Genomic DNA, 56582 nt, shown 5'->3' on the forward strand with positions numbered 1-56582 from the left:
GCGGCTTTTACCGGCTCAGAGGTCGTGCGATTGTCAATCACGACCTGCTTGGTTTGGTCATCGCCGCCGACAACATGATCCTTATCAGCCATTAGTGCATCGAAACCTTCCCGGGCTACGTCTCGCTTATCGTTCTTCTTGCTGAGACCGATCACGCTGCCGGCCAAGCCGGCATTCTCATGAAACTGGCTATCGGTAGCGCCAGGCAACAGTGCGGTGACGGTAACGCCGGTGCCCCGCAATTCCTCTCGGAGAGACTCTGCGAACATATAGCCAAAAGCCTTGGACGGCCCGTAGGTCGTCTCATACGGCGTCGGCTGTGTCGCCGACACCGACGACGTGATGAGGATGCGACCGGAGCCGTTGGGGACCATGTGCTGTACGACGCGCTTGGCGAGATGCACCGTTCCGGTGACGTTGATCGCGATCAAGCGAAACTCGTCCTCCAGCGCGTTATCGACGAACGCGCCTCCGATGCCGATCCCGACATTGAGTGCAGCCGCTTCGACGGGACGCCCGAGGTCGCGGACGAAGGTCCAGAAACCCTCGACGCCTTCGTAGGTCGCGGCGTCGGCCTGGTAGGGGTAGGCCTCGACGCCAAGCTCGCGCAGCGAGCGTGCGGCGTTATCGACCTTGCTGCTCGATCCCGTGATGGCGACGTCATAGCCATGCTCGGCGAACTGGCGGGCAAGTTCGAGGCCGATCCCCGACGAGCCCCCCGTCACCATCGCTAGAGGGCGGGTATTCGTCATGCCGTCATCCTTTCCATCTGAAGTGCTGCCGATGGTTCGGCCGTCAGTTGACGGCACCGGTCCGCGGCGCGAGCCTTATCAATCGCCCATCCGCCTCGTCGGTGATGACCCAGAGCGCACCGTCGGGCCCCGTTTTTGCATCGCGAATGCGCTGATGCTGATCCTGCAGCAGCCGCTCTTCGCCGACGACCTTGTCCCCTCGGATGACCAGACGGGCAAGATGCTCCCCGGCGAGCGCGGCGACGAAGAGATTGTTCTTCCATTCGGGGATGAGGCTGCCGCTGTAAAAGCCCATCCCTCCCGGCCCGATCGCCGGGTCCCAGTAATAGCGCGGCTGCTCGGTACCCTCGAGCCGCGACCGTCCGCCATGGATCGGTGTGCCGTCGTAATTGGTGCCATAGGCGACGAGCGGCCAGCCATAGTTGGCGCCGCGGCGGATCAGGTTGATCTCGTCGCCGCCTTGGGGACCATGCTCGCCGTTCCAAAGGTCACCCGTCTCGGGATGAAAGGCCAACCCCTGCGGGTTGCGCTGGCCGTAGCTCCAGATTTCCGGGCGTGTGCTGTTCTCGGCATTCTGATTGGTAGCGTAGGGATTACCCGGCGCCGGCTTGCCATCGGTGTCGACGCGGAGGATCTTGCCGAGCCAGCTATACAGCGATTGCGCCTCGTCCCGATAAGGTGAGTAGAAGCGTTCGGCGAGGGATACGTAAAGATATCCATCGCGATCGAAGGCCAGCCGCGAGCCGAAGTGCTTCTGGCCGTTGATCCCCGGAGCGACGCGCAAGAGCGTGGTGACGTCTTCCAAGCTATAGTCCGGGCCGCTTTGCGCATCCTCGAACTTGAGGCGCGCTCTCGCGACTACAATGCCGCTCTCACCCTCGCCGCGCGGCTCCACATAGGTGAAATAGATGCGTCCGTTGGTGGCGAAGCGGGGGTCGGTGACGATATCGAGCAATCCCGCATCGCTGCCGTAGACGACACGCGGCACCCCCAGCACGCCGCTGACGATCGTACCCGACGCAAGATCGATCACGCGCATCGTGCCGGGCTTCTCGGTCACGATCGCGCGTCCATCGCCCATGAAGGCGAGACCCCAGGGGTAGGCGAGAGTACGCGTCACCACCTTAGCATCGATCGGCGTCCGCGTGACGACCGCCGGCGCACGGGTCTGCCCGGGGAAAGCGGACCGCTGATCGGGCGCGATCGGCTCGTTACGCGGGAGCGGCTGGCCAATCCGCACGGCGGTGTCGGGCGCGCGTCGGCCCTTCACCGGCTCACCGTTCGATCCGATGACCTGTGCGCTGGCGGGCACGTTGACGGACGCCAGCATCGCCAGCAGCACGGAAAAGGCCAGCATCCGGGCCCGGCGCGCGGCCTTCGCGCGGCGCTCAACCATGTTGACCCGCCATCGGCCAGTCGGTGTAGCCCTTGGCCCCGCCGCCATAATAGGCGTCCTTGGGCGCATCGACCAGATCGGCACCGGTACGTAGCCGTTCGACGAGATCTGGATTGCCGATGAACGGCCGCCCGAACGCGACCGCATCGACCTTCCCCGCTGCACGACGCGCGAGCGCGAGGTCGAGGTCGTAGCCGTTGTTGCCGATATACGGTCCCTCGAATTCGGACCGAAGCGCGTCCAGATCGATCCCCGACACCGCGTCGCGATCGACGCCGGTCACGCCTTCCACGAAATGGAGATAGGCGAGGCCGAAGCGGTTCAGCGAGCGGATCAAATGGCCGTAGGTGGCTATGACATCGCTATCTAGCGGGGTATCGCCAACTTGCGTCGTCGTAGGGGACAGCCGAATGCCGACCCGGTCGCCGCCCCAGACCGACGTCACTGCCTCGACCACCTCCAAGGTAAGACGGGTGCGATTCTCAATTGACCCGCCGTAGCGATCGGTACGGCGGTTGCTGCTATCGCGGATGAATTGATCGAGCAGATAGCAGTTGGCGGAATGCACCTCGACCCCGTCGAACCCCGCACGCTTTGCGTTTTGCGCAGCATGTACATAGTCCGCCACCACGGCCGGGATCTCCTCGGTATCGAGTGCCCGTGGCATGGATACGTCCACCATGCCGTCGTTGGTATAGGTTTGACCGGCGGCGCGAACCGCCGACGGTGCGACCGGCGGCTGCCTGTCCGGTTGCAGGTCGTTGTGGCTGAACCGGCCGACGTGCCATAGCTGCAACACGATCCGTCCGCCCGCGGCATGAACGGCATCGGTCACCAGCCTCCATCCCGCGACCTGCTCGTCGCTCCAGATGCCTGGAGTACGCGCATAGCCGCGGGCCTGCGGCGAGATGTTGGTGGCCTCGGCCACGATCAACCCCGCCGAAGCGCGCTGGGCATAATAGGTGGCTTGAAGCGCGCCAACGACACCGTCGTCGTTCGCACGGCTGCGGGTAAGCGGCGCCATGACGATCCGATTGACAAGGTCGAGCGCGCCGAGGCGTGTCGGAGAGAATAGATCGGTATGGGCAGACTGGCCGGTCATGATCGTTCCTGATACGGTGTGCGGGGTAGGCGTCGGCTCACCAAGGCTGGCCGACGGGCGCCACGATCACCTCGTTGATTGCCACCCCCTTGGGCTGGTTCAGCGCGAAGGCGACCGCTTCGGCAACGGCCTCGGGCTTGATCGCGTTCTTCGCCAGTTCGATCGCGACATCCTTCGCCGGGCCGTCGCGCAGCTTGTCGGGCCATCCGGTGTCGATAACCCCGGGGCTGACCATGCCGACCTGGATGCCGTGCGACACGCCCACTTCCTTGCGCAAACTTTCGGTCATGCCCTGCACGAAGAACTTGGTCGCGGAATAGACGCCCCCCGCCTCACCCGCGCGGTGTCCGGCCACCGAATCCATGTTCAGGATGCGCCCGGCCTTGCGCTCCAGCATCCCCGGGAGCACCGCGGCGATACCGTGGAGATAGCCGCGCAGGTTTACGTCGATCATCTTGTCCCAGTCGGCCAGCGCGCGATCCTTCCAGTAGGAGAAGAGCATCAGCCCGGCATTGTTGACGAGGATGTCGATAGGTCCGAACGCTTCCTCGCCCGCCGCGACCAGCGCTTCGACCTGAGCATAATCGGTCACGTCGGTGACCCTGCCGATCGCCTCCCCGCCACTCTCCCGGATTTCGGCGACCAGCGCGTCCAGCTGTCTCTGATCGAGGTCGGCAAGAACAAGGCGAGCCCCCGCCGTGCCGAGCCGGCGAGCAGAGGCGGCACCGATACCCGAAGCAGCACCGGTGATGATCGTAACGGCGTTTTTCAGTCGGTTGGTCATGATAAATAGTCCATTTCTATCGTTTGATGCAGGTCAGGCGTCGCGCATGTAGCTGGTGAAGCGCTCCGACCAGTCGGGGTGCCAGCGCGACAGCGCCGGGCGGTTTTCGACGATGTCGTCGGCCGCCCAGCGAATTCGCTTTGCGTCGATCGCCGGGGTGACGGCATTGTCGGGACACAGGATGTAGAAGTCGCCATGGCGGAACCGCTGGTCGAAATGAGCGAGCAGTTGTTCTGCGGTCCAGGCCTCGTCGGGCTTGCCGCTGCCCGCCGGCTTTAGGGCGGCGTTCATCGGCGTCCAAGTATAGCCTGGCACGAACAGATGCGCGGTCACCTTGTCGCCCGCCACTTCGCGGAGTTCGTGCGCGAGTTGTTCGGTCAGCACCTTTACTCCCGCTTTCGCGACCGAATAGGCTGCGTTGCCCGGCGGCGTGGTGATCCCCTCTTTCGACCCCAGGTTGACGACCGCCGATCGCCCCTGCTGCGCCAGCATCCGCGGCACGAAGATTGTCTGCGCGGCAACGAGCGAGAAGAAGTTGACGTCTATCTGGCGGCGCCACGCCGGCAGATCGCTCCAAGGCCCGGCACCGTCGTGGATGCCGGCGTTGTTGAGGAGCAAGGCAACATCACCGAAGGCGTCATAGGCGTTGTCGCTCAGTGTCTGGAGTGCATCGTAATCAGTGACGTCGCCAATGACGGTACGCACGTCGTCGTCGCGATCGAGATCGTGGACGAGCGCCGCGAGTGCATCACCGTCGCGGTCGAACAGGCACAGGCGCATACCCAGCGCTGAAAAGTGACGGGCAGCGGCCGCACCGATGCCGACTGCGGCGCCGGTGACGACCGCGACGCGGCCGGGGGAGAGGATGTCGTCGCTCATGGTAATATTTTCCTTCATTCCTTCAGCCCGGCGCCCGGCTCGGCGCCGCCCGCGTGGAGGGCGGCCTTGACGGTATCGGGAAGGAGATTGTTGACGACGCGGCCGATGAACTTGCTGCCGGGCTTGCCCGACACGACACGGTCCTTGCCCGCTTTCGTAGGTCAGGCGTAGGAGACGGCGTAGCGAAGATGGACGACGCCGTTCCGGCGCATCTCGTTGGCGCTCATTGACAGACGGACATGGTCGGCGAGGCCGTCGTCGCCGGCCTCGAACAGCGTCGGGCTGCCGCTGCGCCCGCCGATCGCGGGAAAGATGAGCAGGCTGACCTCGTCGACGAGCCCGGCCTTGAAGAAGGTGCCGTTGGTGCGGCCACCTCCCTCCAGCAACAGACGCTTGATCCCGAAGCGATCCCCCAGAGTGTTCAGCACCGCGGCGAGATCGATCGTGTCGCCGTCGGCGACGATGTAGGAGATGCCGTCGGCAGCCAACTCGGCGAGGTGCGCATCCCCTACGTCGTGGCCGAGCACCATGATGATCGGCGCGCCATAGGTCTCCGGGCCGCCCCAATGGAGCTTGCCGCCCTCGTCGATCAGGATCGCATACTCGTCGGCACCGGCACGCGCGACGTGGACGGGGCGCTGGACCTCGCCGGGATCGCTCGGCGGGTGCGGCTCGCCATCGGCGAACTCCTCGCCAACCGCGCGGCCGGCGATCCAGGCGTCACACTCCAACTCGTCGTGGACGCGGTCGTACTCGGCGACTAGGTCGTCCGACGAACGTCCGGTCGATGGGCTCCACTTGTCGACGACGAGCTGGCCGTCGAGCGGACTCATCATGTGGCAGATGACATGCGGTTTCATGCTTTCAGCTCCTGAGTTGAGGCGGCTCGCCGCAGCAGCAGCGCCGACACCACCATGATCGCGAGGCCTCCCGCCGCGAGAGCTGCGCCGACAAGCCCGGTCGAGGCCCATCCGAAGCCGGCCGCAATGGCGAGCCCTCCCGTCCACGCGCCGATCGCGTTGGATAAGTTGAAGGCGGAGTGGTTCATCGCGGCAGCGAGCGACTGCGCCTGACGGGCGACGTCCATCAGCCTCGCCTGAAGCGCGGGGACCAGCGCGAAGCCGATGCCGATCATGAACAGCGAGGCGCCGGCCATGATCGGACCGTGTGCGGCGAGGAAGAAGAGCACGAGGAACACGACGTTCCAGACGATGATCGCGAAGATCGACGGGATCAGTGCGCGATCAGCAAGCCAACCGCCGGCGATGTTGCCGACGACCATACCAAGTCCCCACAGCGCGAGGAACCAGGGGACAGTGGCCTGACCGACGCCGGTCTCCTCGACAAGCGTCGGGGTGATGTAGCTATAGACCGCGAACATGCCGCCGAAACCGATCGTGGCGACGCCGAGCGTAAGCCAAATCTGGAGGCTGCGGAATGCCGACAACTCGCGCAGCGGACTGGCGTCCTTTTCGGCCGCGATCGTCGGAATGAGGATGCGCAACATGACGACCAGCAGCACGCCGCCCACGGCGACTAGCCCGAAGGCGGAGCGCCAGCCGAAGCTCTGTCCGAGCCACGTCGTCAGTGGCACGCCGATCAGGTTGGCGGCAGCAAGCCCCAGCATGACCCGGCCGATCGCCTGAGCACGCTGCGTGGGCGGCACCATAGCGGCCGCGACGATCGAGGCGGTGCCGTAGTAGGCGCCGTGCGGAAGTCCGGCAACGAAGCGCGCGGCAGCGATGCTGAGGAAGCCGGGCGCAAGCGCGGAGGCGAGGTTGCCTACCAACACGATCGCGGCGAGCAGGAGGAGAAGGTTGCGCTTCTCCATTCGCGCAGTGGCGATGGCGAGCGCCGGCGCGCCGACCACGACACCGAGCGCGTAGGCGCTGATGAGGTTGCCCGCCTGTGGGATCGAGACGCCGGCGGACTGCGCCATGCTGGGCAGCAGCCCCATAGCGGCGAACTCGCCGGTGCCGATGAAGAGGCCGCCGAGACCAAGCGCAATCTGCGCGAGCGCAAGCCCGTGTGGGGCTGCGATGACTTTGTCCTGTGTCATAGACCTAACAGCTCCCTGGTCTGCGCTGTGGTCGCGACCTCGCGGCCCATTGCGCTGGCGAGGTGCGCGATGAAGCCAACGACGGCGCCGTTGTCGGGGTGGCCAAGTTCGGGCCAACCATAGTCGCCCAACCCTGCCGAGACGTGCCCGCCACGCTCGATCGCGAGCGCCGCCTGGCTGGTGACATTGCCGATCTTGTTCGAGACCGACCATTCGAGCAGTCCTTCGGGCAGGAAGCGCAGGTGCGCGTCGAGGCCAGCGATGGTCCCGGGATGACCGCCGAGGATGCCGCTGTCGGTCAGCTCGAAGAGCAGCCACGCTGGCGCGTCGACCAATTCCATTTCGCGCAACGCCTCGAACATGCGGGTGAAAGGTACAGCCCAACTGACGAACTGCGGCTTGACGCCGATTGAGCGGAGGCGGTCGGCGAAGAACCGCAGCGTCTCGGTATGGTTGACGTAGGTCCGGTCGCCGGTGCGGAACGCGCCGTCCCGGAACCGGTCGATGTTGGTGCTGCCGGTATCGACCGGCGCGATGTCGGGGCGCGTGGCGGGATCGGCCGCCAGCGTCTCGATATGAGCAATCCGATCCTTGTCGGTTCCGCCCGCCGTGATCTGTCCGAGGGTCGGATAGACCAACACGTCGCACCGCGAACGAATGGCGCGGATCGCCTCCGCATAGGTCTCCGCCCGGTGATCTGGTGAGCCGTCGCCGTGACGCGCGTGGAAATGGATGATGCTGGCACCGGCCTCGTGGGCGCGCGCGGCGGCATCGCCGATCTCCGCTGGCGAGAACGGGATATGCCCGTTCTGCTCACGCGGCGTATACTCGTTGATCCGAGCTTCGATGATGAGGGGCTTCCGCGCCATCGGGCTTACTTCTTGTCGGTCCAGCGATGCTGTGGCTGGAAGCCGAGCACGCGCTTGGCCTTCGCGTTCGAGATGACCACCTCGTTGCCGCTGAACTCCTTGCGACGCTCGATGTTGGGGAAATGCTTGTCGAGCAGCTCGGCCGTAGGGGTGCGCATCACCGTCTCGTCGTTAGTGATGAAGAACTCGTCCTTGCCACGCACGTCGTATTCGATCGCCAGCGCGACAGATTGGGCGACATCGCGATTGTCGATGTACGTCCAGAAATTCCAGAGGCGCTTGGTAGCGTCGTCCTGCCACTCCTCGAAACCCTCATACTCCTCGGGGTTCATGACGTTGGAGAGACGCAGGCAGGTGATCCGCATCTCGGGATCGTTGAGGCAGAACTGGCGCGCCATCTCCTCGCCGAGCACCTTGGTCAGCGAATAGACGTTGTAGCCGCGCATCGGATAATCTTCGTCGACCGGCACATAGGGCGCGTCGGTCTTGTCGTAGGGGACGCCGGTGCCGACCTCGCTGGCGGTCCAGATGACGTTCTTGATGCCGAGCCGGCGCGCTGACTCAAACACGTTGTAAGTCGCCATCATGTTGATGCGCAGCTCTTCAGCGTCCGGCTTCATGCGCGGATGCGGCATACTCGCCAGGTGGACGATGGCGTCGAAGGCCTTGGGCTCGGCGCGAGCGTAGGTATCCTCGCCGATCGACGACAGTGCGTCGAGCGCCTGGCCGAAATCCGTCAGGTCGGCGACCATCGCCGACTCTTTCGGATCGGACGGCTCCTTGTCGTCGATCAAGAAAACTTCGTAGCCCTTGTCGCGCAGATAGGGGACGAGGACGGTGCCGATCTTGCCGAGGGCGCCGGTAACGGCGATGCGCTTGCCATTTGCCATGATCTTACTCCGGGATTGCTTGGGGGCGAACAGGGTGTTCTGCCGGCTCAACAACTGATATAGGCAAGGGATGCCGAAGCTGCGCTCAACGAGGCGTGCAATTTAGCTCACGCAACAAGCTCTACGGCTCGTTGCTTTGATCCGCGACCTTCACGTTCGGATCAGCGCAATGCCCACCATCCAGCTCACCTTCGAGCCCGTCGCGAGTGACGTCGGCTTTCCCGAAGCGCCACTGGCGCTGCCAGACGGCACGCTCCTGTTCGGCGACCTCAAGGGCGGTGTCGTGCGCCGTGTCGCCGGCGGCAAGATGTCGGTGTTCGCCGAAACGGGCGGGGCGCCGAATGGGCTCGCGCTAGCGCCGGACGGCAGTATCTACGTCGCCAACAATGGCGGTGCGATGAAGTGGTCGCATGACGGCGACCGGACCATCTCCGATGGGTTCAAGACGAGCGGCTATGATAGTCGGATCGAACGGATCGATCCCGTGACCGGCGCGGTCACCCGCATCCTCGATCGGGTGGACGGGCACGCGTTGGAGGCGATCGACGACCTCGTCTTTTCCGATGACGGCAGCTTCTGGTTCACTGATCTCGGCCGCGAAGGGAAGCGATCCCGCAGCTTCGGTGGCATCTACTGGTCTGCCGGTGACGGCTCGGACGCGCGGTCGGTCGCGTACCCGATCGTCAACGGCGCCAACGGCATTGGGCTCTCGCCCGATGGCGGAACGCTCTACGCGACTGAATATGGTGCCGGGCGGCTCTGGGCCTGGACGGTCGAGGCACCGGGTCGTCTGGGTCACACACCCGGTCAGCCGCATGGTGGACGCCTCGTCTGGCAGGCACCAGACGCGCAGCTCCTCGACAGCCTCAAGGTGACGGCCGCAGGCAACGTCGTGATCGCAACCCAGCACCGTGGCGTGTTCTCGGTTGTCTCACCCGAAGGCGAACTCGTCGCAACGATCGCTGCACCCGAGGAGTTCCCGACCAACCTCTGCTTCGATCCCCGCGAACCGAACACGGCCTACGTCACCTTGTCGACTACTGGCCGGGTGATGCGCGCCACTTGGCCCGAACCCGGACTTATTCCCTCCACGCTTCTCGCAAAGGAACCCCGCTCGTGATCCAGCTTCTCGACCATGAGGGTCAACCAGCCCGCCACCACCACATCCGTACCAACGATGTCGACCTGCATGTTGTCGAGGCGGGTGAGGGTCCGGCGCTGCTGCTGATCCACGGCACGCCGAAGACGCACATCTACTGGCGCGAAGTGCTGCCGCTCCTGACACCGCACTTCCGCGTCATCGCGCCTGACCTACGCGGTGCCGGAATCAGCGGCCACCCCTATGCGGAGAAGGGCTACACCTCGCCGCTGATGACCGATGACCTGATCGGAGTCCTTGATGCACTCGGCGTCGATACCACCTTCGTCCATGGCGAAGACCGGGGTGCCGAATATGGCTACGTCCTGGCGGCGCGACATCCAGAGCGCGTGCGCGCGCTGTCGTTTGCCGAAATGATGCTATCGGGGTTCGGCCTCGAGGAGCGGTCGTTCCTGACCGAAGAGAACGTCAACGACGCTGCGACGCATCAGGGTGTCTGGGAGTGGCACGTGCCGTTCTTCTTCAAGGCGGACGTGCCTGAAATGCTGATCGCCGGGAAGGAGCGCGAGTTCTGGACTTACTGGCTCAACTCGCAATGCTACGATCCCACAAGGCAGCCGGCTGACCTGCTCGAGGAATGGATTACGCTGCTGTCGACCCCGCACGGCCTACGCGGCACGCTCGACACCTACAAGGCGACGCTGGAGAACGCGAAGGTCAACCGCGGGCTGTCCACGTCGCCGCTGTCGATCCCCGTCCTGGCAACGGGCGCATCGCAATTCTTCGGCGATCTGGTCCGCCAGAGCCTCGCGAAGGCCGGGCAGACCGTCTCCCGCCATGAGATATTTGAGCGGTGCGGTCACAGCCTAGCACTCGAACAGCCCAAGAAGCTCGCCGCGCTTCTCGTAGAGTTCTTTCGAACGTCGGCCGAGTAGGGCGGCCCTCGGGTAACTGCGCCGGTATCTCTGCGATGTTGCCAAAAGGGCATGATTCGGTGAACGCTGCGGCTATGCAGCTCACCCGTTCCACCCTCGGCGACCTGAACGTCTTCGTGGCGCTCGCTCGGCATGGGGGCTTCCGCAAGGCTGCGCTCGATATGGATGTCTCGCCATCGGCACTGAGCCACGCCATGCGCGGCCTAGAAGCGCGGCTCGGCGTCCGGCTCATCAACCGCAACGCGCGCAGCGTCACGCTCACGCAGGCGGGTGAGGAGCTGCTGGCACACCTGGAGGCCGGGTTCGGCGAGATCAGCGAAGGCCTGGAAGGGCTGAACCGCTTCCGTGAGAGTCCGGCCGGTCGGCTGCGCGTCAACGTACTGAGCGACGCGGCTCGGCTCGTAGTGGGGCCGGTGCTGGCCGCCTACACCCGCGACTATCCCGACGTGCAGGTGGAGATCGTCGTTCAGGACACGATGGTCGACATCGTAGGCGGTGGCTTCGACGCTGGCATCCGCTTCGGCGGTCGGGTACCCGAGGACATGATCGCGGTACCGATCGGTCGACCGCTACGCTGGATTATGGCCGCATCGTCAAGCTATCTCGAGGAAAAAGGCCTGCCTGCCGATCCGGACGCGCTACGCGACCATCGTTGTATCGGCTTCCGTATGGGCACCGGTGCGATCTATCGTTGGGAGTTGGAATGTGGCAGCGACGTCCGGGCGCTCGATCTTGAATGGTCGATTGTTGTCAGCGAAACCGACGTTGCTCTATCGATCGCGCAGAGCGGGGGCGGAATCATCTACTGCCTAGCCGAGCGAGTACAGCCGCTCCTCGACAACGGCACCCTTCGCGAAGTATTATCCGAGTGGTCGTCCGAGGGAGAGGCGTTCCATATCTATTACTCAAGCCGGCGCCAACAGCCCGAGGCACTTCGCGCGTTGGTCAACATGCTACGCCGCAGCGCACTCAACCTCGCTTAATCGAACATCGAACCAATAATCTCACTGACTTAAACGTTTGATCATTTAGTTAGCATAATGCGAACATGGGAGCATCGATAATTTGAGTTTAAGTGCGAAGCAGCAACAACACTAGGACTGCAAGTGTCCAACTAACCGGCTCAGACACTTGACGATGAGCAAAGCCAGTCCACTGTACAAGTACACTTGCGCTGGCCGATGACCTGAGGAGGCTTCCAAAGTTGGTTGGGGCGCCTCCCCCTCGATAGGCCTACTGGAAGTAACGTTCCAGTCGCTCTGCTTCACCGACGGTGATCGGCATCACCGCGCCATGCTTGGGCTGGCGGAAGTTCAGCGCCTTCATCGGCGAGCCGGGTTCATTGAACCGGCCAATGTTCTTGAAGTTGACGAAATCGGTCGTTTCCGAAAAGCCCATGTTGTTGGGCTTGATGCCAAACACGTCGTACATGAGCACATAGGTATCAGTGCCATGGCGCTTCCACAGCGTGGGCGCCTCGGTGCCAACGGTTTCGGGATCGACCTTCTTGGGATCAAAGCGATAGCCGGTGTTGATCCGGTCCGACACCGCTTGGCGCAGGTTGCCGGGCTTGTCATGCGCCACGTAGAACATGTGGTACTTGCTGCCGATCTTGGTGATGTCGGCGTCGATCGCGCTGATGCCGGGCTTAGGATAGGTGAACAGCGCGCGCGGCGTCTTCGTCAGTGTTGTGAAGTCCTTGTCGGTGTAGGAATAGACGAGATGGTCGGGCTTCCTGCCGATACGGACCGTGAAATAGACCATCATCTGCTTCGCCGCGGGATCGTAGATCACTTCGGGCGCCCATGCCGTCGCGGCATTGCGATATTCGGGGAACAGGTCGGAGATGGTGACTCGTGACAGCGTCCAGTGAAGCAGGTCATAGGACTTCATGAACAGCATGTCGCGGTTGTTACCCCAGCCATACTGTTCTTCCGGCCGCTCCCATTGCGTTGTGCGCAGCCCTTCGCGCTCAGCGAAGATGTGCAGGTCGGTCATCATCAGGTAGAAGGCGCCGTCCGGCCCACGGGTGATATAGGGATCGCGCACCCCCTTCTGGGTCGCCACGTCGCGGCCCGACAGCACCGGCTGCCCGCCGTTCACGTCGGTGAAGCTGTAGCCGTCGCGAGAGACCGCAAAATGCAGCGAATGATCCTCGTCGGTGAAGTAGCTCATTAGATAGGCGCTCTTCGCGGCGCGGCCGGCGGCCGGCCCCTTGGGGAGCGCCGCGGCACGCTCGACCAGTCGGAGCTGCTTGGCGGGCGCCACTGGCGCCTGGCGTGCTTCGATCGGCAGGGGCGTGCTGCCAGCCACGACAGCAAGCGCCAGCAGCGGCACTGCGATGAACTTCATTGATGTCTCTCCCGTCACTACGCACCGGGCGGTGTGTTCCCGCCCAGCCATGTCTTCGGCCGCCCCCGCCGGTCGGCCAAAGGTATACAAAGCGGTTGCATGCTACCGCGATGGGGATTACTCTTACAATATAAAACTGATACTGGGAGGTAGAGGGTGCGGAAACAGCAGTTGCGGCGCGGACTCTTTAGTTTTGGCGTGCTGGTTTTCGGCCTGTCGACGCTGCATGTTGAGGCGCAGCCCGCTGCGTCCGCCGACTCCGTGACGCAGGCACCGCGCTCGACGCTGCTGCTGCACGGTGACCGTACCGGTCCGACGATCGCGCCAGAGATTTACGGTCAATTTGTCGAACATTTGGGTCGCGGCGTGTACGAGGGGATCTGGGTCGGCGACGACAGGTCGATCCCCAACACGCGCGGCATTCGCAACGACGTAGTGGCGGCGTTGCGGCAGGTGAAGGTGCCAGCGATCCGCTGGCCCGGCGGCTGTTTCGCAGACGGCTATCACTGGCGCGACGGCATCGGCCCGCGTTCGAAGCGGCCACAGAGTATCAATGCGTCGTGGGGCAACACGCCCGACCGCAACGCCTTTGGCACGCACGAGTTCATGGACTTCCTCGACCAGGTCGGCGCGAAGCCGTTCGTTTCGGTGAACCTAGGATCGGGCAGCGTGCGCGAGGCCGACGAATGGCTTCGCTACATGACCGCACCGCTCGAAAGCGCCGCCGGAGCGGAGCGCGCCGCGAACGGTCGCAGCGATCCATGGAGCGTGCCCTATATTGGCGTGGGCAACGAAAGCTGGGGTTGCGGGGGCAACATGACGCCCGAGACCTATGCCGCGCAATACCGCCAATATGCCGCGAACCTCCGCACCTTCCACGGCGAGTCTGGACGTCTGATCGCGGTGGGTGCCGATACCGACGATTACGAATGGACCGAGAAGGTCATGGCCGGCGCGATGAAGTGGCGGCCCAACCCGTCGCCGCTGGCGCTGGTGATCGACCGGCCGCTGATGTGGGGGCTGTCGCTGCATTTTTACACCTTCACCGGCAACAGCTGGGCGGCGAAGGGGCGGAATATCGGCTTCAACCGTGACGACTGGGCAAAGGCGCTCGGCCGCGCGCACCTGACCGACGAGATGATTCGGCGCCACTCGGCGATTATGGACCGCTACGATCCCAAGAAGGAAGTCGCGCTGGTCGTCGACGAATGGGGGGCGTGGTTCGACAGCGAGCGCGACGCACCATCGGCGCTGTACCTCGAAAGCACGCTGCGTGACGCGGTGATCGCTGGGCTCAGCCTTAACATCTTCAACGCCCATGCCGACCGCGTCCGCATGGCGAACATTGCGCAGATGGTGAACGTCATCCAGTCGCTAGTGCTGACCCGCGGCAAGGAGATGGTTGTAACGCCGACGTGGCATGTGTTCGACATGTACAAGGTACATCAGGGCGCTACGCAGGTAGCGGTTGATGTCAGCACGCCCGACTATGTCGAGGGGACAACCCGGCTGCCAACACTCAATGCCTCCGCATCGCGCGATGCAGCAGGCAAAGTCCACCTGTCGATCGTCAATCTCGATCCGGGCCGCGCGGCACCGGTCGAAGCGGTGCTTGCGGGCATCACCCGACGGCAGGTGACGGCATCGACGATCACCGCCGATCGCATCGATCGGCGGATTGAATTCGGCAAGGAGGATCCGTTCGTTCCGCAAGCGATCAGCGACCTGTCGATCGCGGGTGATCGCTTGACGCTCGTTGTACCGCCGCGTTCAGTCACAATGGTGACGATGGAATGAAGGCGGACGCCGAGGCGACCGCGGAAACGACCTATGGTGGCTTCATCTCGACATCACGTCGTAACAACATCTGTAGGGCGAAGGCCTTCTTTACCCAAACCGAAGACGACCGTCAGCATATTGGATGGGGTCAGACCGTGCGACGGAAGTCGAGGTCTTCGTCGTCCGGACCGCCCTGGGTCAGGTCGAGCGCGAAACCTCCGGCTCGGACCGGCGGTTGGCCAATCAGTTTGCGCCGAGGCTTCGCCGCGGGTGCAACATCGGATACCGCAGTCGGACTGCCAGCCACCGGTTTGCGTGCTGGCCGGCTATCTATGGCCACCCCCTCGACGCGAAAAAAGGCAATACCCGCCTGTAGTTCCTCGGCCTGATTAGCAAGTTCCTCGGATGTGGCTGAAATCTGCTCAGATGCGGAAGCATTCTGCTGCGTTACCGTGTCGAGTTGCTGGATTGCCTCGTTGATCTGCGCAGCACCAATATCCTGCTCGCGACAAGCCACGCTGATCTCGGTTACCAGTTCAGCGGTGCGGCGAATGTCGGGGACGAGGCGGGTCAGCATCTCTCCGGCATGGGTTGCCGCGGTTACCGTGTCGGATGACACCGCCTCAATTTCGGCAGCCGCCGCCTGGCTGCGCTCCGCTAGTTTTCGCACCTCCGCCGCTACCACCGCGAAACCTTTGCCATGTTCACCGGCACGGGCTGCCTCAACCGCAGCGTTCAACGCCAGAAGGTCGGTTTGACGAGCAATTTCCTGCACGATGACGATTTTCTCGGCGATGGTACGCATCGCGCCAACCGCCTTCTCAACAGCTTCGCCGCTTGCCTCAGCATCCTTCGAAGACTGACGCGCAATCTTTTCAGTTTGCGCAGCATTGTCAGCAGTTTGTTTGATGTTAGCGGCCATCTGCTCCATCGATGCGGAGGCTTCCTCGGCGGCTGCCGCCTGCTCAGTGGCACCGTGGCTTACCTGATCTGCGGTTGCGGACAGTTGCTGCGTGCCTGAGGCCACATTGTGGGCCGCCATCGTCGCATCGCCTACCACGCCGCGCAGACGTTCCACCATCTCGACCAGAGCACGTCCTAGCGTGTCCTTTTCAGACAGTGGCTTGTGATTAACGGTCAGATCACCGTGCGCGATCGATCCGGCCAGCATAGCGGACTTGCGCAAGTTGTCAGTCATTCGGTTTACCAGTCCGACCAGATCCTTGACCTCATCATTCGTCGTCACCTTAACCTCGTGATCGAGGTCGCCGCTCGAAACTGCCTCGACTGCGGCACCGACGCGTCGTAGCCCCCCAGCTACCAGCAGCGACAGCCATGCCGCAGCACCGATCGCAATCGTCAACGCAATGGCAGCAACCACGAACATTGCTGCACGACCCTCTGAATAGGTCGCCGAGGACGCGGCTTTGGCAGCCTCCAATGCTTCATTGCACTCCGCCATGACGCGGTCGAGTATTGCGTCGATGGCTGTCGCGTTCTGCAGGCTGCCGTTCATCGTCAACACCGCAGCTTCGGCCTTTCGGTTGTCCAACGCCAATCTGCGGATGCGCTCGTCAATGCCGGCAAAAGCGCGGAAGCGTTCGCGCATCTGTTCTCGCATCGGTCGACCTTCTGGCGTTGCCTTGGCAACGGCGATGTCCATCAACTTGGCGACCTCCTCCCGCTTGCTCAACATGACTTTGCTGAAACGCTCGCGCTCACTAGGATCGTTCGAAAGAATTATGTTCTTCTGCGCGCGCACGTTAGCGCTCATCGACGTCGCAATTTTCTGAGCGCGAATGATGCGCGCAACCGGCCCGTCGATGAGCTCGTCAGACGCAGCATTCATTGAGTTCATGCCACTTACGCCAATCACCAAAACGGCAATCAGCATTAGGATAAGGACGAACATGGCGGCCGCCAATTTCGCCTTGATAGTGAAGCGCATCGGTAAGGTTCCCGTTGGAAGTCAAATCGGTAAAAAGTATGAGGCTGTGCGGCCCCTGCGGTCGGGCTCAGTCCATCGATATCTTGAAAGTCGTGAGCGGGTCTGGCGTCAGAAAGATGTCCCTGCGGTCACAAACCATGCCCGCAGTTATTTGACGAACCAGGCTCATTCGCGTCTTCAAGGCGATTCGCAAAAAGCAGCTGACAACGTCGTGACATTGTTCAATTGATCGGTCTGCAAGCGGATCAGTCCGACGGTGTCGCTCCTAGGCGTGGCGATGTCGATGCAGTGGTTGTCGAACGTTTGCTCCAACGACGCCACACCGAAGGCAAGTCGCAAGTCAGAAAGCAGGGTAGCCGGCCGGCGCAGATTGACTGCGTGACCCAAGTGCCAGCGGGCACCTAGAAACTGGGTTTCAGGCACCACGTCAAATGGCTCGTTAAAACTCGCTGCCCTTATATCAGGTGGGTTACCGCAGGGCTTGAAGGTATGCGCACCAATCGCACCACCTATCCATTGCAAAGAAGGATAGTCACTCATCAGGTTATCCAGTGGCACGTAACCGCTCCTTCCTCGCTCGAGACATTCCAGATTTGCGACGTTGGATCGGCGGCAGCGTCGGTGCGAGCGACTGCAGATGTCACTTTTTGCCGCGAACTATCGAGGTTGACACATTGACGATCCCGGACACGTAGACCGCTCCTCGCTTTCGAAGCCACCTCGTTTCAGAACCCCTGTTTGACGGTGAACTGCAACCGATCGAGCGTGCCGGAAACGCCGCTTTCCAGTTCGCGATAGGTGTGCCGAAACTCGGCACCGAGATCGAGTTTAGGTAGCGGACTCCAGAAGAGGTTGGCCGCAACGCTATAGGCCAGCCGGTTCAGCAGTGGCGAGGTCCCGAGGGGATTGTTGGCGCGCTGGTATGATCCCATTGCCGTACTGCGCAGCTTCGTCGTCCAGTAGTGGCGATAGGCAGCGAAACCCGCGGTCATACCGACCGGGTCGAGTTCAGCCGTTGCGACGTCGTAGACCGCATCGGGAGTGAAGCTGACTCCGACATATCGCCCTACCCCGCGCCCGCCACTTAACATGAAACGTACATCGTCGCCCTTCCCCGTCGGCAACGACGCGACGCCGGCGATCGACAGTCCCCAGCCAGCCGCCGTTGCCGCTGCGCCAGTGCCTCCGGGATTGGCGCGCATCGCCCGCAGTACGCCCGCCAGCGACAGCTCGGCGCCGTCGCCCTTCCAACCGACGCGCGCGGCAAGGTCGGGCAAACTGTCATCGTCATGGTCGCTGAGCGTCGCGGCGGTGCGCGATACGGTGACGGTTTCGGGATTCTCGATCGACACCGAAGCCGACCAGCCCCGGCCGAATGCCTGAGTATACCGTGCGACCATCTGTCGCACGAAGACCGTACCTTCCGTTACCCCCAGAAAGTCCGCGGTCTCTGGCAGTGCCCCGACAAACTGGAAGGTACTCCAGTCCTGGCCTGCGGCGAATCCGCGATAGCCGAGTACCGCTCGGCGCAGTCCGAACGTATATGGATTGAGAGCACGCTCTGTCCCCGCAGGCGGACTCTGCACCTGAAAGTCCATCTCGATGAGCGTTGTCATCGGGCTACCAGCCAGCGGGGTCGAGGTCTGGAACCCCAGCCGACTCTGTTTGGCATGAGCGTCGGTAAGTAGCCCGGACGCACGAACACCGCCCACCGGCACTGACTGCGCCAGCGCGAAGTCGCGACCTAATACGTTAGTCGCACTATCCCCCGCGCTGTAACGGCTGAAAAGCATATCGCCCTTCACGAAGCCAGCGATCTTGAAGTCGGTCGCACCGATGCGGAAGCCGTTGCCCCCCGTCCCTGCCGGTGCCCCCTGCGACGCGACCGATGCGCTGCCTGCGGGTGGCGATACCGTCCGCGCCGTCACGTCTGGGGATTGTACCCCGCCGGACGTAGGCGACGCCGCCACTACACGCGGCGCCACCGCCGGTGCGCTCGTCGGTGCCATCATGGCCGGGGCCGCGAGCCGGCGCTCGAGTTGATCGATCCGCGCCTGCATCGCCTGCATCGCTGCACGCAGCCGCGTCAAATCGTCTTCTGCAACCGCCTGCGCGCCCGCTGGCATTGGCAAAAGCATCACCATGCACGCACCCAATGCGGCGCGCGCTTTTCCCCCGTTCCTCTTCATGGAAGATCCTATCCTGTCGTATTATTTTCAACTGAAATTGGGAGGCGCGTTACGGCAACTCCCCCCTTGCTCAGCAGCAGCGCGGCACACGGTCCGGTCCGCCGCCGTAGCGTCGATCGACGCGGTTACGGTGGAACGTCGCTAAATCCATCAGTGGAGCCTCCGGATGATGTGCTGCCTGGTGCGCGACATAGGCGTCATAGTCGGGCACCCCCACCATCAGCCGCGCCGTCCGCGTAGCCAAGTTCCAGCCGTCACGTAGTGACGGCATGACCGGTCTCCCCGCCCATCTCCCGTGTCGTCGGCTGCTTGCTTGCCAGCGCCTTGAACGCGCCTTTGATGCCATAGGCGACAATGGCCAGAACCACCGCGATGAAGAAGACGCACAGGGCGGCATCGACGCGGTCGTTGAACACGATTCGCCCCATCTCTGCCATCGTCTTAGCCGGCGCAAGCAATTCGCCGCGCTCGGCTGCATCAGAGAATTTACGGGCATGCGCGAGGAAGCCGATACGCGGGTCGCTGTGGAAGATTTTCTGCCACCCGGCGGTCAGCGTACAGATCAGTAGCCATGCCGTAGGCAGGATCGTAACCCATGCGTAACGCTGGCGCTTCATTTTGAAGAGAATGACCGTCGCCAGTACCAAGGCGATCGCCGCCAGCATCTGGTTCGAAATGCCAAACAGCGGCCATAGCGTGTTGATGCCGCCCAGCGGGTCGGTAACCCCTTGGTAAAGAAAGTAGCCCCATGCGCCGACCGCCATCGCGGTCGCCACAAGGTTTGGCCCCAGCTTCTCCGTCTGCCGCATTGCCGGAACGGCCGTGCCTATCAGGTCCTGGATCATGAAGCGGGCCACCCGTGTGCCCGCATCGACCGTGGTCAGAATAAACAGCGCCTCAAACAAGATCGCAAAATGGTACCAGAAGGCCATCAGCGCCTGACCACCGACCGCCTGGCTGAGAATGTGCGCCATGCCGACCGCGAGTGTCGGGGCGCCTCCCGCACGGCTTAGGATCGTGCCTTCACCGACGTCGCGAGCGATGTTGCTCAGCATGTCCGGCGTGACAGCATAGCCCCATCCACTAATTACGGCTGCAGCACTCGCCGGATTGGTGCCAATCAGTGCAGCAGGCGCATTCATCGCGAAATAGATCGCGGGATCGAGAACACAGGCCGCGATCAACGCCATGATCGCGACAAAGCTTTCGGTGAGCATTGCGCCATAACCGATATAGCGTAGATGTCCCTCGCTCGCGATCATCTTGGGAGTGGTGCCGCTCGAGATAAGAGCGTGAAAACCCGATACCGCGCCGCAAGCAATCGTGATGAAAAGGAATGGGAACAGCTTGCCGGCAAAAGCCGGACCGGTACCATCGATGAACTGCGTCACGGCCGGCATCTGCAAGGTCGGCTGGACAAACAGGATGCCAAGCGCAAGTCCCGCGATAACGCCAATCTTGAGGAAGGTCGACAGATAGTCGCGCGGTGCCAGCAGCAACCATACCGGCACGACCGAGGCGATAAAGCCATAGGCCATCAGTCCAAGTGCCAGCGTCGGTCCGGTCAACGTGAACAGCGGCCCCAGCACGGGGGAATGCGCCACATGCTCGCCGCCCATGATCGCCGCCATCAGCAGGACGAAGCCGATCAGCGACATTTCGCCGATCCGGCCAGGTCGCAAAAACCGGCTGTAGATGCCCATGAGCAAGGCGATCGGAATCGTAGCGACGACGGTGAATGTACCCCATGGACTTTCGGCCAATGCCTTGACCACAACCAGCGCCAGCACCGCCAACAGGATGATCATGATCATCAGCACCCCGACCAGCGCTATCGTGCCGGGCACAGTTCCCATCTCGGTGCGGATCATGTCCCCCAGCGAGCGCGCGTCACGGCGCGTCGAGAAGAACAGGATGAGAAAATCCTGTACCGCGCCCGCAAATACCACCCCCGCCAGCAGCCACAGCGTGCCAGGCAGATAGCCCATTTGCGCTGCCAGCACCGGACCGACCAGCGGTCCTGCGCCGGCGATCGCCGCAAAATGGTGGCCAAACAGCACGTTGCGGTCGGTAGGAACGAAATCAAGCCCGTCGTTGCGGCGCACCGCCGGTGTCGGACGTGTCGGATCCACCGCCAGCACGCGCCGCGCGATGAAAAGTCCGTAGAAGCGATAGGCGATCGCATAAGTGCACAGCGCTGCCGTGACGATCCAAAGGGCGTTAATAGGCTCTCCCCGAGCCAGTGCGACGACACCGAGGGCGGCAGCACCGATCAGCGCCACCCCAACCCACATCAGCCATCCGACCGCTCCTTGCGGCCTGATCGACACCGCCCCCCTCGCCTCTCGCAACATTCAACTCTCCTGAATCCGTGCCGCGCCGGTTTTCGCGTCAGCCGATGCCCCATGGTGGCATGACGTTGCGCGACGTGCGCCCCCTACCTTGGGTGGGAGGGGTGACAGACAGGGCCGGAGCGGGCACAACAGCCGGTAGGGAGAGCAGGCCTGTTGAGCTGGAAATTACTGGCCACGATCAGTGCGACCTATGTCGCAATTCTCTTCGCTATTGCATGGTGGGGCGACCGCGCGAGCGCGCGTGAATCCCGCTGGCTTCTGCATCCGGTTACTGCCGGCATATTGCTGTCGCTGACCATCGCGATCTACAATACGAGCTGGAGCTTTTACGGATCGGTTGGACAGGCGGCGCGCACTGGCTGGGGCTTCATGCCAATCTACGTCGCTCCGCTGCTCCTGTTGACGGTGGCACGGCCGGTGCTCTCGCGTATGATCGAGGCGGCAGACGCGCAGGGCGCGACCTCGGTCGCCGACTTCCTCGCGGGCCGGTACGGCACGCGACAATCGATCGCGGCGCTGGTGACGGTGGGAGCGCTGGCGGCAGTGCTGCCCTATATTGCGCTTCAGCTGAAGGCAGTGGCCGGGAGCTTCGAGCGGCTTTCCGGTATTGGGGCGCCGTCCAGAAGCGGTCCTGCGGGGCTTGTACAAGATACTGCCTTTTGGCTCGCTTTGGCGATGGCGTTGCTGATCGTGGTCTTCGGCGTGCGCCACGCCCATCGCACCGAGCGGCATCGCGGACTGATGATTGCCGTCGCGTTCGACAGTATCGTAAAGCTTGCCGCCTTCCTGATCGTAGCGTGCGCCGTGGTCGCCAATGCCTTCGGCTCCGGACCGGCAGGCCTAGTACGTGCCTACGCCGCTTTACCGCCGCTGCCGCCGCCCGACGCCGCAGCATGGGTCGGAGATACGTTGATTGCCGGCCTGTCATTCCTATGCCTGCCCCAAATCTTTCATGTGCTGGCGGTCGAGCGTGCGCGGCCGGGTGACCTGGCGCGCGCGGGCTGGCTGTTCCCACTCTACTTGGCGCTACTGAGCATCATGATGCTGCCTGTCGCCGCTGCGGGCGTCGCTGCGTTCGGCGATACAGGCGCAGCGGACAGTTTCATGATCGCTCTGCCGCTCCGCGCCGGCCGGCCGGCGTTGGCCGTCATTGCTTATGTGGGCGGGTTGTCCGCAGCGACAGGCATGGTGATCGTCGCCACCGTCGCGCTGGCAACGATGTTGTGCAACGACGTCATCGTGCCGCTAATCCTCCGTGGCTCGCGTAACGCAGGGGGTGGCGCGGTTGCCGGGCAGGACGTATCCTCCCTCCTAATCCGCGTGAGACGGATCGCGGTCGTCGCGGTGCTGCTGCTCGCCTATGCGATGCACCGGCTGATCGCCGACTATCACCTGACCCAGACCGGACTGGTGTCGTTCGTTGGCGTCGCGCAGTTCGGACCAGCAATGCTGGCGGGCCTCTACTGGCGCCGTGCGAGCAGTGCGGGCGCGGTGGCAGGCATAGCCGCTGGCCTGACCATGTGGGCTTGGCTCCTGCTGTTGCCGCCCGACTGGCGCCCGGTCGTCGGCGGCACGAACCCTATTGCCGCGGCAACTTTCGCCAGTCTTGGTATCAACACCGCGCTGCTGGCGCTTGTGTCCATCGCTGTACCGGCCGCACCAGACGGAGCCCCTGCATCCGGCCGACGAATGAAAGCGGAGGACCTACGCGCCTTAGCCGCGCGCTTCGTCGGGGCGGATTTGGCGGAAACTTCGCTGGCGGGATCCACGGCGCTTCTCGCCGATCGCACCCGCGCGCTACTTGCCGGCGCAATCGGCATCTCGTCCGCCCGGATCGTGATGGCAGCGGCCGGCCACGAAGGTGCGCTGGTCCGCCATGACGCACGTGCGATCCTTGACGAGGCGTCGGAAGCGCTAGCGATCAATCACCACCTGCTCCGGACCGTATTGGATACCATCCCGCAGGGCATCTGCATCTTCGACGCCAACCGCTGCGTGCTCGGGTGGAACGCCACCTTCCTGCGGCTACTTGACCTGCCTGACGGACTGGTGCGCGTCGGGCTGCCGCTTGCCGACCTACTGCACCACAACCTGTCGCGCGCGCGCTATGCCGGCAGCGACCCCCGGCTCCTGCTCGCACCCGATGCATTCGAAGCGGAACGTTGGCCATATGTCTATGAACGCGAGCGGCCGGACGGCACGGTGATCGAGATCGCGTTCGACCGCCTGCCTGATGGTGGCATGGTCTCCACCTACAGCGACGTAACCGAGCGGCATCATGCCGCCGGGGCGCTACGGCGTGCCAACGAGGCACTGGAGGAACGCGTTCGCGAGCGCACGCAGGCGCTGGAGAGTGCGACAGCAGCCGCAGAGGCCGCGAACCTCGGGAAGACACGTTTTCTGGCGGCTGCAGGACATGATCTGTTGCAGCCAATCCACGCCGCCCGCCTCTTCATCGCCACCATCGAGTCGACGTCTGCACTTCCGGCACCAGCCCTGCGGGCCGCTGCGGATGCTGCCGCCGCGATCCGTTCAACAGAGACGATGATCGCCGGCCTCTCCGACCTGTCGGCGATCGATACCGGCGGGATCGTTCCGGATCCGCGGCTGCTCTCACTTGATGCGCTGCTCTTGCCTCTGGTGCGTGAGATCGGCGCACTCGCCGAGGAACGGGGGGTGAGCCTCGGCTACAGGCCCTCCGGCCTCGCTACGATGAGCGACCCGGCGCTGCTGCGCCGCATCGTACAGAATTATCTCGTCAATGCGCTACGCCATGCCGACGCAGGGCGGGTGATCTTGCGATGCCGCGCGCGTGGCGCTTCCGTCGATATACAGGTATGGGACGATGGTCACGGGATCGATCCCAACCGCCGCGCCGCGATCTTCGAGCCGTTCTGCCGCGGTGAGCGGTCGGAGGGCATGGGATTAGGTCTTGCTATCGTCCAACGGATGAGCCGACTTTTAAGCCACCAGGTCGGCGTCATGTCCTTACCCGGTCGCTTCGCCTGCTTCTTTGTGCGTGTACCGCGCCTACCCCTCGCCACGCAGATAACGGAGCCAACGCCAGCCGAAAAGGCGCTTGATCGCGCCGGCCGTTCGCTCCGCTTGTTGTGCATCGATGACGATGACCGCGTTCAGGCCGCGCTAGCTGGTCTCTGTACCGCTTGGGGGCATCGCGCCGAACAGGTTCCGTCGCGGGAACCGCCCGATGCGATCATCTTGGACTATCATCTTAAAGACGGGTTGACCGGCATCGACCTGTACGACCGACTATGCGCGCTATGGGGTCGGCACGTGCCTACCCTTCTCGTTACCGCCGACCGTTCGCCCGGCCCCGCCAAACGGGCGGCGCAACGCGGCATCAACCTTCTTGCCAAGCCGATCGACACGGTGCGGCTTCGCGAATTTGTCGACGGATTGGCGTCGTGACCGGCGTGATCTTAGTGGCCGAGGATCATCCACTTTTCCTACAAGCGGTGATCGACGGACTGACATCGCTCCTCCCCACCTATCGGTTTGAGCGAGCGGTTTCGCTGAACGAGGTCCTGACGAAGATCGAAATCCATAGTCCCAGCCTTCTGTTACTGGACCTCGACATTCCTGGGGCCAATGCCCTTGGCGGCGTTGCTTCGGTGCGGGCGGCGTCGCCAGACCTGGCAGTCGCAATTCTCTCTGCCAGCGTTACGCCCGCCCTTATCGCTGGTGCGCTCGCCCTTGGTGCTCGCGGCTATTTTCCCAAGTATCTTCCGCTCGATCTCCTTAGCGATGGCATAGCGGCGGTCCTCAACGGAGAAATCCGTATTCCTGAGGAAGAGCGCCAAGCGGCTTGCGATGACTTCTTTTTACGCTATGCGACCCTGTCACCGCAGCAATGCCGGGTACTCGATATGATCGTCGATGGTTTACTGAATAAACAAATAGCGGCCGCACTTGGGATCAGTGAGCAACGTGTTAAAGAACATGTTTCACAGATCATGCGCCGCTTGGGCGTCAGTACTCGCACTCAAGCCGCAGTGCTTGCGCGAACTGCGCTGCTAGCCGGCGATCTTCAATCAACATAAATAAGCCTTGCAACTGCCGGCACCTTCACTACAATTTTCTCCTTTTCCTTGGCTAGCAGAGCTTATAGTATGTAGAATAAGGTAAATAGTTTTCATACCACATCCCATTGTTTTCGCATCAAACCTAGTTGCGGAAGCCAGCACGGTAAAATCGCCTGATCGATCTGGAAGCGTGTGATCGGCAGTGCAACGTTTGACAGCTGAATGACAGGATACGGCGGGGTGCCTGCATAGCTTTTACGCCAAAGTCACGCACGCTTGGTCAACGGCTTCGGTCAGTCGGCAAATCGTAGGCTAGGTCATCGGGGTAGCGTGCCAGCGCTGGCCGATATCCTTCCGCTAACCAACCCGATATGGTTTCATGTAAATCGTCGAGGCCAGCGCAAAAATCCTGTTCCGGCATTAACGCCCCTTCCCCGCGCGCAGCAGCGACTATATCCAACGCTCCGGCAAGTTCCGGCTCGGAGAAGAGGAAAGCACCCTCCCCCGCTCGCCATACCGCTAAAAGTTCGGCTGATCGTGCTCGTTGCGCAGCATCGGAGCGATCTGCAGTGACAGTGCAAGAGGGCAACGCAGGAAGCGCAGCATTCCTCCGTATCAGTTCCTCTCGTGTGACTGCAGCAAGCTGATATCGCAGCATACGGTCCTTCGGGCGATCGGTCGGTGATGGCTTGTACTGGCGCTCTAGGATGTTGGTCAGGCGTACAGTGTCCACCCCCACCGCCACCCGGCGCCAATCCATCAAGGAGCGAAGCGTCGAGGTTCGGTCAGCTGGCTGGCTGAGCACAAAGCGCTCCAACAACGGGTCATCGACAATCTCAACAGGAAGCGGCGCTGGATTGCCAATGGCGGCTGCATGCGCCCAGCCTGCTACTTCAGCGAGCCGCACGAGGCCGTCCCTTGTCGCGGCTTGGTTGACTCGCAGGTCGCCACGAATTCCCTTTAGCTGAGGCCCAAGTTCAACTGCACTCGCGTACGCAGCGTCAAGGCGTTCGAGGCGGGCGGCAATCTCGGCTTGCCCCGCCTCGATCCTGCCGGCCCAGGCTCCCATTTCCTCCAGCTGCTCCTGCATTAGGGTGATAGCGTCGAGGATCGCTGCGAGCGCGTCACTCCTGATAGTCTCGGTCACCGCTTCGGCCCTCCCCTATCCGGATCGCGATTACGATCATGTACCAGTCGGTCACGCTCACGGTCCTGCATCTGTCGCATGACGTCATCGATCCCGTCGGGCTGTAATTTGATTGAGGATCGTTCCGCCGTAGAACTGGTCCGGCTCTGTACGTCCGGATCGAGCATGCTGGATGCAGGGAGACAACGCGACTTGGCTTGATCAATTCTTCGCTCATCTCGCGTTCGACGAGCTTCGATCCGGTTACGGGTCGCCTTGGATCGCGCCAACGCTGCAACGACCGGATCCTCCTTGTCATGTGTCGCGGTCAGGGCGGCTGACGGTTCAACGACAACACGAACACCCTGCATTCTGGCTGCCTGTATCGAGTTCGGCTGAGGTTCGTTCAGGCCGTCGAGGAACCGTTGGAGGTTCGTCGCAACGGCTTGGTTGATGATGGACGGGGATGCGCGAAGCTCCGCAATCGAGCACTCATAGGCCGCGCGAACCTCGGAATGGCGCTTGTTCAAAAGCGTCTGCACAGGATCCGTCGCCCCCGTTCCGGCGACGCGCTCGGCACGCGCCGCCCTGCTTCTGTCGAGCCGAGGAACTTGGCCTTTCGCCCGGATTTTCAGCGCCGAGATATGCTCGTGCCGCGGGTCAATGCCCCTCGCCTTTGCCGGAGTGGCGTTTGCTTCGATGCCTCTGTCGCGGAGCTTTTGCGCGAAGCGTTGGCGGTAGCGAAAGAGATCATCCCGGTTCGGGTGAAACCGTCGGCCGTCATGATCGCGGCGGGCTATGGTCAGGTGAACATGCGGATGGTCGCGGTCGACGTGGAGCGATGCCACCCAGGAGCGGTTGGCGAACTCCTCCTGAGCAAAGTCGAGGCCGGCTGCCTTCAGTCGTTCCGGATCGGTCCCCTTCGGCATGGAGAGGATCATCGAAAGAGACGTCGCGCCTTTGCGCCGGGCATCATCCCCCATTTCCCATTCGTGCCAGTCGTGTGCGAGCTCCTGCATGTCGCGCGCATCGCGCAGGACTTCGCCATCGCTCGTAAAGAGCGCGAGTTCCTTGTCAGGGCCGTGCCCGAGCCGGCAGATATAGACGAAGTTCGCCAGGACGTGTCCGCCGCCGTGCTGACGGCCGGTGATGCGAACCATTACCTCGGGCGTGCGCCGCGCGGTACGATCGATCGCCGAGATAGCCCGCCGACTGGCGGCCGCTTGCGTTCCGCCGCCGAACACTTGTTTGACTCTGGATAGGGGGCGGCCAGTGCCCCCTTGCGGCGACGCTTTGGGAAAGGTGGAGGCGACGGCGAAACCAAGGACCGTGCCTCCTTGCGTTTGCGCGCCGAGGGAACCGCCGCCGCTTCCGGACCGATGCTTCTTGGAGGGGCAGAAAATGCCGGACATCGTGTCCAGCGTGCCGGCCGAGAGATTAAAGCTCATGCCCGCGGTTCGCCATAAGCGCCGGTCCAATAGGCCACTTCCCCCCCGACATAGCGAGAGAGCGCCCGGCGGGAGGCGTGAAGTGCTGCTTTGAGATCGGTGCATGTCGCCATGAACGGCCCTGCGATGCGGGCGATGTCGAGGCTGCTGCCCGGCTGGTTCGCGGCATTCATCGCGTGGACAGCCTGGTTGATGTTCCGACCTATGAGGAGCACCTGCTTGCGAAGCTTTGCGACCTCTTCCTTCGCTACCGGGCTCAAATGCAGTCGCCCTGCCTTGTCCCAGAGCTGCCAACGCAGTGCGCGCTTGATCCATTCGTTTCGCGACAATTGCAGCCGCGCTCCGACGACATCGATCGCCTCGATCTCGCTGCGATTGAGCCGGATCGTCACCCGGATCTGTTCGTCGGGATGACCCAACCTCCCAAGGTCGACGGTCGGCAGATGATCGTTCTCGGGCAAGAGGACGAGCCGCGCGAGTGCATTGGCCATCCAAGCACTTCGGCTTTGCCCCTGAGCGACCGCCACGCGGTCGATCTCCGCGACTAGATCGTCCTTGAGACGAACGCTGACCATCATCTCTCAAGCCCCGTGCAGCGGCGCCATCGAAACCCAATGTCTTACATTGGTGCCAGATGGCATATCCTGCCATCCCTAGTACTTAATCCACCCTCACAGAAAAACAGCTCATATGGAGTAAAGCTACTCCAAACGCGGAGCCGGGTGTTTTGAATGCCTGTCCCGCCCAAAAACAGATCTCTTACTTTCGGGTTATCGTTACATGTGCGGCCTTACTCTTGGAACGACACCTGCGAAGCAGAGGTTTCTTGCCGTGATCAAGACTGTTCTGACTGGAGATTCCGGTCAGCACCAGCCATGGTGGATCATCGATCAGCCTAGTCCGAAGGGGAGATTTCGAATGCCTCGCAAATCAGTCAAGCCAGATGATCTCGCTACGATCACGGCCCGGCGAGAGGCGCTCCTGGCTGAGCTTGCACGCGTCGACGAGCAGGCCAAGGTTGCCCGAGAGGCGGAGCGCGACGCAGGACGTCCGGTGCTCTTCGCTGCGCTCGAGCGCATCAAAATCGCCGCGCTAGAGAAGTCCGACGCGCGGTGCATAGCGGCCGCGCTTGCAACCCATGGCGGAAAGGCAGTGGCACGCCATTTGTCGTCGATCGCCTCGCAATAGACGCCTTGTCCGATCAGCGTCGATGGGCACGGGTCGTTACACCACTCCCGGGACTGTCGTCGCGTGTTCGACCATATGGCCGACCGCATCGAGAGCGCTCCGCACATTGGTGACCGATGCGGTAGAAGCGTGTCGAATGGCCTGTTTATGCGACATCGCCGGGGTTGGCGCGAGCACGGGGAGAGGCAGCAGGAGCGCTCTATCTCGACTAGGAGCACCCTCGTAGGTGCGTAAGCGCGGACGCCGACGGGGGCACGGATTGCCGAAGGCGCGTCGCGGAGGGTTCAGCGATCTACGACGCGAGTCGATCGCCTAAGAAGGGGGGCTGTTGCGGGAGGAGCGCCGCATGGCCCCCCCTCCCTGCCGCTTCCCCTTGCGAGCAGCGGCCGATATTCAGCGTTTAGCTTCTGCCCGGCGCTGCTCTTCCGCCTCGGCGTAGTCGAGCAGACGCGTCATCGCCTCGCCCTTGGAAAGTCGGTTGCGCCAAACGAAATCTTCGAAGCGCGCCCGGTCCTCGGGTAGCGAGCGGACGTGGATGGCATCGGTGTACTTCGCCTGGCGCACCCGCGGCGCGGGCCGCTGCGGCTCGGGTGGCGCCGGCTTCTCGGATCGGAAGCCAAGCCCCTCCCCTGCCGTCTTGGCGGCCGCAAGTTGCTCTGGCGTCGGCACCGGGATGTCGTCGTCATCAGCGAAACTGGTGATCGACCGGCGGGTGGCGGCTGCTGGTTTTTCGGTCATGCGGACAGTCCTTCCTTAAGGAGCGTGACGACATCGAAGGCGAACGCCGCTGCGTTCTGACGCGCGCTATCCAGAGAGCCGACGTCGGCCGAGGTCATGTCGTCGAGCGTTCCCCCCATGCTGAAGAGGCCGCGGAACGCGCCGCGTTCCGCAAGGGCGGTAGCGATCATGGGAATGCCGGCGCCTTCGAGGTTACTGACCACCGCTTTCAGGTCCCTTGGCCACAGGCGCGTCGAAGCGGGCGTGCGTGTCAGGACTGCAGCGAATGGCAGCAGGCGATCGCGCGCGGTTCCGGCATTGCGGACGACCTTGAACGCTCTGGCAGCCTCGACGGCGTCCAGTTCCGATCCCTGAATGGGCACGAGTGCCAGGTGCGACATCATCAGCGCGTTGGTCGCGCGCGCACTCGCCTTCCCTTCCAGGTCGACAATCACATAATCGGCGCGCTTGCGCGCCTGATCGATCGTTCCGATGATCTCGTCCTCATCGATCTCGGGGATGACCTCGATGTTTTCGGGCTTACCGCCTTTTTTTGCCCACCGGGCGAGCGGGAAGTTCGGATCGGCGTCAATCATGACGATGCTCGCTCCCTTGGAAGCCAGTTCGGTGCCGAGGATTAGTGCGGTTGTGGTCTTTCCCACGCCTCCCTTCGGGGAAAGCATCGTAATCACCGGCATGAGCGGACTCCTGAATCGCGTTGCGAGCGCGTGAACTTCGCGCACATCATTGACTGTGCGAACATGTAGACGAGCGACACAAGCTCCCACAAGTCACAAGTACCCGCCGTGCGCATGTTCACATGCGCACATCGTAGACATGTCCCCTCGGTCGCATGTCTATAATGCGAATTGTTCACCGCGCGAGCAGGTTCGCGTGGTGAACATGCTCACCTGTCCCACCCAGCACCGCCCAGCGCGACCTATACCAAGGCAGCGGCGCTCGGGGCGCACCCCTTGCAAGCGCTGCATCCCTACCCCACTCGCCGATAGCAAACCCGATCGGAGGCTCATTTACAGGGCTATTGATGGAGCATGCCCACGGTGCACGCAAGTGTCGGATGTGCACATGTTCACCCGTTCTAAATGTTCACGTTGCGAATGTTGTGCGCATGCTCATCGCGTGCCAGTGTGGACGTTGCGCACTTGCTCATTTGAGGCGCAGCGACAGCATGTCCCACATGTGCACAGTCGGCTTGACGCGTTCGGCTTACGGTTGTTCGTCGCTTCGGTGGCGCGATCGGCGGCCTTGAAGGGCGCTATCAAATAGCCCGCGCGGGCACATGCGGCACTGATAATGCTTCGCTGACATGCACACGGCGCGAACATGCGCACCGCGGGCCGAACGCTCACTTTGTTGGCATGCGCTCTTTGCGAACGAGTCCCACTTGTTCATTTGTGCACTGTGTGAACGCAGGCTCTATGCTCACAAGTTCACCCGACGCGAGCAGGGGGCCGGCTCTCGGATCGGCGGAGGAGGAGTGCCTCGTCAGGTGAGCAGGCCGCGGGTCAGCGCTCGAGATGAGCATGATCGCGCGATGAGCATATTCACGCCGATGCCACGTTCACTTCGCGCACCTGTTCACCGCGCGCACCTGTTCACTTACGCGGCGCTTGAGCCCTGCTGCAACCGACGTGAACTGCGTAGAGGCCAGCCACATGTCGCACATGCTCATCCCACTAACTTGTTCACATTGTGCGCAGCTGCGGGAGCGAAAGGGTGCGAGCCTCACTCCTTAGATTACCAATGAAGGGGGCACGGAGGTGGAGGGTGATCTCGAGTGGCGGAACGACTGGCCTGGTCGCGTATCAATCAGATATCCCGAGGCACCATCGACACGCTGGGAGTATCGGCGGTGTAGCGATGCCGCGCCAGGCGACCGGACCGCCTCCCGACCGGTAGGCCGACGCGTTGTAGGCAAAGCGGGCTGCCAGCACAGTCCGATCGCATCATGTATCTGCAGCCTACGATACGACGAGTCTTGCGCTGATCCGGGGGTAGGGGAGGGGGAAACGTTCCAGTGAACGCCGATCCTGGCGGCCTCGGCATCGATGCCAAGACCGCTCCGTTCGCCATCATGATCAAGGCCACAGGGTGACGTCAGCACCTGCGATCTGTTGAGAGAATGCGATGACGAGCAGACAAAATCCGAAGAAAAAGCAGTCTTAAGACGTTGTTGGCGACGTTCGATTCTGGTATCTTTTGAATGTAGGCCTTGGGAGGGTCTATAGTTTTGCCGATCGGACTTTCTGATCGCCGGATCCACATCGATGGGCTGTCAGTGTCGGGGGGCATATGGCGAAGGTCAACATCCACGTTAAGGCGAAGGCGAAGGGCACCGGTCTTGTTACCGTGCATATCGATGGCAGCTTCGTGGGGCTGGATGCGCACGGTGAGGAAATACAAAAGGTCAGCAAGCCGCCGGCTGATCATTGGTATTGCGTAACGCTTAGTGGTCAGCCGGGCGACACCGCGGACTATGAACTCACGGACAATGGCGAGTTCAAGAAGTCTGGAAAGCTCGAAATTGGCGATACGGAGGTCATGGCCTCTACCTACAAGGTCATGTTCCGGTGCTAGGGGCGGTGCGCTATTGCATCAGCACCTGCCTGCCGCTGATGATAATCGGCACTCCCGCCAGCGCTATCGCGCAGGCCAGCGACCGGCGTGCCGAGATGCGCGCGATCAACGAGCGGATGGGAATGCTGCAGCAGGAACTGGACGCGTTAAGGGAACGAATGCGCCGCCTCGAGGACGGAGACGGGACGGCGACCGTACCGGCGGCCGTGACCACAACCACGTTGGCGTCTGCGTCGCCGGTGACCGGCTCGGCACCGGACGCGCCCCGTGCCGCGGGGGGCGCTCCTTCCGCAAGCGCATTCGCGCTACCGGCGGTGGCCGATGTCGGCGATACCCCGCCAGCGCCCCCAGGGAAGGCGTTCACTTCCTATGCGCCCTCGATTGCGATCAGCGGGAGCACGGCGGGGTCGACCGCTACCGTGACCCTTGGCAACTTCCCCCAATTGAAGAAGCCGGCGACCGGGGACTGGTTCGGCGCGTTATCGCAACGTCTTGAATTGTCGGCGCCGCTCGACAGGAGCGGGGGCCCGACGAGGATCACGAACCTCGACAGCCTGGCGGACGGAGCGAAGGCCAAATTCACGCTCTCCTGGTACTCGCGCAGGGTCGGCAGCGGCGATGTTCCCGATGCTGCTCTTACCGAGCTTGCCAAGATACAACAGGATTGCGTCGATGATGCCAAGACGCGCAAGGGTCCGTTGACCGCAACCGAATGCCTCTCTGATGACAAGCGCACCATGGTCTTGCGGCATTACGGATCGCGGCAGTTGCGACGGACGTTTCAGGACAGCGTGGCTCCCGGTCGGTTCGCCTACGCCGCCGGCGCCAGCGTTGCGCTTGGGTACAAGAATTTCAAATTTGTCGACACCTCTGCGGTAACGATGGACAGCGCCGAGCGGTTCTCGAAAGAGGTAGGTGGCTATCTGACGATCCTGCCGACGGCGGTAGCGTCGTCCGCAACCGTGTCTCTTGCCTATCAATGGGCCTATAAGGAGGGGGCGGCGGGGGTCCTTTGCCCTGCCGGTCGCGATCCGTCGCAGCCGATCTCTTGTCTCACTGGGGCGCAAGGGGGTCCGACGAATGACCGAAAGGGGCTCATCGCGCTGGATTACCGCCGTTACCTGCCGGCCCTGCCGATCGTCGGCCGCACGGCCATCAGCCCACAGGTCACCTACGATTGGTCCCACGACGAATATGCCTTTGATCTGCCATTCTACTTCGTTCCCGACGAGAAATCGAAGCTGATCGGCGGCTTGCGCCTCGGCTATGGGACGAAGGAGAAGGAGTTCGTGGCGGGCGTCTTCATTGGCGCGCCATTCTCGATCTTCCGGTGACCGCGCGGCAATCGACGGAACGGCGTCAACGATAGAGCCGCACGTGCTGCTGCTCTTCCTCCCGCGCCCGACGGCTGACGTAAGCGGCTTGCGGCGGCGGTTTCTTCCGCGTGCGTGACACGGCCAGGGTCAGCGAACGCCCCTCGGATATCAGCTCGCGGACAATGGGGGCGAGGACGGCGGATTGTTCGGCGGTCGTTCCCACCCAGCCATTGGCGACCAGCGGGATGAAGTTGGTATTGTCGAAATGCCGGCCGACATTGTCGAAGGAGACGAGGCGACCGCCCTTGGGTCCGGCCTTTGTGGGATCCGCGGCGATGAGGTCCCAATAGTCCAGCGGGAGATACATGCCCTTAACCAGTCCGGTGTCAGCAGGTTCGAATTCGATGCGCGGGCACAGCTTGAGGTAAAACGGGTTCTCGAGCAGCCGGAACCCGTTGCAATGCGTGTTCGGCGGGCAGTCGGTGAGCTGCTGCTGAAGCTGGCGCATCCGTGCGATTTCGTCGTCGAGCTTGTGGTTGGGGAGACGGAAGATGGCGGTCGCCATGGCGCCGTGCTCCATGGCCTTGTATTGGATCAGCGTGAACGCGCGGTAGGTCTCGTTGTAATAGAGGAGGTCGGCGCCGAGCTGCTCTTCGATCGCCAGATGATTGGCGAGCACGAGCGTGAGCGTGACGTCACCGTTGCTGAACTGCGCCGCAGACTGGGCTCTCGGACCGATATACTCGAAGCCGGGTACGTGCTGCATGTCGTTCATGATCATGGCATCCTCGCGGTGCCTGACCTGCTCCAGCCCGTCGAGAAAGCACCCCGTCTCACTTGCCGGCATCCGCCAGTTGAGCAGCTCGCGGCGATCGATGCCGGAGAAGGACAGGGCGGTGCCGGTCATCTCCTTTTCGAGAGCGAGCGCCTCCCGCTTTCGCGGCGGCAACGTCGCGACGCGGCGGCGGTCGGTCTCGAACCGGTCGATCTCCGCGGCGAGGCGCGGATCAAGGTCCCGGATCGCTTCAAGCAGCGCGAGAGCGGCAGGGCCTTCGACAAGGCCGCTGGTACGCAGGCTCCCGCGGATCGAGGTTTTGAACCGCCCGGAGATGCGGTCAACGATATCGACAGTCCGCAAGGGTGTGCGCAGCGGTTCGACCTGGCTGATGTTGACGCGTTTGCGGCCTTCTGCGGCCTTGTTCCCGACGAACAGGGTGCCGTGGTGCGTGATCCGCCCGGAGGTAAAGGTCATGAGGCAGGGCAGGGGAGGCCCGCCGCGCCGATGGAGATCGTCATCGACGGCTTCGGCGAAACGGCCCTTATCCCCGTGCGCGTCGAGGAGTTCCTCGCCGCGCTCGCCGATCGCCCGCAGATGGTAGATCTCCAGCGCCATTCGTACCCCGTTCCTGCGGCATCAGCCGTCGCGTGCTGGCGTCGGTCCCCCGCTGGGAGATTGGGCGCAGTTGTCACCAGACTACGAAGGACCGGCGGCTTTGAACAGGTAAGCTGGCGCGGGCCCGTTCCAGCGATCTGGCGGCCGAGTATGAGGCTCCCCCGAGGTGGCGCTGGCGACGTGGGGACCGGACGCGGACGGTGGATGAGCAAGCCGGCGGCGTGCCCCGCAGAGCACGCCGTCGCTTCGAAACCGGGTGTTGGAAACCAAGTGTGAGTTTGGCGCAGACGCCTTTGGCCGGGTGGCTTGGACATACGCGCCCGCCACCCGGTCAATCGAACCGGCTCTGACACTACGGGGTTTCCACGCCCCGGCCTGCGTCTCCGCAAGTGCCGCACCTGTATCTAAGGGCCTGTTGGTGGCGCAAGCCGACAAGCCGGTCCCTCGGCGGCTTTTGCGACCAACGCCTCACTTGCCGGCGAATTCTGTCCCAACAGTGATCGAGGGGGGGCGAGCGCAGAACCCGGCGTCTTCGCGACGTCAAGGGCATGCAATGCATGGCAGGTGGGAGCGGCGCGCCCGGCACAGCATTCGGCCGATGGCGGATCTGACAGCAGGACATCGGGCCCTCGGCCCGGCGGTGGGGACGGTCGGGGGCATCGCGCTTCCGGTTCGCCATGCACGGCGGATCGGGGCCGTTGAGGTCGGTGCCGGCCTCGCTTCGCGAGATCCGGAAGGCGTACGCGAAGCAAGCTCCGTATGACGCGACCCTATGTTGAAAGCGGCCCGCCCCGGCCCGAAGGCCGGGGCAGGCCCGCGTCATCGCTCCTCGGCTCGCATGATCGTGAGGACCCGGACGGTCACGGCGGGATCGCCGGGGTCCTCGGATCCTGCGGACAGGTCGGTGTTGTAATAGTCGATCTTCCAAAGGCAGGAGACACCTTCGAAATCGAAGCTGCCGAGGTCGTGCTCGCCATAGGGGTCGTTGGCGGGCGTGAAGGCATCGAAGCCGCGGATCAGGCGCAGCAGGTCAGCACGCTTGCGGAAATTTCGGAAGATCGAGACGTCACCGAGTAGGTCGGCGATGCCCGTGGTCATCATGACGCGGTCGTTGCCGGGCTGGGTGATGTTGTCGCGAAGCCGGTCGTTCAGGCGGGCGGTCTCGCGCGGACCGCCGGCCGGTCGTGCGGGTTGGGGAAGGTGGTCGGACATGATGGTCTCCTGGCTTGCGAAACCCCGTCGATCGGGGCCTTTCGACAGGCGACAGGACCGCCGGGGCATAGGGGGGCGGGGCACCCGAAGGGTCGAAACGCATGTGGAGAAGACCGCTGGCGGTCTTGCACCGCACAACGACACGGCGAGGACGCCGGAGCCCGAAAGGCCCTTGTGATCGGAGGGGAGGAGAAGGGGGGTCATGCTGGCCGATCCGCTGATGCTGGACGGACGGGAGGGATGGTCGCTATCCTCGGGCGATGGAAACCGGTGCCGATGTCATTGCGCTCTGGCCTGGCTGGATGGAGAGCGCCGGCGAGATGCGTCGAATGCAGGTGCTGGTACGCGCGCGCTGCGCAGCGTGCGGCACGCTGCTTCGGGTCGATCTCGACGATGTCATGGCGCGCCATGGGTCGCGCTATTCGCTGGTCGACAAGCTGGAGCGTTGCCGCATGGTCGGCTGTTCGGGGGCGACCTTCTACGTCGCATCGAGAACCTATGGGCAGGCTTGGACGACGCTGCTGCGCGATCCGATGCTGGTCGCCGGGCTCGACACGCTGCCTCCGACACGCACGGCGCTGGGCTGAGCGCGCTCGACCGGCATGTGTACCAACTATCGCCGTACGAAGGGCTTCGACGAGATCGGCCAGGACTTTCGGGAGGTGCGGATCCCCTTGCGCTTCCCCGAGCCGCACATGGCGCCCAATCTGGAGCCGCAGTCGGAAATCCGCCCGACGGACCGCGCCATCGTGTTGCGGCCGCGGGATGACGGCGTCGAACTGACATGGATGCGCTGGGGCCTGCTTCCGTTCTTCTACAAAGGCCCAATCAAAGGCTGGAAGGCCGCCACATTCAACGCGCGCGCGGAGGGCGTGAAGACGGCGGCATCGTTCCGCGAGCCGTTCAAGCGTCGGCGTTGCCTTATCGCAGCCGAGGGCTGGGTCGAATGGAAGGGTGAGGGGAAGCCCAAGCCGAAATTCTTCGTCGCGCCGCGCGATGCCGCGCCGATATGCCTCGCCGGCCTATGGGATCGCGCGACGACGCTGGATGCCGGTGAGGTCGAAAGCTTTACCATGGTGACGCAACCACCCGGCGCGCTCAGCGATCTTCACGATCGCGCGCCGGTGGTCCTGCGGCAGGAGAACTGGGGGCGCTGGCTCGATCCGGATCGTCCGGTAGATGACCTGCTGGCGACCGAGCCGCCCAATCTCTTCCGTATTCGCCCGTTCCACGAGGTCTCAGGGGCGCTTCTGTAACGCACTGCCCGTTACGTGCCGGATTCGTCGATGAGCTTCTGGACGCGGCCGATCGGCGTGTCGTCGATCGGTCGGATGGTTTCGCCGCAGCCCTGGCACTCGATCGTCCGTGCCAGTCGAAGCGTTCGATAGGGGATCGTCAGCACCCGGCCGCAGACCGGACAGTCCGTTTGCGCCGCGATGTCGTCCAGTTCCTGCGCCATCGCCGTATCATAGCACCGACGTCGCGCGCCGGTAAGCCGGTGTTGTACCGGTCACTGGACGACGCGACGGGATGTCGGCCCAGCAGGGTTCGGGCCGGCTCGATGCCGGCTCGAACCCTATTTCGCACGCGATGAGGAGAGGGGGCCTTTCGGCCCCCGAAGGTGTCACGCAAAGGGGTCGTATTCGTTGACGATGATGAGAGAGCTGTCGTGGTCCTCGGCGGTGATGACGGCATATTGGGTACCGATGGCGATGACCATGGTGGCGACCATCAGGCTGCGGGCGAGGCTGAGGGCGGATTTGCGGGCGATCCAGATATCGTTGAACATGTCCGAGGCTCCTGTGAAGCCGGCGGGGTTCATCCCCGCTCGACAGGCGCCCGACAGGACGGGAAGGGGCTGCGATCACTTTTTTGCGCGCGCAAGAAAGCCGTAGCGAAGCGCCCGGACCCTTAACGGGTTGATCGAACAAGGCCCCGCACCGGCCCAAGGATTGCGCCTCCAAGAGCGGGGTGAAGCACGTCGGTGGGGAGCGTCGCGGCCCATGCGCTGGGTTGCCGGTGACGCCGACTTGCCCCGGCTTCCCCCGGATCGCTGGCTAGTGGTGATCGCGACACCTCATGAAGCCCGTGAGATGTCCGACAGGTTGCGACCGACCCTATCGCTGAACGGTGAGCCGACGGTGCTGCACGCTGCGGAACACCCGGCGCTTGGTAGAGAGCTGCTCGTCGGTTCCCTGTTCGTCAGTCGATCGTCACCCGCATGGGCCGAGACCCGGCAGGGGCTCGGCAGAGCGTCAGCGGAGTAGAGCGACGGTCCCGGCGATCGCCGGGAGACGCGGCTCACCTCTGTTCTTTATAGACATCACTCACGACTGCCGATGATCGCAGAACCGGTTGAGTTCCCCCCACCACAAGGACTACCGCGGCTTTTCCGGCATGCCGGCACGTGGATCGAAGGATTCAGCCCCTTGAACGTGTAATCCCAAGCATTACATCGCGCTCATGGCGACGGCGTTCACCTTTGATCCAGACACGATGGGCGACTGGCGGAATGCCAGCCATAGCGGCGTCGCGACGTGGATCGCGGCGCGGGCTTCGATCGACGTGTCGGTGGGCTCGCACCGGTTCTCGGTGAAGGTGCCGGCTTCGCGGTCGATCGAGCATTGCAGGCCGAAGAGCGGCTTCCTCCTCAAATACGCCAATGTTTTCATCGATGCGAACCTGGCCCATTCAGCGACGTGGCTAGAGTGGCGGCGTGACCTCACCAACCTCGTCAAGCCTGACCTGCTGTTCGTCCCGCACCATGGCAAGGAATGGCAATCAGTCATCCAGGCGAAGGACGTCTCGCATCTTCACGTTTCGGACGGCGATGCCCGCCGTGCGTGGGACTTCCTCGAGCGTTATCTCCTCGCAGAAGTGTCGGGTGAACTCGTCGACTTCGACCGTGTCGTCGAACGCCTGCGCAAATGGCTTGAGCCCCGGGTCTGGATCATCACCCGGTTTGGGATTCTTCCGCGTCGTCGGTTGGCGACGCTGCGCGACTGGACGCGCACCTTCGTTATTCACACCGGCATTTCTCCTCCCATGGCCGACAACGCCCACCCGTTGTTCCCTGGCCATGATGGAGAGGACCATGCCTCCAATTACCGATCCCGTTCTCGGGCAGGTCTTCGCGACCTGCACGCATCCCGACTTGCCGATGCCCGTCGTCGAAGGCGCGCATTGGCTCATTCACCTGCTTCTCGCCGCCCGCAGCTGGGCGACGATCGGCGCCTTCACGCAGGTCTATCAGCACGGCGAGGACCGCTTCCTCGCGGAGATCGACGGGACCTGGGCGATCACCTTTGCATGGGATGCGGGCGCAAGCCGCATCCACAGCGCGCGACTGGAGGCCGGCTGAGCGCTGGAGGTGGCACATGGTGAGCGCTGCCTTCATGGCGGCGCCGCCACGTCCCGCCGATGTCCTGAAGCGCCACTTCATGACGCTCGACAGCGTGACGCAGCAGGGTCTGGCGGACGCGCTCGGCGTGTCGCGGCTGACGGTGAGCGAGCTTTTGAACGACAAGCGCGCGATCACGGCGCCGATGGCGCTGCGGCTGGCGCAGGTGCTCGGCACCGACGCCGAATTCTGGCTGAACCTACAGCTCGGTTGGGACCTTCATCGCGCACGACTGGATCATGGTGATGAAGCCGCGCAACTGGTGCCACTACGCCAGCGGCCGACACAGGATGATGTCGTCCGACCCGCAGCCGACCGGCGCGGCCGGTTCAAGTCGACGCCGGCCGGCTGAGCAGATCGAGAATAATCGCGCTGCGGCCTGACGAGCACATCACCGCAGCGTGCATCAGCAAGTTGGGCCTCGCCGCGGCAGCAAGCGACGCACGATCGATCGGAGCGGTCGTTCGGGCGCCAATGGGCAAGGTGGCGATCCGGGTGATCGATCGGGATGATGGGCATGGATGACAGAGCTGCAGGAGATGGGATGGGCGCGGAGCCTGCGCGGAGCGCGGCAGAGCGCGCGCGACAAGGCGGCCCGTCGACCGAAGCCGGACCGTCGCTCCCGCCACTGACGGGTATCGCTGACGATGGAAACAGCGAGGACCGCGACGGGCGGGTCGAGGAAGAAGGCTATAACGTCATCCCCGAGGATGCGCTGCACCTTCTGCCGGCGGAATGGCGAGAGGAGATCATCGCGCGCGCCGAGGACGGCAGGCGCGTGCTCGGCAAGGCCAATGAGGAGCTGATCCAGCTGTCGCGTCTGTCAGCGTCCTATTACCATGTCGGCGTGCTCAAGCACATTCGCGAACGGCTGGCCGACTACCGCTTTCGCACCGACATGGATGCCTTCTTCGAGCTCGACATGCTGACGACGGCGTTCGTCGCCACCTATGTGCGGCTATTCACGGGCGGCAACGGCAGCGGCTTTGCGCGCAAGGCGCTGCCCGAGCCGCTGCGCGCCGCGCACGACGAGATCATCGACTTGCGCAACAAGCGCTACGCGCATGTCGCGGCGCACGACAGCGTCAACGACGCCATGGAGATCCAGGAGGTCGACGGCCGCTTCGTCGTCTACCTCGGCATGCGGCTTGGCTATTATATCGGGGGATCGAACGAGTGGACGAAGCTGGTCGATGCGCTCGAGGCGATGTTCGCTGAGCGCAGTGGCAAGATCATCGACCGGCTCCAGGCCCGGACCGGGCGCGAATGGACGATCGCGCAGGGCCCGTCCCCGGACGCGGAAGCGGCCACAAGGGATGGAGTGGAAACGGATGCACGAGGAGATCAGGAATGACAGGGGGCGGCATGGTCAGCTGGCTGAACGTCGCCGGCAGACCGGTGGCGGTGATCGAGGATACCCGTTGAAAGTCATGGGCACCTAGCCCTTGGCACCGCGCTATTTGGCCGCGGGATTACGGCAACCTCGTCGGTCCTGTCGCTCAGCCCCTCGCTACTCTCTAGGCTGATCGGGATCGCCATTCCGCTGATCGCGGGCGGCATGGCCTGCGCGATGTTCCTGACCGCGACGGGTGTGCAGTTTCTGTGTCGGAGACGCCCGGTCCGGCAGATCTTCATGCCGGGGTCGGGATCGACGATCCTGTCGATGGCCGGGATCACGATGGCGGTGGCGATTCCGAGCCCGACGATTCTATTCGCTGCAGCGTTGTTTCGGGAAGCGGCCAAGGACTGGGCCAACTTGGCGGCCTGACGCTGATCGGACTCCAATTGCCCGGCAGGCGTCGTGCCGAGGGGATGCTGTGCTCCATATTGGTGGCTACGTTCCGGCTGGCCTTCTTCCTCTGGCGGCGAGTTTCATCGTCGACGCCACCGAAGTCGCGACAGGCGCCACATTCTTCACAGTCGTACTGGCAGGCGGAGTTCTTATCAGCCGAAGAGTCAGCGGATGACAGCCATCGCGCACGAACGAACTAGCCTGTCCGGTTCACGTGTATCCGTACCGATCTGGCTCCAAAACATGCCTTTAAACAAATCAGCCTGCGATCGACAGGAACCCCGCCAATATGCTTCGGCTTCGTGCAAGAGTCTCGATCCGCGCGTCAAGGATCGTGACCTGCTCGGTCAGAATGCGGCGCAGGTCGTCGCACGGCGTGAAAGCCGGATAATCGCTCTGCACGCACGGCAGCAATTTCTGGATCGTCCCCAGCGTCATGCCGGCAGACCCCAGCAGCTTGATGCGCCGCACCGTCTCCTCCTCGGCTGGGCCGTAGTCGCGATAACCGGCGTCGGTCCTCTGCGGTCGGAGGAGGCCTTCACCCTCGTAGTAGCGGAGCATCCGGACGCTGACGCCCGACCGTTTGGATAGTTCGCCGATCTTCACGAAACGCCCTTGACCCTGACAGTAGTGTTAGACCTTAAAGGTCACGCTCAACCGAGGGAAGTTCCTCTCGTGAAGGAGCCATCATGCAAGCCTATCATCTGAAGAACGTCGACGACGTCGGCACCGTCGTCCGTGTCGATACCGACACGCCCGAGCCGGGTGCCGGCGAAGTGCGGGTCAGGGTCGAGGCCGTCAGTCTCAACTATCGTGACCTCCTGATCCTGGATGCAGCCGGTCAGGGCGGTCTGGACGGGCGCATCCCCCTGTCGGACGGGGCGGGCGTCGTCGATGCCGTCGGCGACGGCGTCGATACATGGCAGGTCGGCGATCGCGTTGCCGCGTCTTTTTTCAGGGACTGGATCGGGGGGCCATTCAAGCCACGCTACATGCCATCGGCACTCGGGGGCAGCACGACAGACGGCATGCTCGCGCAATATGTCGTGCTGCCCGCCACTGCGTTGGTTGCGGTTCCGGCGCATCTGTCGACGACGGAGGCGGCAACCTTGCCATGTGCTGCGGTGACGGCGTGGCATGGCCTCTTCACGCGTAGCGGGATGCAGGCGGGTGACACGCTGCTGGTGCAGGGGACCGGCGGCGTTGCGCTGTTTGGACTTCAATTCGCGATTGCAATCGGAGCGCGCGCGATCGTTCTGTCGTCGTCGGATGAGAAACTGGACAGGACCAGAGTGCTCGGTGCCTCGATCCTCATCAACTACCGCGACACGCCCGACTGGGACGTTGCCGTGATGAAAGCAACCAATGGCGAGGGAGCGAGCCATATCCTAGAACTCGGTGGTCCCGACACCTACGACCGTTCGGTCCGATCGGTCGCATCGGCCGGCAAGATCGTCCAGATCGGCGTGCTGACCGGGTTCGGGCCGAAACCCGACCTTGCTCGCCTCCAGACGGAGAATGCCGACATCATCGGTGTTACGGTCGGCTCTGTCGAACAGTTCAGTGCGATGAACGCGTTCATCGAAGCCAACGGGATCATGCCGATCATCGATCGGACCTTCGGGTTCGATCAGGTGGTCGAAGCGTTCGCGCATCTGCGAAGCGGCACGCATTTCGGCAAGATCGTGATTGGCGTGTAAGATGGAGGCCGATCGACGGCCTCTGGCACCCCAGCCTCGTCGATCGCCTAGCCCACCGCGCAACGAGGAGACGGTTCGGTGATGCTACAGCATCTTTCTTCGGCGCTCACGAAGCAGGTGGAGACCCGAAAAGGCCCGGGAGGCGGAGCTCCCGGGCCGAGGATTGGTGTTCAGAAGGGGATGTCGTCGTCATCGTTGTCCTGTGCGGCGCCCTGCTGCTGCTGGCGGGACTTGCCGTAGGAGAGGAAGGTGACCTCGTCGGCGATGATCTCGACGCCGAAGCGCTCGATGTCCTGCTGGTCGGTCCAGCGGGTGTAGTGGATGCGGCCCCGGATCATGACCTTCTGGCCCTTCTCGACATATTCAGCGACCGTCTTGGCGACGCCGTTGAAGCAGGTGATGCGGTGCCATTCGGTATCCTCGACCCGGCGACCGTTCTCCTTGATGACCTTGCCCTCGCTGTCGCGCTTGGGGCGCGAGGTCGCGAGGCTGAAGCTGGTGATCTTGGTGCCGCCTTGGGTGGTGCGGGTCTCCGGAGTGGCGCCGACGTTGCCCGCGAGGATGACGAGGTTCTGCATTTCGAGGTTCCTTTGTGTCCGCCGGGGGGTTCGTCCCCTCGACTGAACACCGGCAAAGCCGGCCAGGACGGCGGCTCCACCGAGCGGCGCAGACGCGCGAGGGCAACCCCGTGGCGAGGAGTGGTGCGGGCAGCCGTGGCACACGGCAACTCGGTCCGAAGACAGGCGGGTTGGAGCCGGCGGACGGCCGGATTAGGTCGTTCAGCAAAGAGAGGGGAGGAACCTCCCGGCCGACCAAAAATAACACTCGACGAAATTACCGCTTCCGGCTCCGGCAGCCCAAGGCCGCTTCGGTGCTGCGCAACCGGTATAGCGACAGGTATGATCGCCCGACCTTGCGTGCGTCTGACCCAACCTTGCACAGAGCAAGGCATGACATGAAGGCCTGGGCGGTTGGACGCTCCTATCCACGCGCCGCCCCCGGCTCCTGGCGCGCAGACGATATCTGGTGCGTAAAGGCCAAGGCAGCAATCCGGGGTAGCCTCCGTCAAGCCACGTAGGGCGGCACCATCGGACGAGTCTCACTGCGTCGTGAACCGCCGCTTGGTGACGGTCTCGATAGTGGCCTAGTGCCAGCGGAAGCTTAGATCAGCTCGGTCTTGAGCGTCTTGAGCGCAGGGACAAGCGCGGCCAGTCGCTCGAGCTGGACGACGGGCTGGGCTGCCAAACCTGTCGGGGCGGCCCGATCGTAGATCGCCATGCAATTCTTCCTGCGGAGCCGCGAGTGGTAGATGATCCCGTCGAGATCGGTCGTGTCGTAGAGCTCCTGGCTGAAGGCGCGTGCCTCGTCGTGCGCCTTGGCGCCGACGATGTCCGTTGAAATGCCGAGCTTGAAGCATCCGTCGCCGCGCAGGTTGAGCAGGCGCAACGGACGAGTTGCCGAAACCGGGCATACGCCCCAATCAGTGATGTCCGCGCGCGCCAGCGCACGCGTGGTTGCCCCTTCGAAGCGGTCGCGGATGATCGCCTCGGCGATCGACGTCGCGAGATCCTCGGCGATGTAGAGGAGCTTGAATGTCTTCGCGGGACTCGCGAACCGCGTCTCGCCAAAGCCCATGCCGAGGGGGGTGCTGCGCCAGGCCCATGGCGTGCAGCGCAGATAGTCGGCGGGCTCGATCCGCCGTGTCAGCGATGCAAGGATTTTCGGATCGAGGGCCACCGAGGGAGGTTAGTCGGTTTCCCGATCGAAGTCGCGCCGGGCGATGACACGAACCTCGTCCTGCTTCGACGCACGGAGCGCAGCGAGAGGGGTCCGACCGCCGAGCGCAGCATGGGGCTGCCGCATCCATAGCCAAGCCGAGCGTGGGTCAGGCGCGGCGGCGAGAATGTCGGCGATGCCCTGGAGCGGCCGACCGTCGATGAATTGTTCGAGCGGATAGGCAAGCTTGCGCTGCCCGCGAAGCAATCCGATGACAGCGCCTTGCCGGTACCAGGTGCTGAGCGTCGTGCGCTTGACGCCGAACTGCGCCTCGATGTCGCTCGCTCCGCCGAGCGGTCCTGCCCAATCCTCGATTGCCTTGGGCGCCGTATAGGTGGCGAGACGCGCGCGCCCTTCATCAAGGCTGATCACCTCGCCGAGACCGCTGCCCTTCGTCCTTTCGACAGGTGCGTCGTCCGCGGCCGAGGTCGACATGAACTGGCGGGCGGCCTGCTCCAGCGCTGCGCGCAGCTTATACTCGTGCGCGGCGCCGCGAAGGCGGAGCGCCGGAAGGCCGGACATCACATCGACTGCGATCGAGACGATCCGTGCCATGGCGTTGATTTCGGCAGCGGGGGCACGAGGGTGGCGTTCGCGCAGGACGGCGCCCACCTCTTCCACGTCCATGCTCAGCGCGGCTTCACCCATCATCGCCTCCATCACCGACCCGATAGTGCAGATTGCACGGATTGTCCAGTGCCGACCGGACATCGGCGACCGGTCCGATGGAGTGCTATGTTCGTATGACTGTTCGCCAGTCGTGCTGGATGATGGGGTGCTACTTCACTGGACGCCAGTGTCTGGTCCGGTCTGGACACCAGCGTCCACTCGCGATCAGACGTTGGTGTCCAGGCGGCACGCCTTGCCGCGCACCGGAAAGCAACCGATAAAGGGCCTGCGAGGACATCATGACCATGAAGATCATCAAGACCCCGACCGGAGCGAAGATCGTGCCGGCCAAGGTTGTTCCGATCACGGCGAAGGGCAAGCCGGATTCCCGCAAGGCATCCGAGCGGAAGTTCGGCAAGCCGGTCATGGACCTTGGTTTCTGTATCGTGCCTTCGATGTTGATGTGGGCACAGCCCCGGCTCGGCATCAATCCCGTCCAGTTCAACATCATCATGCAATTTGCGGATATGTGGTGGGACCCCGATCGCAAGCCCTGGCCCACCAAGAAGCTGCTCGCCGATCGGATCGGTCTGAGCGAGCGACAGGTCCAGCGCCATATCGCCGCGCTGGAGGAGGCAGGACTGGTCGAGCGGATCGAGCGCACGCGCCCGGGTCGTGGCAAGACGAGCAACGAATATGACATGGCGGGTCTTGTGGGCCGGCTGAAGAAGCTCGAGCCTGAGTTTACCGCCATGAAGGAAGAGAACAGCAAGCGCCGCAAGAACGTGGCGCTGCCCAAGCATCGCCAACAGGCGTAGGCCCTGCGAGGGCGGGTTTCCCCCGCCGTCGCGCCCCGAACAGCGGATAACAGCCCGCGCGGCCGCGCGGGAGAGGTTTCCGGGGCATGGGAGCCAAGGGGCGGGGGTCGTGCACGGCCACCCGCTATTACGATCATTGACGCTGAAAGGCCGCGCCGGGCGGTCGCTGCCCGGCGACGGGCGAGCGCGACAACAGACCCGGCGTCATGGCGACCCATTGCGACCCTCGCGCCCCGCGCGGCAAGCGTCGCGCTCGATAGAGTGGCAATCATGACCGCCCTGCAAGGCAAGGTCCGCGGAGCAGATGGACCATGGGAAGACAGGCGCTTCGATCGCGTCAGTTCCTCGTAATCAGCCCGCCAGGGCCTTGAGGAGCGATGTCCGTTCGATCGAGGCCATAGTATCGAGAGGCATGATGGTATTTGGTCGGTCGGAATGCGGCCATGCTGGGTTGCAACGCTGGTGCAGTCCGATTGAAATCCATCCCGAGCGCATGAAGAACAAGCCGGAGCGGCATGGACGGACCGAACCCTAATCCTTTTGGTGTTGTCGATCATACCGCCTTCGCAGGCTTCGGTGTCGATCTTGTCTGGGGGCTCGATCGAGGTGGCGAGGCGATACATGTGAGCGCCGCCAGACGCGGCCTGGCGTGCGATTTGATCTGCCCGGCCTGCAAGGCTCGCCTTGTCGCGCGCAAGGGATCGCGAAAGGCGGCACATTTCGCGCATCAAGGTCGGGGTTCAGGATGCGGGAGTGGCAGGGAAACGAACGCGCATTTCTGGGCCAAGCAGCTTCTTGTCGAGCGCAAGCGGATCTGGACACCCAAGGTCACGGCCGTGGTGGACGGTGTCTCGCGCGAGGAGAGCGCGGCGAAATGGATGACGTTCAGCGATGTGCGCTCGGAGCGCCGTCTCGATCGCATTGTCCCCGATATCGTGCTGATCCTCGCCGACGGGCGAGAGCTCATTGTCGAAATCTGCGTGACTCACCCGTGCGGCGAGGACAAGATTGCGCTCATCCAGGAGAGGCGATGGCCGGCAATCGAGATCAACTTGCGCCGGCTGCGGACAAGCCAGAATATCGCGGAAATCGAGCGCGGGTTGCTGCGCGAAGCACCCCGCAGTTGGCTCTGCAATCCCAGGCGCGATCGCGCGGAGGAGCGACTGCGCGGCGAGCTGGCTGATGCTGCTGCGCGGCGGGCAGCGGCGGCGCAGCGCCAGGCCGCACGGGAAGCCGAGCAGGAGCGTCGCGCGGCGGCGTTGATCGAGGCGGAAGCGCGAGAACTGCTGCGCGCCATCACGAGCGTACGGTGGGATGTCGGCCCGGTCGCGGATCGCGCCTTGGCGGGAGTGATCGCCGATGACGATGGGCGGATGATCGGGATTGCGGGGGCGGGTGCGGGCTTTCTGGCAAGCCGCGACGAGTGGCAGGCGACGTTGTACGAGCAGTTCATCGCGGTTCGCGATCCGCGAACGTTCGACGATCGCACCTTCTCGCTGGATGATGCGCTTACCTATCTCGAACCTTTGATCGCGCCCCGTTTCGGTGTGCCGCCGAAGGAGACGGTGCGGGCATGGCTTCGCAGGCATCATCCCGAGGTTCGTTTCCCGCGCGAGGCGATACAGGATTATTGCGAGGCCCTTTGCGTCGCCGGCGGCCTGCAATCGGAAGGAGGCGACCATTACGGCCTGCCTGACGACACCACGGCAGCAATCAAGCGCGAGGGGCGTCGCCTCCGAGCGATCGACGCGCGTGCCGACATCGTGCACCGTCTCCTCGACACCATCGTGGCGGACCTGCCCGTGGCTGAAGCCTTCGACTTCGAACCGCAAATCTGGCTGGCAACATCGCTTCTGGGCGCGGGGCGATCACCGGACGTGCTCCTGGTGGAAGGAGACGCACTTTGCGACGACCTGATCGGGCAACTGCGGGCGCTCGCGGCAATGGCTGCCGGCGGGGAGGAGGCGATCGACGATCTGCTCGGCCTGCCGCTTGCGGCAGCCCGCTATCGTGCGATCGAGCGAAAGACGACGCGGCGTGGGCGCGAAGCGGCAGAGCGGTCGCAGCGCCTGCGGGATGCAGCCGCGCGCGTTCTGGCGGAAGAGGCGCCCAGCTGGCTGACGCGGCCGTTCGAGAGCGCGGATGAAACCCCACTTGCGTTGGCCAGAGGGGGGAGGCAGGTCTCGATCGATGCCTCGCCGCGGTCGCCGCGATCGGGAGACAACAGGAGGCCGAGCGCGCGGTAGCTTCGGCAATCGCTGCCCGGCGCGAGCGTCTGCAAACAACCGTTGCGACGCTCTTCCCACCGAACCTGCGCGAACTCGCGTTACGGAACCAGCTGCCGGCGCTCGGCTGCTCGCCGTGGGACGCATGTGTGTCGGACCATGGTCTCGAGAGTGCGATCCGCGCCCTGACCTTTCAGGTTCACGCTCGAAATCGACGTCGATCATAGCATCGGTCGTTTACGATGCGCGAGCGACCATCAAGGTATCGCCGTCGACACGAACGACACGCGTCCGACCGCTTGCAAGGCAAAATTCACTGCCCAGCGAATATAGACTGCTCGCCATATATTCGGTAACAGAGGGATATTCGCTGGGCAGAAAATATGGCGATCGATACGGACGAACAAAGCCTTCTGGATGGTTTGATCGACGCGATCGGGTCGATCCCGAACAGCCATGCCATGATCGCCGAGCGTGAGATTTCGCTCGCGGGTCGATGGCGGATCGACGCCATCGTTCACGCATCGATTGCCGGACAAGCGATCGAGTTGATCGTCGAAGTTAAGCAAAATGCCTTCCCGCGAGACGTTCGCGAGACGATCTATCAATTGCGCACCTATCTGTCCCACTATGATTCAAGCGCCGGCGAGGTGATCCCCTTCTTCGCGGCACGAGCGATCTCGCCGGGCGCGCGAGATATCCTGCGGTCGGAGGGCATTGGTTTCTACGATCTCGGAGGCTCGCTCTACATGCCGGCCAGCCACGCCTTCGTCCATATCGATCGACCGGCACCGCGTCGCTCCAAAAAGGTCTTCGACGCCATTTTCCAGGGTCAGAAGGCGCAAGCATTGCTGTGCATCTATGAGCATCGTCGCGACTGGCTGAGCGTGAAGGCGATTGCGGAGGAAGCGGAAGTTTCAGCTGCAACGGCGTCGGAGACGCTCAGCGAGATGGAACGGCGCGAGTGGGTGGTTGCGGAAGGGGCGGGCCCGGCGAAGCGGCGTCGCCTGACCCGGCCCGCGCAGATGATCGATGCCTGGACGAGCTATATCGTTCAGCAGAAGCCTGCCGCGCTCAAGCGCTTCTACGTGCCGTGCACCGACGTGAACGATCTGATGCGCAAGCTGCACCTGGCCTGTGATGCGGCAGACGTTGCATATGCGATCACGGGCGAGGCGGCGGCGCAGGTCTACGCGCCATATCTCTCGACGATCTCGCAGGTTCGGTGTCGGATCCAGCCTGGTCCCCGGCGTGCCGACGCGCTTGCGCGCCTCGGCGCTCGGTCGGTTGCCGAGGGGTGGAATCTGGGGCTCGTCGATACCGGTGCGCGCGGTGACCTGACGGTTGGGTCGGAAATCGAGGGTGTAAGGTTTGCGCCGCCCCTCCAGGTATATCTGGATCTGCAACAGGGATCGGGCCGGTCGAAGGAGATGGCGGCCCATCTGCGGAGCGAGAGGCTCGCGACCTGATGGCAAAGCCCCAGACGATGGACGGCTACGAGCCGGTCGTCACCGAAGCGTGCGAACGTGTCTTGGTGACGCTCCTGCGCGGGCTTGGCCCGTGGAAGGAGTCGGTATTCCTGATCGGTGGGCTGGCGCCGCGCTATCTGGTCACGGCGCGACCGCCCCAGGTGCCGGCGCACGCAGGCACCGGCGACGTCGACGTGGTCGTCGACATGGCGATCCTGACCGACACCGAGGCCTATCGCACGCTGGAGGAGAATCTGAAGGCGATGGGGTTCGAGCGCGCCGAGAATGAGGCAGGCAAGAAGCAGTCGTGGCGATGGAAGGCCCAGGTCGAGCCGGGCGCGACCATGATCCTCGAATTTCTCGCGGATGCACCCGAACTTAGCGGCGGCCGTGTCACCGAACTTCCCACCGAGGGAAACGTCACGGCGATCAACATTCCGCATGCCTCGATGGTGTTCGATCTCCACGGCACCACCGAGATAACGGCGGAGCTGCTGAACGAACGCGGACGCGCGACCGAGGTGGTCCGCTATGCCGATATCGTCAGCTTCACGTGCCTCAAGGCGTTCGCCTTCGATCAGCGCGGCGAGCCCAAGGATGCGCACGACCTGATCTATTGTCTCGAGCATCATGCCGGGGGGTTCGAGGCCATACATGCGGCATTCCGCGCCGCACTGGCGGGTCGGCATGCCGACGTCATCAAGACGGCCTTGGCGCGGCTCGCTGTCCGCTTCGTCGATCCCGTCGCTGAGGAGAGCTACCGTCGAGATGGACCGGTCGCCTACGCCATGTTCGAAGATGCGGCGGGCAGCGACATGGATGAGGAAGCGCGCAATGCGCGGATCCTGCGTCAGCGGCGTGCGGCTGACATGATGAGCGCCTTTCTCGCGCCGCTCCTGCCCTGAGCACCTGATTTCCTCTGGTCGGCGTCCATGCCGGTCGACGGTTGGCGGCGACGGTCAGACCGGTACCGTTCTACAGCATCAATGCTGCGCGATGCGGCAAGGGCGTGTAGGTTCGAGCCATGCGCATTTCCCGCTACCTCGATGCCAAGGCATTCCTCGACGAGGCCAAAGCGCTCAAGATGGTGCGTCATCATATCACCGACGCGATCCTGGAGCGTCTTGAGCGTCAGAGGTCGCTCGTCCCTAGGCTGCGCCTGCACTATCCCGAACCGATCGAGCGGCGCTGGTGGGCGGACGATCACGAGACCTATGATGTCGGAGGAGAGCGGGAGCCCGACGGACAGCGCTGGGATGATGCTTGTGCCCTCGAGAAGGCGCGCCACGGCCAGCGAGGGCGATGGGGGTTCGACCCGACCGTTTCGAAGCACCCGCTGGACGATCCCGAGGAACGCTTCCGGCAATTCATCGAGAAGCCGGCCGATGTACCGTTCGTCCCCTGGACCGACTATCGCGTATCGGTCAACGCAGAGGGTGCAGCGCCGCTCTACACCTCGAATACCGTCGTGACCTATTATTCGTCATGGCAGCTGCTTCAATATGCCGAGGTCGTGAACATGGGCGTCACGAGCTTCATGAACCTGTTGGGCACAAGCGGGTGGCCGAGCGCGGAGGATATTGCGGCGGCCCCGCAATCGATCTCGATCCTTCCCGTACATGCGATGCGTGGGTTCGCTGAACACGAGGCCGCACTCGATGCGATGGTCTGGTTCGCGGAAGAGGAGCGGAAAGGGTATGAGTTTGCCACACGAGCGGACCATCATCGCCGGCTGATCTCTGAAACAGAACGTGCCGAGATCATGCGAATCCGTTGCTGGGCCGCGGAGCAGGCGACATCGCGCTTCGGTGTCGATGCAGAAGCGTTGCTCGCGGCCAACCGGTTTTTGTTCGAGCAATGGGCCGAATGGGAAAGGGATGGACGGCCGCTGATCGCCGGGGCCTACAAGACGATCGCGGCGCATGGCGTGCGGCTGGCCTGTCTGACGGCAGGTGTATCGGTTGCGCAGTACAAAGACATCGTCGGTCAGGTCGGCGGCTATCTGAAGCCGATCCTCGACGTGATCTGGCCGAGCTGGGTCGTGGAGCAGCGCGAGGACGTTCGGCGGGTGCTGGTCAGCTACCGGCGAGCCGACGCAATGCTTCAGGCCGATTTCGACGCGGGTCTGATCGATCGCTTCCTCGACTTCGTGGAGGCAAACGACCTGCACGGCTTCTACTGGCGGTTTGAGTCCTTCAATCGTCACTCGTTCAAGGGAAACGATCAGTCGCTGGAAGGCCTCAAGGGTGACGTGCAAGGCATGGCGTTGATCGTGGAGCACATCGCATCCGCGCTGGGGGGAAAGAGCCAGCAGCTCAACGCCAAGTTCAAGGAGCTATGGGCTGGGCACGGTACGGTGCTGAAATTGCTCAAGGACAATGCCGTGATGAAGGTCGGTAACGGGAAGGGGATCGATCTCGCCTGGTTCGAAGCGCGCAATGCACTGGGAGGGGCCGAGCAGATCGCGGCCGACCTCGCGATCACTTATGCGATCAGGGGCGGTGCGCATCGCGTCATCGAGGAGACGGACCCGCTGAAGTTGGAGCGCATGATGCTGATCCTGCTGCGCGCGGCGGTGAGGACGTTCGCGGCGGTCGCGCCGCTGCCGCCGGCTCCCGCCGCCCCGGCGACGGGCAATCCGAAGCCTGCCGGGACAGCAGCGTGACGGCGTGCATCCTTCACGGCTCGACGCCGGTGCCGCATGATCTGCTGTGCGGGATCGGCGTCGCGATCTACGACTTCCAGACGTTGATCGCCGGCGTGCTGGCGATCGGAGCTGCCTATTATGCGGCACGTCCGGTCTGGCGCCAGCTCAAGGACACCAATCTCCAGACCAGGATCCAGCACCGCGAGACGCTGATGGCGTTGCTGCGCGAGGCGCAGGACCGCCTTGCCCGCGTGCGCAAGTCGGTCGCGGATCCATTGATGGATCTCGATCGGCTGACCATCGACCCTGCCGGCCATGTAGAGCCCTTGGGGGCCGAAGATGCGTTTGCGATCGAGCAGCGACTGCACGGCGAGCTCGACTGGTACCTTCTGGGTCTGCGTGGGACCGAAGAGGACAGCATAGAAGTGCTGAAGGCTGCGCTGAAGATCGCGATGGACGATCTCCTGTCCACGCTGAACGACGTTCACTGGATCGAGCATAACGAGCAGCATGACGAGGACCATGACATCTCTGACGCCGATTGGGTGGTGATCCGGCAGCGCTCCGAGGAGGCACAAACGCTGGCGGCAGTAAAGGGAGCGACCGTCCGGTCGGCGATGCGCACGCTGGAGGACGCGCAGGCCAAGTGGATCGGTGATCTGCGCGCGCGCATCGCCAAGCTCGACCTTGCGATCGCGGCGGCGACATAAGGTGGGCTGCGCAGGAACCGACCAGCTGGCGGCCTCCCGGCCATGACCCGCCGACAGAAGGTCTTTCCCGATCCGGAAGGGTCCATAAGCTTCACCGTTGATGCGATGTGTCGCAGTGAGATCGAGGCGGCAATCGACGCCCTTGTCATCAATGAGAACCTGGTTGCGGCGCACGTGCTGGCGTCGGCGGCCCACGACGTCATGCGAGGTCATGCGAAGCGTATAGGTGCGGACCTTCGCGCCGACATGCTCTCGATCCTCAAGCCATTGGTGCCGGGACGGGAGAAGGCGTTCATCGACACGATGCTGAAACCCTACAACGCCATGAAGCACTCGAACGCGAGCGATGTCGCGGTGACCGTCCACCCGTCGCTCACCGAGGCGATACTGTTCTGTGCGACGCAGGAGTTCGGTTCGCTATTCAAGTATCTTTCCGGCAAGATGGTCCTGTTCGTCGCCTGGTACACCGCGGTTGAGCCATCGCTCCGTGACCGGGCGGGTAACAAGCCCGAGTTTCTGCTGGAGGCCTTCCCGTCCGCCGCGAAGGCGGGATCCAGGGAAGAGAAGCGGGCCGACCTCCGAGCTTTGTTGCTTCAGCACATGATCGATCCGTCTCCGTTGCGCGATTATCGCGATACCCATTCGACGGATGGGCTCTGGAACACATAGCAGCAACATAGGGCCCGGGAGGCGGAGCTCCCGGGCGGAGGGTTGGTGTTCAGAAGGGGATGTCGTCGTCATCGTTGTCCTGTGCGGCGCCCTGCTGCTGCTGGCGGGATTTGCCGTAGGAGAGGAAGGTGACCTCGTCGGCGATGATCTCGACGCCGTAGCGCTCGATGTCCTGCTGGTCGGTCCAGCGGGTGTAGTGGATGCGGCCCCGGATCATGACCTTCTGGCCCTTCTCGACATATTCGGCGACGGTCTTGGCGACGCCGTTGAAGCAGGTGATGCGGTGCCATTCGGTATCCTCGACCCGGCGACCGTTCTCCTTGATGACCTTGCCCTCGTTGTCGCGCTTTGGGCGCGAGGTCGCGAGGCTGAAGCTGGTGATCTTGGTGCCGCCTTGGGTGGTGCGGGTCTCCGGAGTGGCGCCGACGTTGCCCGCGAGGATGACGAGATTCTGCATTTCGAGGTTCCTTTGTGTCCGCCGGGGGGTTCGTCCCCTCGACTGAACACCGGCAAAGCCGGCCAGGACGGCGGCTCCACCGAGCGGCGCAGATGCGCGAGGGCAACCCCATGGCGAGGAGGGGTGCGGGCAGCCGTGGCACACGGCAACTCGGTCCGAAGACAGGCGGGTTGGAGCAGGCGTACGGCCGGATTAGGTCGTTCAGCAAAGAGAGGGGTGGAACCTCCCGGCCGACCAGGAATAACCCTCGACGGAGTTCAGCGTTCTTGACGCGGTGACGCGCGCGCCCCGACAAGTGCCAAGGCTGCTCCAAAGACCACCACCGGGATCCGTGGGCCTCCGACGGCGGTGGCGGTGAGGTCAACGGCGCAGGGAACGAGCGCTCGCTGGGGCAGGTCTTACAAAGTGATCCGGTTCTGCACAGGTGGTGCCCGACGATCACGCCGGACGCCTTGAGGAGGCGCCGATCGATCCGGACCGACACGACATAATTCCGCGGCCGGCAACGACGAGGGTGAGCCTGGTGGGGAGGCCATGGCCACGAACAATAGCACTGGCAGTTCACGCCCGCAGGCGGGTGATGGTCGTGACGACGTCGGCAGCGTTCGGCGAAATGCCTCACGCCGCGGACGTCGCGGGACGTGGAACTGCGAATGACCGAATTCGATCGCAGATCCGTCACGACCACGCGCGAACCAAGCGTTCGCGCGCGTTCGACCTTAGGAGCCTTGGTCGGCAGGCTTCGTGCGGCGCGGCTTGCGCGGCGGAGCAGGAGGTGCAGCGACTTCTGCCGCAGTGGTCGTCCCACTCTTGCGGCCAAGCCCGATTTTCTTCGCCATATCGCGCCGCGCCTCGCTGTAGGCCGGGGCGACCATCGGGTAGTCGGCCTTCAGCTTGTAGCGTGCTCGATATTCGTCGGGGGTGAGGCCATGCGTGGAGAGATGTCGACGCAGGGTCCGATAAGCCTTCCCGTCGATCATCGAAATGATCTGGTCGGGCGAGGCGAGCGATTTGCGCACGCTGACAGCGGGAACATGTTCGGCCGTTTCGGGCTCGGCGTGGTCGGCGGGTAGATCGCCTTTGACGAGTTGCGTGATCGACGCATGGATCGAAGTCAGGAACGCCGGTACTGCATCGGAATCTGCGCGCGTGTTCGGGTTCGAGAGCCATGCCGCGGTCAACTCGGTCGCCAGCACGATCGTATCCACTGTGTCGGTCATCATGTCTCCTTTTCGTCAGGCGGCCTCGTGTCGCACGCGACCGGAGGATAAGCTAGGGTCACCATCTGCCAAGTTCGCCACTTTAATGTGTCCACTTGGGCCGCCAAGTGCGGAAGCGATGATCAGGCTGTTTGCTGCTGGCCAGTGACTGGCAGATCGCCGGGTGATCCCCGCTCCCCAGCTCAAAGAAACATTCGTGCGATCCAGCATGATGTTGTCGCGCAAGCTCATTGAACAACAGCGATCCGACAGTCGCGGCATCCGTTTCAATAAAAGGGGAGAAGGCCGCCGGTTTTCCGGCGGCCTGTCGGCAGCGTCAAGTACCGCGGTCAACGCGCTGGATCGTGCGCCGCAGGCGGCGTTCCGAGCGGTCCGCGCCGGTCGACGACGCGAATGCCTGCCTTCTTCGCATCGATGACCAGGCGCTCAGTGACACCGTTGCCCTGAAAAGCGATGACGTAGCGAGGTTTCAGCGACAGCATCTGCTCGTTACGGCGAAAACCGGCGCGATCGCCCAGCTTTCGGTCGAGACCAAATCGGACCTGCTGAACGCCGTTCTGCTCGGCCCAGGACGCGGCGATCCGTTCGACACCCTTCATATCACCGCCGTGGACAAGATACATATCGGCCACCCGCTCACGAACGGCTTTCAACGTGCGCAG

Annotated in this window: 56 protein-coding genes (2 of these 56 cut by a window edge); 23 read left to right on the forward strand and 33 right to left on the reverse strand. The window is 63.4% G+C overall.

Features of this window, described 5'->3' with window-relative positions; all coding sequences use genetic code 11:
- The 9 genes from OXR08_RS00240 to OXR08_RS00280 form a co-directional block, all read right to left on the reverse strand.
- Nucleotides 1-752, reverse strand: the 5' portion of a protein-coding gene (locus OXR08_RS00240) for an SDR family NAD(P)-dependent oxidoreductase (protein ID WP_267347055.1). It extends 40 nt beyond the left edge of the window; only the first 752 of its 792 coding nucleotides appear in the window; its start codon is at nt 750-752; its stop codon lies beyond the left edge, outside the window.
- A 43-nt stretch (nt 753-795) separates the two neighbouring features.
- Nucleotides 796-2148 (reverse strand): PQQ-dependent sugar dehydrogenase, encoded by a 1353-nt coding sequence (locus OXR08_RS00245; RefSeq protein WP_267347056.1) that lies wholly within the window; start codon nt 2146-2148, stop codon nt 796-798.
- Nucleotides 2141-3250 (reverse strand): alkene reductase, encoded by a 1110-nt coding sequence (locus OXR08_RS00250; protein WP_267347057.1) that lies wholly within the window; start codon nt 3248-3250, stop codon nt 2141-2143. Before OXR08_RS00250 ends, OXR08_RS00245 begins: the two co-directional genes overlap by 8 nt.
- A 37-nt stretch (nt 3251-3287) precedes the next feature.
- Nucleotides 3288-4034, reverse strand: a complete 747-nt coding sequence (locus tag OXR08_RS00255) for an SDR family oxidoreductase (protein ID WP_267347058.1) — start codon at nt 4032-4034, stop codon at nt 3288-3290.
- Nucleotides 4035-4067: 33 nt separating this feature from the next.
- Entirely contained in the window at nt 4068-4913 is an 846-nt protein-coding gene (locus OXR08_RS00260; protein ID WP_267347059.1) for an SDR family oxidoreductase, read from the reverse strand.
- A gap of 161 nt (nt 4914-5074) precedes the next feature.
- Nucleotides 5075-5773 (reverse strand): dihydrofolate reductase family protein, encoded by a 699-nt coding sequence (locus OXR08_RS00265; RefSeq protein WP_267347060.1) that lies wholly within the window; start codon nt 5771-5773, stop codon nt 5075-5077.
- A complete protein-coding gene (locus tag OXR08_RS00270; protein ID WP_267347061.1) occupies nt 5770-6972 on the reverse strand; it encodes an MFS transporter in 1203 nt (400 codons plus the stop codon). Before OXR08_RS00270 ends, OXR08_RS00265 begins: the two co-directional genes overlap by 4 nt.
- Nucleotides 6969-7841: a 3-keto-5-aminohexanoate cleavage protein gene (locus OXR08_RS00275; RefSeq protein ID WP_267347062.1), complete on the reverse strand. Its 873-nt coding sequence runs from the start codon at nt 7839-7841 to the stop codon at nt 6969-6971. Before OXR08_RS00275 ends, OXR08_RS00270 begins: the two co-directional genes overlap by 4 nt.
- A 5-nt stretch (nt 7842-7846) precedes the next feature.
- Nucleotides 7847-8731 carry an NAD(P)-dependent oxidoreductase gene (locus OXR08_RS00280; protein WP_267347063.1) on the reverse strand — a complete coding sequence of 295 codons (885 nt, stop codon included), beginning with the start codon at nt 8729-8731 and terminating at the stop codon, nt 7847-7849.
- 169 nt (nt 8732-8900) lie between these two features.
- Here OXR08_RS00280 and OXR08_RS00285 point away from each other — a divergent pair, with 169 nt between their 5' ends.
- From OXR08_RS00285 to OXR08_RS00295, 3 genes are all read left to right on the forward strand, one after another.
- Entirely contained in the window at nt 8901-9851 is a 951-nt protein-coding gene (locus tag OXR08_RS00285) for an SMP-30/gluconolactonase/LRE family protein (RefSeq protein ID WP_267347064.1), read from the forward strand.
- Nucleotides 9848-10765 carry an alpha/beta hydrolase gene (locus tag OXR08_RS00290; RefSeq protein WP_267347065.1) on the forward strand — a complete coding sequence of 306 codons (918 nt, stop codon included), beginning with the start codon at nt 9848-9850 and terminating at the stop codon, nt 10763-10765. Before OXR08_RS00285 ends, OXR08_RS00290 begins: the two co-directional genes overlap by 4 nt.
- Nucleotides 10766-10839: 74 nt before the next feature.
- On the forward strand, nt 10840-11748 hold the full coding sequence (locus OXR08_RS00295; protein WP_267347066.1) for a LysR family transcriptional regulator: 909 nt from the start codon (nt 10840-10842) through the stop codon (nt 11746-11748).
- Between the two features lie 250 nt (nt 11749-11998).
- Here the strand turns inward: OXR08_RS00295 and OXR08_RS00300 are convergent, their stop codons facing one another.
- A complete protein-coding gene (locus OXR08_RS00300) occupies nt 11999-13117 on the reverse strand; it encodes a glycoside hydrolase family 43 protein (RefSeq protein ID WP_267347067.1) in 1119 nt (372 codons plus the stop codon).
- 198 nt (nt 13118-13315) lie between these two features.
- Between OXR08_RS00300 and OXR08_RS00305 the strand changes: the two genes are divergently transcribed.
- The gene (locus OXR08_RS00305; RefSeq protein ID WP_267347068.1) at nt 13316-14914 is read left to right on the forward strand and encodes an alpha-L-arabinofuranosidase C-terminal domain-containing protein; all 1599 of its coding nucleotides are present in this window, start codon (nt 13316-13318) and stop codon (nt 14912-14914) included.
- Nucleotides 14915-15044: 130 nt separating this feature from the next.
- On the opposite strand, the gene OXR08_RS00310 is transcribed toward OXR08_RS00305, so the two are convergent.
- The 5 genes from OXR08_RS00310 to OXR08_RS00330 all read right to left on the reverse strand — a co-directional run bounded on the left by OXR08_RS00310 (nt 15045) and on the right by OXR08_RS00330 (nt 21327).
- A complete protein-coding gene (locus OXR08_RS00310) occupies nt 15045-16844 on the reverse strand; it encodes a methyl-accepting chemotaxis protein (RefSeq protein WP_267347069.1) in 1800 nt (599 codons plus the stop codon).
- Nucleotides 16845-17021: 177 nt separating this feature from the next.
- Complete coding sequence (locus OXR08_RS00315) at nt 17022-17402, reverse strand: hypothetical protein (protein ID WP_267347070.1); 381 nt, start codon at nt 17400-17402, stop codon at nt 17022-17024.
- Between the two features lie 167 nt (nt 17403-17569).
- Nucleotides 17570-18988, reverse strand: a complete 1419-nt coding sequence (locus OXR08_RS00320) for a DcaP family trimeric outer membrane transporter (RefSeq protein ID WP_267347071.1) — start codon at nt 18986-18988, stop codon at nt 17570-17572.
- A 115-nt stretch (nt 18989-19103) separates the two neighbouring features.
- A complete protein-coding gene (locus tag OXR08_RS00325; RefSeq protein ID WP_267347072.1) occupies nt 19104-19304 on the reverse strand; it encodes a CstA-like transporter-associated (seleno)protein in 201 nt (66 codons plus the stop codon).
- Nucleotides 19288-21327: a carbon starvation CstA family protein gene (locus tag OXR08_RS00330; RefSeq protein ID WP_276589282.1), complete on the reverse strand. Its 2040-nt coding sequence runs from the start codon at nt 21325-21327 to the stop codon at nt 19288-19290. Before OXR08_RS00330 ends, OXR08_RS00325 begins: the two co-directional genes overlap by 17 nt.
- 213 nt (nt 21328-21540) lie before the next feature.
- Between OXR08_RS00330 and OXR08_RS00335 the strand changes: the two genes are divergently transcribed.
- Nucleotides 21541-24816 carry a PAS-domain containing protein gene (locus OXR08_RS00335; RefSeq protein ID WP_267347073.1) on the forward strand — a complete coding sequence of 1092 codons (3276 nt, stop codon included), beginning with the start codon at nt 21541-21543 and terminating at the stop codon, nt 24814-24816.
- The gene (locus OXR08_RS18660) at nt 24813-25448 is read left to right on the forward strand and encodes a response regulator transcription factor (RefSeq protein WP_267347074.1); all 636 of its coding nucleotides are present in this window, start codon (nt 24813-24815) and stop codon (nt 25446-25448) included. Before OXR08_RS00335 ends, OXR08_RS18660 begins: the two co-directional genes overlap by 4 nt.
- Before the next feature lie 262 nt (nt 25449-25710).
- Here the strand turns inward: OXR08_RS18660 and OXR08_RS00345 are convergent, their stop codons facing one another.
- Genes OXR08_RS00345 through OXR08_RS00355 form a run of 3 tightly spaced genes read right to left on the reverse strand, consistent with a single transcriptional unit; the run spans nt 25711 to nt 28582 of the window.
- The gene (locus OXR08_RS00345) at nt 25711-26577 is read right to left on the reverse strand and encodes a hypothetical protein (RefSeq protein WP_267347075.1); all 867 of its coding nucleotides are present in this window, start codon (nt 26575-26577) and stop codon (nt 25711-25713) included.
- Nucleotides 26574-28004 (reverse strand): relaxase/mobilization nuclease domain-containing protein, encoded by a 1431-nt coding sequence (locus OXR08_RS00350; protein ID WP_267347076.1) that lies wholly within the window; start codon nt 28002-28004, stop codon nt 26574-26576. Before OXR08_RS00350 ends, OXR08_RS00345 begins: the two co-directional genes overlap by 4 nt.
- Nucleotides 28001-28582, reverse strand: a complete 582-nt coding sequence (locus tag OXR08_RS00355) for a hypothetical protein (protein WP_267347077.1) — start codon at nt 28580-28582, stop codon at nt 28001-28003. Before OXR08_RS00355 ends, OXR08_RS00350 begins: the two co-directional genes overlap by 4 nt.
- Nucleotides 28583-28835: 253 nt before the next feature.
- Here OXR08_RS00355 and OXR08_RS00360 point away from each other — a divergent pair, with 253 nt between their 5' ends.
- Nucleotides 28836-29192 carry a hypothetical protein gene (locus tag OXR08_RS00360; protein WP_267347078.1) on the forward strand — a complete coding sequence of 119 codons (357 nt, stop codon included), beginning with the start codon at nt 28836-28838 and terminating at the stop codon, nt 29190-29192.
- A gap of 393 nt (nt 29193-29585) precedes the next feature.
- Here OXR08_RS00360 and OXR08_RS00365 read toward each other — a convergent pair whose 3' ends face one another.
- Nucleotides 29586-29930, reverse strand: a complete 345-nt coding sequence (locus tag OXR08_RS00365) for a hypothetical protein (RefSeq protein WP_267347079.1) — start codon at nt 29928-29930, stop codon at nt 29586-29588.
- On the reverse strand, nt 29927-30607 hold the full coding sequence (locus OXR08_RS00370; RefSeq protein WP_267347080.1) for a ParA family protein: 681 nt from the start codon (nt 30605-30607) through the stop codon (nt 29927-29929). Before OXR08_RS00370 ends, OXR08_RS00365 begins: the two co-directional genes overlap by 4 nt.
- 1615 nt (nt 30608-32222) lie before the next feature.
- Here OXR08_RS00370 and OXR08_RS00375 point away from each other — a divergent pair.
- Nucleotides 32223-32507, forward strand: coding sequence for a hypothetical protein (locus OXR08_RS00375; RefSeq protein ID WP_267347081.1), 285 nt, complete (start codon nt 32223-32225; stop codon nt 32505-32507).
- A 5-nt stretch (nt 32508-32512) separates the two neighbouring features.
- On the forward strand, nt 32513-33841 hold the full coding sequence (locus OXR08_RS00380) for a hypothetical protein (RefSeq protein ID WP_267347082.1): 1329 nt from the start codon (nt 32513-32515) through the stop codon (nt 33839-33841).
- 25 nt (nt 33842-33866) lie between these two features.
- Here OXR08_RS00380 and OXR08_RS00385 read toward each other — a convergent pair whose 3' ends face one another.
- Both OXR08_RS00385 and OXR08_RS00390 read right to left on the reverse strand, forming a co-directional pair.
- Entirely contained in the window at nt 33867-35216 is a 1350-nt protein-coding gene (locus OXR08_RS00385; RefSeq protein WP_267347083.1) for a hypothetical protein, read from the reverse strand.
- Nucleotides 35217-36035: 819 nt separating this feature from the next.
- Nucleotides 36036-36428: a DUF3768 domain-containing protein gene (locus OXR08_RS00390; protein WP_267347084.1), complete on the reverse strand. Its 393-nt coding sequence runs from the start codon at nt 36426-36428 to the stop codon at nt 36036-36038.
- A 260-nt stretch (nt 36429-36688) separates the two neighbouring features.
- On the opposite strand from OXR08_RS00390, the gene OXR08_RS00395 reads away from it, so the two are divergent.
- Together OXR08_RS00395 and OXR08_RS00400 are read left to right on the forward strand one after the other, a co-directional pair.
- The gene (locus tag OXR08_RS00395) at nt 36689-37015 is read left to right on the forward strand and encodes a hypothetical protein (protein ID WP_267347085.1); all 327 of its coding nucleotides are present in this window, start codon (nt 36689-36691) and stop codon (nt 37013-37015) included.
- A 15-nt stretch (nt 37016-37030) separates the two neighbouring features.
- Nucleotides 37031-37684 (forward strand): SOS response-associated peptidase, encoded by a 654-nt coding sequence (locus OXR08_RS00400; RefSeq protein ID WP_267347086.1) that lies wholly within the window; start codon nt 37031-37033, stop codon nt 37682-37684.
- A gap of 11 nt (nt 37685-37695) precedes the next feature.
- On the opposite strand, the gene OXR08_RS00405 is transcribed toward OXR08_RS00400, so the two are convergent.
- From OXR08_RS00405 to OXR08_RS00420, 4 genes are all read right to left on the reverse strand, one after another.
- On the reverse strand, nt 37696-37887 hold the full coding sequence (locus OXR08_RS00405; RefSeq protein WP_267347087.1) for a hypothetical protein: 192 nt from the start codon (nt 37885-37887) through the stop codon (nt 37696-37698).
- Nucleotides 37888-38052: 165 nt separating this feature from the next.
- On the reverse strand, nt 38053-38217 hold the full coding sequence (locus OXR08_RS00410) for a hypothetical protein (RefSeq protein WP_267347088.1): 165 nt from the start codon (nt 38215-38217) through the stop codon (nt 38053-38055).
- Between the two features lie 661 nt (nt 38218-38878).
- A complete protein-coding gene (locus OXR08_RS00415; protein ID WP_267347089.1) occupies nt 38879-39082 on the reverse strand; it encodes a hypothetical protein in 204 nt (67 codons plus the stop codon).
- Between the two features lie 127 nt (nt 39083-39209).
- Nucleotides 39210-39524: a hypothetical protein gene (locus OXR08_RS00420; protein ID WP_267347090.1), complete on the reverse strand. Its 315-nt coding sequence runs from the start codon at nt 39522-39524 to the stop codon at nt 39210-39212.
- Between OXR08_RS00420 and OXR08_RS00425 the strand changes: the two genes are divergently transcribed.
- From OXR08_RS00425 to OXR08_RS00440, 4 genes are all read left to right on the forward strand, one after another.
- A complete protein-coding gene (locus tag OXR08_RS00425; protein WP_267347091.1) occupies nt 39523-39789 on the forward strand; it encodes a hypothetical protein in 267 nt (88 codons plus the stop codon). The genes OXR08_RS00420 and OXR08_RS00425 overlap by 2 nt on opposite strands.
- A gap of 16 nt (nt 39790-39805) precedes the next feature.
- Nucleotides 39806-40180 carry a HigA family addiction module antitoxin gene (locus OXR08_RS00430; RefSeq protein WP_267347092.1) on the forward strand — a complete coding sequence of 125 codons (375 nt, stop codon included), beginning with the start codon at nt 39806-39808 and terminating at the stop codon, nt 40178-40180.
- 192 nt (nt 40181-40372) lie between these two features.
- Entirely contained in the window at nt 40373-41182 is an 810-nt protein-coding gene (locus OXR08_RS00435; RefSeq protein ID WP_267347093.1) for a hypothetical protein, read from the forward strand.
- Between the two features lie 216 nt (nt 41183-41398).
- The gene (locus tag OXR08_RS00440) at nt 41399-41596 is read left to right on the forward strand and encodes a hypothetical protein (RefSeq protein WP_267347094.1); all 198 of its coding nucleotides are present in this window, start codon (nt 41399-41401) and stop codon (nt 41594-41596) included.
- 282 nt (nt 41597-41878) lie between these two features.
- Here the strand turns inward: OXR08_RS00440 and OXR08_RS00445 are convergent, their stop codons facing one another.
- Nucleotides 41879-42226 (reverse strand): MerR family transcriptional regulator, encoded by a 348-nt coding sequence (locus OXR08_RS00445; RefSeq protein ID WP_267347095.1) that lies wholly within the window; start codon nt 42224-42226, stop codon nt 41879-41881.
- An 83-nt stretch (nt 42227-42309) separates the two neighbouring features.
- Here OXR08_RS00445 and OXR08_RS00450 point away from each other — a divergent pair, with 83 nt between their 5' ends.
- Entirely contained in the window at nt 42310-43320 is a 1011-nt protein-coding gene (locus OXR08_RS00450; protein ID WP_267347096.1) for an NAD(P)-dependent alcohol dehydrogenase, read from the forward strand.
- Between the two features lie 170 nt (nt 43321-43490).
- Here the strand turns inward: OXR08_RS00450 and OXR08_RS00455 are convergent, their stop codons facing one another.
- The 3 genes from OXR08_RS00455 to OXR08_RS00465 form a co-directional block, all read right to left on the reverse strand.
- On the reverse strand, nt 43491-43898 hold the full coding sequence (locus tag OXR08_RS00455; RefSeq protein ID WP_267347097.1) for a single-stranded DNA-binding protein: 408 nt from the start codon (nt 43896-43898) through the stop codon (nt 43491-43493).
- 583 nt (nt 43899-44481) lie between these two features.
- Complete coding sequence (locus OXR08_RS00460) at nt 44482-45057, reverse strand: RES family NAD+ phosphorylase (protein WP_267347098.1); 576 nt, start codon at nt 45055-45057, stop codon at nt 44482-44484.
- A 9-nt stretch (nt 45058-45066) separates the two neighbouring features.
- A complete protein-coding gene (locus tag OXR08_RS00465) occupies nt 45067-45756 on the reverse strand; it encodes an antitoxin Xre/MbcA/ParS toxin-binding domain-containing protein (RefSeq protein WP_267347099.1) in 690 nt (229 codons plus the stop codon).
- 248 nt (nt 45757-46004) lie between these two features.
- Between OXR08_RS00465 and OXR08_RS00470 the strand changes: the two genes are divergently transcribed.
- From OXR08_RS00470 to OXR08_RS00500, 7 genes are all read left to right on the forward strand, one after another.
- Nucleotides 46005-46523 (forward strand): helix-turn-helix domain-containing protein, encoded by a 519-nt coding sequence (locus tag OXR08_RS00470; RefSeq protein WP_267347100.1) that lies wholly within the window; start codon nt 46005-46007, stop codon nt 46521-46523.
- A 515-nt stretch (nt 46524-47038) separates the two neighbouring features.
- Entirely contained in the window at nt 47039-48769 is a 1731-nt protein-coding gene (locus OXR08_RS00475) for a competence protein CoiA family protein (RefSeq protein WP_267347101.1), read from the forward strand.
- Between the two features lie 362 nt (nt 48770-49131).
- Nucleotides 49132-50217 (forward strand): MarR family transcriptional regulator, encoded by a 1086-nt coding sequence (locus OXR08_RS00480; protein ID WP_267347102.1) that lies wholly within the window; start codon nt 49132-49134, stop codon nt 50215-50217.
- Nucleotides 50217-51122 (forward strand): antitoxin, encoded by a 906-nt coding sequence (locus tag OXR08_RS00485; protein ID WP_267347103.1) that lies wholly within the window; start codon nt 50217-50219, stop codon nt 51120-51122. The genes OXR08_RS00480 and OXR08_RS00485 overlap by 1 nt, the downstream gene beginning before the upstream one ends.
- A 119-nt stretch (nt 51123-51241) precedes the next feature.
- The gene (locus OXR08_RS00490; protein ID WP_267347104.1) at nt 51242-52882 is read left to right on the forward strand and encodes a hypothetical protein; all 1641 of its coding nucleotides are present in this window, start codon (nt 51242-51244) and stop codon (nt 52880-52882) included.
- A complete protein-coding gene (locus OXR08_RS00495; protein WP_267347105.1) occupies nt 52879-53574 on the forward strand; it encodes a hypothetical protein in 696 nt (231 codons plus the stop codon). The genes OXR08_RS00490 and OXR08_RS00495 overlap by 4 nt, the downstream gene beginning before the upstream one ends.
- A gap of 42 nt (nt 53575-53616) precedes the next feature.
- Nucleotides 53617-54243 (forward strand): hypothetical protein, encoded by a 627-nt coding sequence (locus tag OXR08_RS00500; RefSeq protein WP_267347106.1) that lies wholly within the window; start codon nt 53617-53619, stop codon nt 54241-54243.
- A 49-nt stretch (nt 54244-54292) separates the two neighbouring features.
- On the opposite strand, the gene OXR08_RS00505 is transcribed toward OXR08_RS00500, so the two are convergent.
- The 3 genes from OXR08_RS00505 to OXR08_RS00515 form a co-directional block, all read right to left on the reverse strand.
- A complete protein-coding gene (locus tag OXR08_RS00505) occupies nt 54293-54700 on the reverse strand; it encodes a single-stranded DNA-binding protein (RefSeq protein WP_267347107.1) in 408 nt (135 codons plus the stop codon).
- A gap of 719 nt (nt 54701-55419) precedes the next feature.
- Entirely contained in the window at nt 55420-55923 is a 504-nt protein-coding gene (locus OXR08_RS00510) for a MucR family transcriptional regulator (protein WP_267347108.1), read from the reverse strand.
- Nucleotides 55924-56249: 326 nt separating this feature from the next.
- Nucleotides 56250-56582 carry the 3' end of a DUF2493 domain-containing protein gene (locus tag OXR08_RS00515; protein ID WP_267347109.1) on the reverse strand. The gene runs 612 nt beyond the window's last position, so 333 of the gene's 945 nt are visible here — the last part of the coding sequence; the start codon falls outside the window, past its right edge; its stop codon occupies nt 56250-56252.

The organism is Sphingomonas sp. GM_Shp_2, assembly GCF_026540875.1.
Classification (GTDB): Bacteria; Pseudomonadota; Alphaproteobacteria; order Sphingomonadales; family Sphingomonadaceae; genus Sphingomonas; species Sphingomonas carotinifaciens.

Excerpts from the sequence above, each read along its gene's own strand:
- OXR08_RS00465 (WP_267347099.1), bottom strand. The coding sequence starts at position 45,756 with ATGGAGGCGATGATGGGTGAAGCCGCGCTGAGCATGGACGTGGAAGAG.
- OXR08_RS00350 (WP_267347076.1), bottom strand. The coding sequence starts at position 28,004 with ATGAGCTTTAATCTCTCGGCCGGCACGCTGGACACGATGTCCGGCATT.
- OXR08_RS00440 (WP_267347094.1), top strand. The coding sequence starts at position 41,399 with ATGTTCCTGACCGCGACGGGTGTGCAGTTTCTGTGTCGGAGACGCCCG.
- OXR08_RS00255 (WP_267347058.1), bottom strand. The coding sequence starts at position 4,034 with ATGACCAACCGACTGAAAAACGCCGTTACGATCATCACCGGTGCTGCT.
- OXR08_RS00285 (WP_267347064.1), top strand. The coding sequence starts at position 8,901 with ATGCCCACCATCCAGCTCACCTTCGAGCCCGTCGCGAGTGACGTCGGC.
- OXR08_RS00395 (WP_267347085.1), top strand. The coding sequence starts at position 36,689 with ATGGAAACCGGTGCCGATGTCATTGCGCTCTGGCCTGGCTGGATGGAG.
- OXR08_RS00420 (WP_267347090.1), bottom strand. The coding sequence starts at position 39,524 with ATGGTCCTCTCCATCATGGCCAGGGAACAACGGGTGGGCGTTGTCGGC.
- OXR08_RS00425 (WP_267347091.1), top strand. The coding sequence starts at position 39,523 with ATGCCTCCAATTACCGATCCCGTTCTCGGGCAGGTCTTCGCGACCTGC.
- OXR08_RS00250 (WP_267347057.1), bottom strand. The coding sequence starts at position 3,250 with ATGACCGGCCAGTCTGCCCATACCGATCTATTCTCTCCGACACGCCTC.
- OXR08_RS00430 (WP_267347092.1), top strand. The coding sequence starts at position 39,806 with ATGGTGAGCGCTGCCTTCATGGCGGCGCCGCCACGTCCCGCCGATGTC.
- OXR08_RS00455 (WP_267347097.1), bottom strand. The coding sequence starts at position 43,898 with ATGCAGAACCTCGTCATCCTCGCGGGCAACGTCGGCGCCACTCCGGAG.
- OXR08_RS00245 (WP_267347056.1), bottom strand. The coding sequence starts at position 2,148 with ATGGTTGAGCGCCGCGCGAAGGCCGCGCGCCGGGCCCGGATGCTGGCC.
- OXR08_RS00400 (WP_267347086.1), top strand. The coding sequence starts at position 37,031 with ATGTGTACCAACTATCGCCGTACGAAGGGCTTCGACGAGATCGGCCAG.
- OXR08_RS00510 (WP_267347108.1), bottom strand. The coding sequence starts at position 55,923 with ATGATGACCGACACAGTGGATACGATCGTGCTGGCGACCGAGTTGACC.
- OXR08_RS00480 (WP_267347102.1), top strand. The coding sequence starts at position 49,132 with ATGGCGATCGATACGGACGAACAAAGCCTTCTGGATGGTTTGATCGAC.
- OXR08_RS00330 (WP_276589282.1), bottom strand. The coding sequence starts at position 21,327 with ATGTGGGTTGGGGTGGCGCTGATCGGTGCTGCCGCCCTCGGTGTCGTC.
- OXR08_RS00505 (WP_267347107.1), bottom strand. The coding sequence starts at position 54,700 with ATGCAGAATCTCGTCATCCTCGCGGGCAACGTCGGCGCCACTCCGGAG.
- OXR08_RS00375 (WP_267347081.1), top strand. The coding sequence starts at position 32,223 with ATGGCGAAGGTCAACATCCACGTTAAGGCGAAGGCGAAGGGCACCGGT.
- OXR08_RS00450 (WP_267347096.1), top strand. The coding sequence starts at position 42,310 with ATGCAAGCCTATCATCTGAAGAACGTCGACGACGTCGGCACCGTCGTC.
- OXR08_RS00355 (WP_267347077.1), bottom strand. The coding sequence starts at position 28,582 with ATGATGGTCAGCGTTCGTCTCAAGGACGATCTAGTCGCGGAGATCGAC.
- OXR08_RS00270 (WP_267347061.1), bottom strand. The coding sequence starts at position 6,972 with ATGACACAGGACAAAGTCATCGCAGCCCCACACGGGCTTGCGCTCGCG.
- OXR08_RS00470 (WP_267347100.1), top strand. The coding sequence starts at position 46,005 with ATGACCATGAAGATCATCAAGACCCCGACCGGAGCGAAGATCGTGCCG.
- OXR08_RS00300 (WP_267347067.1), bottom strand. The coding sequence starts at position 13,117 with ATGAAGTTCATCGCAGTGCCGCTGCTGGCGCTTGCTGTCGTGGCTGGC.
- OXR08_RS00260 (WP_267347059.1), bottom strand. The coding sequence starts at position 4,913 with ATGAGCGACGACATCCTCTCCCCCGGCCGCGTCGCGGTCGTCACCGGC.
- OXR08_RS00410 (WP_267347088.1), bottom strand. The coding sequence starts at position 38,217 with ATGTTCAACGATATCTGGATCGCCCGCAAATCCGCCCTCAGCCTCGCC.
- OXR08_RS00280 (WP_267347063.1), bottom strand. The coding sequence starts at position 8,731 with ATGGCAAATGGCAAGCGCATCGCCGTTACCGGCGCCCTCGGCAAGATC.
- OXR08_RS00370 (WP_267347080.1), bottom strand. The coding sequence starts at position 30,607 with ATGCCGGTGATTACGATGCTTTCCCCGAAGGGAGGCGTGGGAAAGACC.
- OXR08_RS00265 (WP_267347060.1), bottom strand. The coding sequence starts at position 5,773 with ATGAAACCGCATGTCATCTGCCACATGATGAGTCCGCTCGACGGCCAG.
- OXR08_RS00365 (WP_267347079.1), bottom strand. The coding sequence starts at position 29,930 with ATGACCGAAAAACCAGCAGCCGCCACCCGCCGGTCGATCACCAGTTTC.
- OXR08_RS00295 (WP_267347066.1), top strand. The coding sequence starts at position 10,840 with ATGCAGCTCACCCGTTCCACCCTCGGCGACCTGAACGTCTTCGTGGCG.
- OXR08_RS00275 (WP_267347062.1), bottom strand. The coding sequence starts at position 7,841 with ATGGCGCGGAAGCCCCTCATCATCGAAGCTCGGATCAACGAGTATACG.
- OXR08_RS00310 (WP_267347069.1), bottom strand. The coding sequence starts at position 16,844 with ATGCGCTTCACTATCAAGGCGAAATTGGCGGCCGCCATGTTCGTCCTT.
- OXR08_RS00325 (WP_267347072.1), bottom strand. The coding sequence starts at position 19,304 with ATGCCGTCACTACGTGACGGCTGGAACTTGGCTACGCGGACGGCGCGG.
- OXR08_RS00475 (WP_267347101.1), top strand. The coding sequence starts at position 47,039 with ATGGACGGACCGAACCCTAATCCTTTTGGTGTTGTCGATCATACCGCC.
- OXR08_RS00320 (WP_267347071.1), bottom strand. The coding sequence starts at position 18,988 with ATGGTGATGCTTTTGCCAATGCCAGCGGGCGCGCAGGCGGTTGCAGAA.
- OXR08_RS00490 (WP_267347104.1), top strand. The coding sequence starts at position 51,242 with ATGCGCATTTCCCGCTACCTCGATGCCAAGGCATTCCTCGACGAGGCC.
- OXR08_RS00500 (WP_267347106.1), top strand. The coding sequence starts at position 53,617 with ATGACCCGCCGACAGAAGGTCTTTCCCGATCCGGAAGGGTCCATAAGC.
- OXR08_RS00385 (WP_267347083.1), bottom strand. The coding sequence starts at position 35,216 with ATGGCGCTGGAGATCTACCATCTGCGGGCGATCGGCGAGCGCGGCGAG.
- OXR08_RS00485 (WP_267347103.1), top strand. The coding sequence starts at position 50,217 with ATGGCAAAGCCCCAGACGATGGACGGCTACGAGCCGGTCGTCACCGAA.
- OXR08_RS00435 (WP_267347093.1), top strand. The coding sequence starts at position 40,373 with ATGGGCGCGGAGCCTGCGCGGAGCGCGGCAGAGCGCGCGCGACAAGGC.
- OXR08_RS00405 (WP_267347087.1), bottom strand. The coding sequence starts at position 37,887 with ATGGCGCAGGAACTGGACGACATCGCGGCGCAAACGGACTGTCCGGTC.
- OXR08_RS00390 (WP_267347084.1), bottom strand. The coding sequence starts at position 36,428 with ATGTCCGACCACCTTCCCCAACCCGCACGACCGGCCGGCGGTCCGCGC.